We start from the raw sequence: 55,789 nt of genomic DNA, 5'->3' as shown, positions 1-55,789 counted from the left end.
ACCGACCTGGATGACATCGAGGCCAGCATGACCAATGCACGCGCCAATCCGCGCGGTCGCCTGCGCATCGATGTCGGCACGTCGGTGGCACAGCTGCTCATCATTCCGAACCTGGCAGAGTTTCATGCACGGTACCCGGACATCCAGGTGGACCTGGGGGTGAGCGACCGCATCGTGGACCTGATCGGAGACAACGTGGACTGCGTGATTCGCGGTGGCGAGCTCAGCGACCAGTCGCTGGTGGCGCGGCGGGTGGGCAACCTGGAGTTCATCACGGTGGCATCGCCCGACTATCTGGCGCGCAAGGGCACGCCCACCCATCCGCTGGAGATTGAGGAAAAACACGCCAGCGTGATCTATTTTTCTCCGCAAAGCGGCCGGCACTACCCGCTGGAGTTCGTCAAGGGCTCCGAATCCATCGACATCACGGGTCCCTACCAGTTGAGCGTGAATGAAGCCAATGCCTATGTGACGTCCGTGCTGGCGGGGCTGGGTATCGGGCAGATCACCAGCTACCAGGCGCAACAACACCTGCAAAATGGCGCCCTGGTGCGGCTGATGCCCGAGTGGACCCAGCCGCCACTGCCTGTGTACGTGGTGTATCCACCCAACCGCCACCTGAGCGCCAAGGTGCGTGCGTTTGTGGACTGGGCGGCCGAGCTGTTTCAACGCGAGACCCACCTGCAACGCACGCAGTGAAGGCATTACACAAAGGCGGGCGGGGCCTTTATGCTTGGGCCCATGAACGCTACCGAGTCCACCCCCACCCCTGACGCGCGCACCAACGAGGGCGGCCACACCGCGCAAGCTGCTGAGCCCACACCTCCAGCAGCTTCTGCCAAACAGCCCCGCAACCCCCTGCACGGCGTAACGCTGGAAGCCATGGTAGTGGGCCTGGCAGACTATTTTGGCAGGGACGAGCTGGGCCGACAGATCCCCATCCGCTGCTTTCAGATCGACCCCAGCGTGGGCTCCAGCCTCAAGTTTTTGCGCAAAACCCCCTGGGCGCGTGAGAAGGTCGAGAGCCTTTACCTCTTCATGCTGCGCGACCAGCGGCGCAACGCGCAAGAATGACTGGCAATGCGCGCTACCACGCCCCAAACATCGCCAACCCCGAATGCGTATTCGGCACGGCTGAGCGCACGGTATCGCAATTTTCTGGTCCCCCTGCTAACGCTGGGCGTCATCGGTGGGTTCAATGCTTTGCTGGCGGCTCAGTCCGGAAGGGGTGATGCGGGATGGTGGCCTGTGGCGTGGCTGGCCACCATGTTCTTGGGGGTTTTCTTCAGTGCAGCCTTCATGGCCATGGCGGGTCGCCGCAAGCTGTCAGTGGCCTACGGCATCGCTCTGGGCGCGACTGTTGGTCTGGGGCTCACGACCCATGGGTTTTTGCAGACGAGCCTGCACGCCCCTTGGGGCGCAGTAATGCCCGACTGGCTGCGTGGCGCGCAGGCAAGAGCCTGGCTGGGCTCTCCCTGGGCACCGCTCATTCCCTACGCAGCGGGGCTGGCCTTGCATGGCGCGGCCATGCTGGTTTTCAATCGCCGGACGTCACCAGAAAATCACGGCTGATACCGCCACCCAGGTCGTTGACCCGGTCCAGGAACTGCGTGAGGAACGCGTGCAGACCCGTGGCCAGGATCTCGTCGATGCGACCGTACTGCAGGTCGGCCAGCAAGCGCCCTGCCCTGCGGCTGGTTTCGGCGGACTGACCGTTGGCCAGCACGGCCAGGTTGTCCACCACCTCGCGCAGGCAGGCGTGCAGCGATCGGGGCATATCGCGGCTCAGGATCAGCAGGTCGGCCACGCGCCCCGGCGTGATCACATCGCGGTAGACCTTGCGGTACACCTCGAACGCCGACACGCTGCGCAGGATGGCGCTCCAGTGGTAGAAGTCGCTCTCCTGGTTGCGGTCACTGGGGCGGCCGAAGAAGTCGTTGTTGACCGCGTGGAACTTCACATCCAGCAGGCGCGCGGTGTTGTCCGCGCGCTCCAGGAAGGTGCCCATGCGCAAAAAGTGAAACGCCTCGTCCTGCAGCATGGTGCCCAGCACCACGCCGCGTGAGAGGTGCGAGCGGTACTTCACCCATTCAAAGAACTGGCCTGGGTCGCGCTCAAACGCGCCACCTTCCAGTTGACGGTGCAGTTCCAGCCAGGTCTGGTTCTGCGTTTCCCACACCTCGGTGGTCAGCGCGCCGCGCACGGCCCGCGCGTTCTCGCGTGCGGCGCGCAGGCACGACAGAATGGACGACGGGTTGTTGCCATCGTGCACCATGAACTCCAGCACGTTGGCGGGCGTCACTTCGCCATGCTTGGCGGTGTAGGCAGGAATCAGTTCGCTGATGGACAGCAGGCCCTCCCAGCCTTTCTGCGCCACATCGGCAGCCTGGGGCAACAGGGAGGTCTCGTAGCTCACATTGAGCATTCTTGCTGTGTTCTCAGCCCGCTCGGTGTAGCGAGACATCCAGAACAGATGGTCGGCGGTGCGGCTTAGCATTTTTCCTCCCCGGGCAGAGAACCCCGCGCGTGCTGCGCACGCTGGCTGTGTTGTGGTGAAACCCCGCCTTCGGCGGCGTTTTCAGCCCGCTCGGTGTAGCGGGACATCCAGAACAGATGGTCGGCGGTGCGGCTCAGCATGTTCAGAGGCTCCCTTGCGATTGACTTTGCGACTGACCTTGTCCCTGCGATTGCGACTGGGATTGCACGGCCTTGGGTTGCGCGGCAGGCGCACCCTCGCCCAGCACCCAGGTGTCCTTGGTGCCGCCGCCCTGCGACGAATTCACCACCAGCGAGCCCTCTTGCAGTGCCACGCGCGTGAGGCCCCCTGCGGCCATCTGCACCTCGCGACCGCTGAGCACGAAGGGGCGCAGGTCGATGTGGCGCGGGGCGATGCCGCTTTCCACATAGGTCGGGCAGCTCGACAGGCTGAGCGTGGGCTGGGCGATGTAGCCCGCCGGGTTGGCCAGCAGCGCACGGCGGAAGTCCTCGATCTCGGCCTGCGTTGCGGCCGGGCCGATCAGCATGCCGTAGCCACCCGCGCCGTGCACTTCCTTCACGACCAGGTCCTTCAGGTTGGCCAGCACATGCTGCAGATCCTCCTGCTTGCGGCACATCCACGTGGGCACGTTCTTGAGGATGGGCTCCTGCCCCAGGTAGAAGCGGATCATCTCGGGCACGTAGGGGTACACCGACTTGTCGTCGGCCACGCCCGTTCCCACGGCGTTGCAGATGCCCACGTTGCCTGCGCGGTAGGCCTCCATGAGACCGTGGCAGCCCAGCGTGGAGTTGCGGCGGAAGACCTGCGGATCGAGGAAGTCGTCGTCCACCCGGCGGTAGATCACGTCCACCCGCTGCAGGCCGCGCGTGGTGCGCATGTAGACGAACTTGTCCTTGACGACGAGGTCCTGCCCTTCGACCAGCTCCACGCCCATCTGCTGCGCGAGGAAGGCATGCTCGAAGTACGCGCTGTTGTGCATGCCGGGCGTGAGCACCACCACCGTGGGCTCGTCGGCCGCTGCGGGCGCGCTGGCGCGCAGGGTTTCGAGCAGCATGTCGGGGTAGTGGGCCACGGGCGCCACCTTGTGCAGGCTAAACAGCTCGGGGAAGAGCCGCATCATCATCTTGCGGTTTTCCAGCATGTAGCTCACGCCGCTGGGCACGCGCAGGTTGTCTTCCAGCACGTAGTACTCGCCCTCGCCCTGCGCGTTGGGGGCGCGCACGATGTCGATGCCGGCAATGTGCGCGTAGATGTTCTGCGGCACATGCAACCCGGCCATCTCGGGCCGGTACTGCGCGTTGTTGAGGATGAGGTCGGCAGGCACGATGCCGGCGCGGATGATGTCCTGCCCGTGGTACACGTCGTGGATGAAGCGATTGAGCGCCGTGACCCGCTGCACCAGCCCCTGCTGCATGCTGCTCCACTCATGGGCCGGAATGATGCGCGGAATCAGGTCAAACGGAATCAACCGCTCATTGCCCGCGCCGCCCTCGTCCTTTGCGCCGTAAACGGCGAAGGTAATGCCCACGCGCCGGAAGATCATCTCGGCTTCGGCCCTGCGGGCCTGCATCACATCAGGGGGCTGTTTGCTCAACCACTGCGCGTAGCGCTTGTAGTGTTCCCGCACATCGCTGCCATCAAAAGGCAGCATGGCGTACATCTCGTCAAATTTCTGCATGAACTGGCCTCCTGAAGACAGGATAGCAAGTTGCGCGCCCACACTCTGCAAACGGCCCCTGGTGGCACTACGGCATCGCGCCTGCTGAGTCCGCCCGGGGCACCATCTGGTGCTGCCAGTAGCGTCGGCCCGCATCGCGTTCACACCCTATTGCTGCGGGTTTGGCAGAGACCCAGGTCGCGGCGCCACAGCGCGAAGACTCCACCACCTCGATGTCGCGAAGGCGATAGCGCTGCAACACCTGCGGGGCTGGATGGCCAAAGCGGTTGCGGTACCCGGCTTGCACCAAAGCAGTGCGCGGCTGGACGGCATCCAGAAACGCCGGGGACGATGATGTCTTGCTGCCGTGGTGGGGCACCAGCAGCAGGTCGGCCTGGAGCGCCGCACCGCGCGCCAGCAGGGCCTGTTCCTGCGGGGCTTCGATGTCGCCCACCAGCAAGGCCGACACGCCCTGCGGCCCGGCGGAGGTGATGCGCAGCACACAGCTCAGCGCATTGGGGCGCACGCTGCGCACCGCCGCGTCGTCCGGCTGCGGGTGCAGCACTTCGAAAGCCACACCATCCCATTCCCAGCGCTGGCCCGCCAGGCAGGGCTGGACTGGGCGCAAGGCCTGCAAGGTGTTCTCTGCCTCGATCGAGCCCACCAGCTCCGCATGCGGCTGCTGCGCCAGCACCGCGGCCGCACCGCCGGTGTGGTCTGCATCGCGGTGGCTGAGCATGAGGGTGTCCACGCGCTCCCCCAGTGCCCGCAGCAGCGGCACCAGCACGCGGTGGCCCGCGTCGCTCTCGCGGCTGAAACGCGGCCCTGCGTCGTACAGCAGCGTGTGGGTGGCGGTGCGCACCAGCACCGCATTGCCCTGGCCGATGTCTGCGGCCAGCAGTTCAAACTGCCCTGCCGCCGGGCGCACCGGCTGCCACCACAGCGCGGGCCACAGGAGGGGAAATGCCAGCAGCCGCAGCCGCCAGGGCAGGCGCGTGGCCAGCAGCGCGCCTCCGGCCACGGCCAGCATGCCCGCCCACAACGGCGCGGCAGGCAGGAAGACCACGGCCCAGGGCCACAACGCCAGCCATTGCAGCAGAGCTGCCAGCGGCTGCAAACTGAGGGCGGCCAGGCTCCACAAGGGCGCCCACAGCACGCCGCCCAACGCCAGCGGGGTGACCACCAGGGTGACCCAGGGAATCGCCACCAGGTTGGCGGCAAAACCCACCACCGACACCTGGCCAAACAGCAGCAGGGTCAGGGGCGTGAGCGCCAGCGTCACCACCCACTGCTCCCGAATCAATGCATAAAAATGGTGCCTAGCGCTGGTTGGATAAGCGCTACCAGCTATTGAATTAGTAGCGAACAGAATACCCACCGCCACAAAGCTCAGCCAGAAGCCTGCCTGCGCCAGCGCCCACGGGTCTGCCACCACCACAGCTGCACAGGCCCACAGCCACACCTGCGGCCAGGGCCAGCGGCGGCCGCTGAGCTGCAGCACGGCAATGGCCGCCAGCATGATCACCGTGCGCTCTGCAGGCACGCCCCAGCCGCTGAACAGCGCGTAGGCTGCCGCCAGCACCACCCCGGCGGCCAGTGCTGCAGAGGGCGCGGGCACCGCCAGGCACAGCCGGGTGGAACGCCGCCACAGGGCACCCACCACCAGCGCGGCCAGCCAGGCAAACAAGGTGATGTGAAGCCCGGAGATGCTCATGAGGTGAGCCACGCCCGTGGCGCGGAACACATCCCAATCGGCACGGTCAATGGCGCGCTGGTCACCCGTCACCAACGCCGCCACCACGCCCGCAACGCGCGTGCGGGCCGGGTCACTGCCATCCTGGTCGCCCGCCAGGCGCTCCAGGATCGCATCGCGCACCGACTGCCGCGCCCGCTCCACCGGATGCCGCCAGGTTGCAGCCACAAACTCCGGCGGCTCGTCCTTGGGCCCTGCACGCACGTAGCCTGTGGCCTGCACGCCCTGCTCCCACATCCACAACTCGTAGTCAAAACCATGGGGGTTGCGCAGCCCGTGCGGCGCCTTCAGACGCACCGTCAACGCCCAGCGGTCGCCGGCTTTCAGGGCGGGCGGTGGACGCTGCAGGTCCAAGGTTCCGGCCGCATCGCGGAACGGGCCGCCGTACCAGGCCACATCGATGCGCGGCGGCAGCGTCACCGGGGCACCGTTCAGGCGCGCGGCCTCCACGTCCACGCGGATGCAGGTGCCAGCCTCGTTGGTTTGGGGCATGGCCGCCACCACGCCGGTCACCCGGATGTCCTGGCCCTCCAGAGCGGGCGCGAGGCCCTGGGCCGCATAGTCCACAGCGCGCAGCCCACACAGGGCGAACATCACCAGCACTCCGGCGCCCACGGCCAGCGCGGTGGCAGCATGAGCGCCCCATCTGCTGCGTCTGGACGCTGCCCGCGCGCACCCGCCCACCACACACGCCGCCACCAGATCCGCCCCGTAGACCACCCCGGGCCACAACACCGGCTGCTGCAGCTGCAGCGCGGCCCCCAATACGGCCCCCAGCAGCCACGCAGGCAAGCGCCAGGGAACGGCGGCGACCATCGCGGAGCTTTCGCTGGCCACGGCGCCATCCAGGCCCCCAGGGGCGGATGAAATGGCATTAGGGGCGCTTATGGCGGGCATGGGCTGATGCTAATGCGATGCCTGGGGGCTGGCCGCTGGATTCTGCACACTAGGCTGTGTAACACTCGCGGCCATCCGGGTGCCGCCGGACCGCGAAGCCACCGCGCTGACCGGCAGGCCGTGCCGGCGCACCTGCACCGGCCAGTCCCCGCCATCCACCTTCACGCCAAACCGAGGAAAGACCATGAGCGTTTACGACAAGCTGAAAGAACTCAACATCACCCTGCCCCCCGTGTCGGTGCCCGCTGCCGCCTATGTGCCCTATGTACAGACGGGCAACCTGGTGTTCCTGTCCGGCCACATCGCACGCAAGGACGGCAAGCCCTGGGCCGCGCAGTTTGGCCGCGATATCGGCACCGAAGAAGGCAAGGAAGCTGCACGCTCGGTAGCGATTGACCTCATGGGCACGTTGCAGGCTGCCTGTGGCGGCGACCTCAACCGCGTCAAGCGCATCGTCAAGGTCATGAGCCTGGTGAATTCCACGGGTGATTTCACCGAGCAGCACCTGGTGACCAACGGCGCCAGCGAACTGCTGGGCCAGGTCTTTGGCGAAAAAGGCGTGCACGCCCGCAGCGCTTTTGGCGTGGCGCAGATCCCCCTGGGCGCCTGCGTGGAAATCGAGCTGATCGCCGAGCTGGCCTGACAGACCCCACCCCCCTCACCAAAAAAACCCATGGCATGACTGCCATGGGTTTTTTTGTTTTCTGCGCTGGGCGGTGACGGATACGCCCCTCCCAGCCGCCATGACACCATGGCTGCCAGTTGTCAGAGCGTCAGAAAGACTCCCAGTCCTCTTCCGATCCCTGGGCCACCGCGGGCTTGCGGCTGGCGGGTGCAGGTGCGGCAGATACCTTGGCAACAGCGGCCGCTGCAGCCGGAGCCTTGGCCACCGCAGCGGGCGTGCCGTGGAGTGCCTTCGCACCAGAACCCGGTGCGGGCCGTGCGGGTGCCTGTGGCCGCTGGGCAGCCGTGGCGCGCGCCGCACCAATGGCCGCCTGCGCGGGCCCATAGCTGGCGGCATTCACCTTGAACATGGACACCTCGCGCGCCAGGTGATCTGCCTGCTCACGCAGGCTCTGGGCGGCGGCGGCGCTTTCTTCCACCAGCGCCGCATTCTGCTGCGTCATCTGGTCAAGGTTGCTGATCGCCTTGTTGACCTGCGACACCCCCGCACTCTGTTCGGACGATGCTGCGGTGATCTCGCCAATCATGTCGGTCACGCGCTGCACCGACTGCACGATGTCGGTCATGGTGGTGCCCGCGTCCGACACCAGGCGCGAGCCCGTCTCCACCTTCTCGACCGATGCACTGATGAGCAACTTGATCTCCTTGGCGGCCTCGGCGCTGCGCTGGGCAAGGCTGCGCACCTCGCTGGCCACCACCGCAAAACCCCGGCCCTGCTCACCCGCGCGGGCTGCTTCCACAGCGGCGTTCAGCGCGAGGATGTTGGTCTGAAAGGCTATGCCATCAATCACGCCAATGATGTCCGCGATCTTCTTGCTGCTGTGGTTGATGTCCTCCATCGTGGCCACCACCTGGTTCACCACCTCGCCGCCCCGGCGCGCCACGCCCGTGGCGCCCGCCGCCAGGCTGCTGGCCTGCTGAGCACTGCCTGCGCTTTGCTGGATGGTGCTGGTGAACTGCTCCATGGCGGCCGCCGTCTCCTGCAGGTTGCTGGAGGTCTGCTCGGTGCGGGCCGACAGGTCGTGGTTGCCCGTAGCGATCTCGGCGCTGGCGATGGCGATGCTGTCGGTGCTCTGGCGCACCTGGTGCACCATGCGACCCAAGGCGCTGCTCATGGCATACAGCGAACGCAGCAGGTCGCCAAACTCGTCGCCCCGGGTCACGGATTCCTGCATGCTCAGGTCGCCCCCCGCAATGCGTTCGGCCAGCCCGTTGGCCTGCTCCAAGGGCCGCTGGATGCTGCCGATCAGGTAGTAGGCACCCACAATGATGGCCAGCAGCAGCAGGCCCACGGCCACGGCAGCAATCTTGACCGTCAGCATGCGCTCTGCCGCCATCTGCTTCTGAACGGCCTCGGCGCTTTGCTGCTGCTGCTGAACGAACTCACGCAGCGTGGTGGTGTAGGCCGCCACCGAAGGGTTGTACTTCTGGGTGATCAACGTCACAGCCTGTTCTTGCTGCCCATCGCTCTTGAGTTTGCGGGCCTCGCCGCGCAGGTCGATCATGGTCTTGCGCGCAGCGGCGATCTTGGCCATCTGCTGCTTGTCGGCCTCTGACAGGGCCATGGATTCCAGCGACTTTTGCACTTCGCTGATCTGCGCCGATGTGGCCGTGATCACATCCTTGAACTCGGCTTCGACGGCCGGGTCGCTGCTGACGATCAGGGCCTGGGTTCTGGCGGCATTGGTCTCGGTAAGACCCGACCAGCGCAATGCCGCCTGCACGCGCGACTCCATGTCTTTGCTCACCGCATCAGCATGGGCCTGCACCTTGGCAGACCGGTAGGCCGCAAAGCCCACCACCGCCACCAGCATGACCACAATCAAAATCACCGCCAGCCAGAGCTTGTGAGCCATCCGAAGATGTTTGGGCATGGTTGCCTCCTGAAGCGTTGTGTTTGTGTACAGATGTTGCACGCTTTTTCACGATTGCACAAACTCCGTCACTGCACATCAGGGTCTGCCCTGCCTGCATGGGCCCCACCACACCTCCCGGGGCGGGCATCATCGCGCCGCCAGAGTTCGGCCACGGGGTTTCAGCAAGTCGTGTCGCTCGGGCAAATGCCCCATTCGCATGCCATCTGTACGCCCATCGTCGACAAAAGCGCGGTGCCAGCGGCCCCTATTGCCCGCTGCAACACCCTGAAAAAAAACTGGCGACAGGTGCTAACTCGCAGGCCCGGGGTGCCGGGTGCATGAGCGGGCTGTCAGGCTGCGGAGCCGAGGAAGGCCTCAAAACGCGCCAGTTCCTCGCCCAGCGCGCGCCGGAACCCCGCGTCGCGTGGTGGGCGCCCGGCCACAAAACCCAGAGCATGCTGCAGCCGACCGCGCTCCACGCGCAGGTTGGCCCAGCCCACCATCTGTTCGCCCCACAGCACCGGCAACGCATAGTGGCCCATGGTGCGCTTGGGCGCCGGTACATACGCCTCGAACCGGTACGCCCAGCCCCACAGCATCTCGAAGCGGCGTCGGTCCCACACCACGGGATCGAACGGTGCCAATAGCCGCACGCCCTTATCCGGCTGGTGGCGGCGCGATGCCGGACTTTCAGCGACAGGCCAAAACCAGGTGGTTCCATCGACCACCGCATGGCCGTAGCGTGATGGTGCGGCCTTGGCCACCGCGCGCGCCTCGGCAGCCAGCTGCGGTGCGCCATAGCGCAGCAGCGTGACCAGGTAGCCCAGGCTGGGGGCAGGCAACGGGGCATACAGCGCCACGATGCGATCCACCAGGGCTTCGGCGCGGGCCAAACGTGCGGCGGGGCTGACGTCTTGCTCGGGGTGCGCAACGGGTGCATACACCCGAGTGCCCGACTCGCGGCGGCACACCCGCAACCAGCCGTGGTGGTGCATCGCATCCAGCAGGCGTGTGCTGGCATTGAGCTCGCCGCCCCAGTAGCCCGCCACGCGGCCATGGTGCGCAAACGCTTCGCTCACTTCGCGCGGGTGCACCATGCCCCGCTCCTGCACAAACGCCAGCACCTCACGCGCACGTTCGGTAGTGGCGGCGTCCCACGGCCTGCGCGGCGTGCGCGGGTGCAGCAGCGCCAGCATCTCGCGGGACACAAAGCCGTAGTTAACGAAGGCGTCTTCTTCAATACCTAAGCGCTCGTAGCGGCGTTCCAGGTCACCCGCGCGGTAGTCGCGCACCCGCAGACGCAAAATCAGGTCCTGCGCCCGCGCGGGTGCTCGCATCGGGTCAGCCTGCACAAACCCCAGCTTGCGGATTGCGCCGGGCAGGGTCAGCGGTTTGAACAGGCTGCGCGCAATCGCGTAGCGGCGCAGCTCATCCAGCATGGGTGAGCGCGACGCCACAGTCTTACTCCACGCGCGTCACTGCGTTGGGCTTGAAGCCCAGGTCCGCCGCCTTGCCCTTGCGGCCTCGCGCGGCGCGGGCGTTGTTCAGGCTGCGGATCTCGAGCGTCTCGTCGCGCTGCTTGCCGCCCCGGCCAATGCCATCCAGGCGAATGCTGCGTGTGTAGGCTGCGGCTCCCGCCAGCTGGTCCTTGTCTTCCAGGTCAATCAGCATCAGCCCGCGACCGCCGTTGACCATGGTTTTCAGCTCGGTGATCTCGAACGTGAGGATGCGCCCGCCCGTGGAGGCACAGGCCACATGCGTGGCAGGCAGCACGGGCTTGCTGCCCGTGGTGCCCGCAGCATGCGAAGGCACACACACGGTTTCGCCCTCGCCCAACGTGAGGAAGGCCTTGCCGCCCTTCTGGCGCGAGACCATGTTCTCCACCGCCGCCAGAAAGCCGTAGCCACCGGAGTTGGACAGCAGCAGCGTGGCGTTGGCGGGCCCTGCAAAGTAGTGCAGCAGCTGCGTGCCGGCTTCCAGCTCGATGAGCGTGGTCACCGGCTGGCCGTCACCGCGTGCGCCGGGCAGCAATGACACCGCCACCGAGTACACGCGGCCATTGCTGCCAAAGGCCAGCAAGGTATCGACCGTGCGGCATTCAAACGTGCCATACAGGCCATCGCCCGCCTTGAAGGCAAAACTGGCAGCCTCGTGGCCATGGCCGGTGCGAGCGCGCACCCAGCCTTTTTGCGAGACGATCACCGTGACGGGCTCGTCCACCACCTTTACTTCGGCCACAGCCTTTTTCTCGGCCTGTATCAGCGTGCGGCGCGCATCGGCAAAGGTCTTGGCGTCGGCCTCGATCTCCTTGACCATGGTGCGGCGCAGCGAGCCGGGGTTGTTCAGAATGTCTTCGAGCTTGCCCTGGCTTTCGCGCAGTTCTTTCAGTTCCTGCTCGATCTTGATGGCTTCGAGCCGCGCAAGCTGGCGCAGGCGAATTTCAAGGATGTCTTCGGCCTGCCGGTCGCTGAGGTTGAAGCGCGCAATCAGCGCGGCCTTGGGCTCCTCGGCCGCACGGATGATGGCGATCACCTCGTCGATGTTGAGCAGCACGGTCTGCCGCCCTTCGAGGATGTGGATGCGCTCGAGCACCTTGTTCAGGCGGTGCTGGCTACGGCGCGTGATCGTGGTCTGGCGGAAGGCGATCCACTCTTCCAGCATCACCCGCAGCGACTTCTGCACGGGCTTGCCGTCTAGGCCCACCATCGTCAGGTTGATCGGGGCCGAGGTTTCCAGGCTGGTGTGCGCCAGCAGCGCGGTGATCAGCTCCTGCTGCGGGGTCTTGCCCGTCTTGGGCTCGAACACCAGGCGCACGGGGGCGTCTTTGCTGGATTCGTCGCGCACGACATCCAGCACGGCCAGGATGCTGGCCTTCAGTTGCGTCTGGTCCTGGCTCAGCGCCTTCTTGCCGGCCTTGACTTTGGGGTTGGTGATTTCCTCGATCTCTTCGAGCACGCGCTGCGTGCTCACGCCCGGTGGCAATTCGTTGACCACCAGTTGCCACTGGCCACGCGCCAGTTCCTCGATCTTCCAGCGCGCGCGCACCTTGAGGCTGCCCCGGCCGGTGCGGTAGGCATCGGCAATGTCGCTGGCACTGCTGATGATCTGGCCGCCACCGGGGTAGTCCGGGCCGGGCACGATGGCCAGCAGCTCGTCCTGGCTGAGAGCAGGTGTCTTGATGAGCGCAATGCAGGCGTCGGCAATCTCGCGCAGGTTGTGGCTGGGGATTTCGGTGGCCAGGCCCACGGCGATGCCGCTGGCGCCGTTGAGCAACGCAAACGGCAGGCGGGCGGGCAACTGGCGCGGCTCCTCGGTGCTGCCGTCGTAGTTGGGCATGAAATCCACGGTGCCTTCGTCGATTTCATCGAGCAGCAGGCTGGTGATGCGCGACAGGCGTGCTTCGGTGTAGCGCATGGCGGCAGCGCCATCGCCATCGCGGCTGCCGAAGTTACCCTGGCCGTCGATGAGCGGGTAGCGCTGCGCAAAGTCCTGCGCCATGCGCACCAGCGCGTCGTAGGCCGACTGGTCACCATGCGGGTGGAAGCGGCCCAGCACATCGCCCACCACGCGGGCGCTCTTGACCGGCTTGGCGGCAGTATTGCGCGTAGGGCCGCTGTAGCCCAGACCCATGCGGTCCATCGAATACAGGATGCGCCTCTGCACGGGCTTGAGGCCGTCGCACACATCGGGCAACGCACGGCCCTTGACGACCGACAGTGCGTATTCAAGGTAGGCGCGCTGGGCATAGCCCGCCAGGCCCAGGGAGTCGCCCCCGTCATCGCCTGCGGTGGTGAAATCCAAAGTCGGTTGGTCGCTCATTCGTTAACTACAGGTTCTTGATTCAGGTTCTGGTCGCGTGTCTGCGCGACGCGGGTGGGCGGCAGGTTGCCCCTGTTGGTGGCACCGCCCGAGAGCTCCATGCGTACGCGGCCAGGCGCTGCACGCTGTGCCAGCACGGGTGCCGGGGGCTTGAGCTGGGCATACATGCCCAGCACGGTGCGCACGTAGCTCTGCGTTTCCTTGTACGCGGGGATTTGGTTGCCCGCGCGCTGTACCGCACCTTCACCGGCGTTGTAGGCCGCCACGGCCAGGTCCATGCGGCCGGGGAACAGGTCCAGCAGGTGGCGCAGGTAACGGGTGCCAGTGGGCACATTCACCGCCGGGTCGGCCAGCTTCTGTTCCACCGTGCGCTTGGCGTCGCTGCTCACGCCAAAGCGGTTTGCGGTGGCGGGCATCACCTGCATCAGGCCCACGGCGCCCTTGGGCGACACGGCGGTGGCGTCAAAGCCGGACTCGGTCGCGATCACGGCCTGCAACAGCTCGTAGTCCACACCGTGTTTGGCGGACGCAGCGCGCAGGTGGTGTTTGACGCGTTTGTAGTCGGGGGCGATGTCAAAAAAGGCCAGCAGGCGCGCGCCCGCTGCGGGCAGCGCATAGGGCATGGGCGAAGCATTGGCAGGCGCATCGCGGGTGGAGTCAAAGTCGTTGCCGCGAAAAAACAGCTGGTAGCGCGCATCGACCTGCTCGGCCGCAAAGTGCGTCACGCCACGCTCGTCCACATGCGCCCACAAGTCCGCATGGGCCATTTGCTGCACAAAACATAGCAGCAAACCCAATACAGACAAGCGCAGGGCACTGTTTTTATTCATATTTTTATCACAAACACCGGGCGGAGCCGTCGATGCGGTCAGATATCGATCTCGACCGCATCGCCATGCAGCTCCATCAGCTCACGGCGCGCGGCGGCTTCGCCCTTGCCCATGAGCTTGGTGATGAGGCCCTCGGTGGCGGCAAAGTCCATGTCGCCCAGCTGCACAGGCAGCAGGCGGCGGGTGTCGGGGTTGAGCGTGGTTTCCCACAGCTGCTCGGCGTTCATCTCGCCCAGGCCCTTGAAGCGGCTGATCTGGCACTTCTCTTTGGGCACACCGTCCTTGGCGCACTTGTCGAGGATGGCAGTCAGCTCGCCGTCGTCCAGCGCATACATCTTGGCGGCGGGCTTCTTGCCGCGCGCGGGTACATCCACGCGAAACAGCGGCGGGCGCGCCACGTAGATGTGGCCCGCCTCGATGAGCTTGGGGAAGTGGCGGAAGAAAAGCGTGAGCAGCAGCACCTGGATGTGCGAGCCATCCACGTCGGCGTCACTCAAGATGCAAACCTTGCCGTAGCGCAGGCCGCTCAAATCCGGAGTGTCGTTGGGGCCGTGCGGATCCACGCCGATGGCCACCGAGATGTCGTGGATTTCGTTGTTGGCAAACAGGCGGTCGCGCTCCACCTCCCAGGTGTTAAGCACCTTGCCGCGCAGCGGCAGGATGGCCTGGCTTTCCTTGTCGCGGCCCATCTTGGCGCTGCCCCCGGCCGAGTCGCCCTCGACCAGGAAGACTTCGTTGTGGGCGATGTCCTTGCTTTCGCAGTCGGTGAGCTTGCCGGGCAGCACGGCCACGCCGGAGCCCTTGCGTTTTTCGACCTTCTGGCCCGCCTTCTGGCGGGTTTGCGCGGCCTTGATGGCCAGCTCGGCAAGCTTCTTGCCGTATTCCACATGCTGGTTGAGCCACAGCTCCAGCGCGGGGCGCACGAAGCCGCTGACCAGCCGCACCGCGTCGCGCGAGTTCAGGCGCTCCTTGATCTGGCCCTGGAACTGGGGGTCGAGCACCTTGGCACTGAGCACATAGCTGGCGCGCGCAAACACGTCCTCAGGCAGCAGCTTCACACCCTTGGGCAGCAGGCTGTGCAGTTCGATGAAGCTCTTGACCGCATTGAACAGGCCGTCGCGCAGGCCGCTCTCGTGCGTGCCGCCTGCGCTCGTGGGAATCAGGTTGACGTAGCTCTCGCGCACGGGCTGGCCGTCTTCGGTGAAGGCGACACACCAGGATGCGCCCTCGCCTTCGGCAAAACTTTCGTTGTTGCGGTCGGCAAAACCCTCGCCTTCAAACAGCGGGATCACCGGGTCGCCGTTGAGCGTCTGCATGAGGTAGTCGCGCAGGCCGCCCTTGTACTGCCAGGTTTGCGTGTCGCGGGTTTTCTCGTTGACAAGCTGCACCGTCACGCCGGGCATCAGCACAGCCTTGCTGCGCAGCAGGTGGGTGAGCTCGCTCATGGGCAGCACGCTCGACTCGAAATACTTGGCGTCGGGCCACACGCGCACCGACGTGCCCTGCTTGCGTTCGCCCGCCTCCAGCGGTCGGGCCACCAGGGGTTCGATCACGTCACCGGCCGAGAACACCAGGCGTGCCGCCTTGCCTTCGCGGTAGCTCGTTGCCTCCAGCCGTGTGGCCAAAGCGTTGGTCACACTCACGCCCACGCCGTGCAGGCCGCCCGAGAAGCTGTAGGCGCCGCCCTTGCCCTTGTCGAACTTGCCACCCGCGTGCAGCCGGGTGAACACCAGCTCGATCACCGGGGCGTTTTCCTCGGGGTGCATGCCGAAGGGGATGCCCCGGCCGTCGTCCTCCACGCTGACCGAGCCGTCGGCATGCAGCGTGACGCGGATCTTCTTGCCGTGCCCGGCCAGCGCCTCGTCGGCCGCGTTGTCCAGCACCTCCTGAACGATGTGCAGGGGGTTGTCGGTGCGGGTGTACATGCCCGGGCGTTGCTTGACGGGCTCCAGGCCCTTGAGCACGCGGATCGAGCCTTCGGAATATTCGCTGGCGGATGCAGAAGACGGTTTGGCAGACATGGGGCGGATTGTAGTGCGGCAACGCAGCAATAGCTGGATATAAAACCAGCCCCACCTTCGCCCCTGCTGCCAACTGTATTGGTCCCCGGTGTATCAGCACGTTTCACGCAATCTGGCTACATTCCTGCGCATGCATACGAATCCTCCCAAACTGTCCATGTTCCAGGTGCTGGCCTGCGGCGCGGCCATCGTGACCCTGTCGATGGGCATCCGCCACGGCTTCGGACTCTGGCTCTTGCCCATCACCCAGGAGATGGGCTGGACGCGCCAGTCGTTCGCACTGGCGATTGCCATCCAGAACCTGTCCTGGGGCCTGATCGGCATTTTTGCGGGCATGGTGGCCGACCGGTTTGGCGCGTTCCGCGTGCTGATGGGCGGTGCCGTGCTGTACGGCCTGGGCCTGGCGGGCATGGCACTGTCGCCCACGCCCACGCTGTTTGCGCTGACGGCGGGCGTGCTGATTGGCGCGGCCCAGGCAGGCACCACCTACGCCGTGATCTACGGTGTGCTGGGGCGCCAGATTGCACCCGAACGCCGGTCCTGGGCCATGGGTGTGGCCGCGGCGGCTGGCTCGTTCGGCCAGTTCCTCATGGTGCCGGTGGAAGGCTGGCTGATTGCCGGATTGGGTTGGCAGCAGGCGTTGCTGGCGTTGTCCTTGATGGTGCTGCTCATCGTGCCGCTGGCCTTTGGGCTGCGCGAGCCCAACTTCGCGGGAGCGGCCCCGGTCAAGCGCGAGCAGACGATCCTGCAAGCGCTGGGCGAGGCGTTCCGCTACCCCAGTTTCAACCTGTTGATGGCGGGCTACTTCGTCTGTGGATTCCAGGTGGTGTTCATCGGCGTGCACATGCCCAGCTACCTCAAGGACCACGGCCTGTCGCCCCAGGTGGCCAGCTATGCACTGGCGCTGATTGGCCTGTTCAATGTGCTGGGCACCTATGTGGCCGGCACGCTGGGCCAGCGCATGCCCAAGCGGTTCATCCTGGCTTTTATCTACTTTGCGCGGGCTGCGGCGATCAGCGTGTTCTTGCTGGTGCCGCTGTCGCCGCTGTCGGTGTATGTGTTCTCGGCGGTGATGGGCACGCTGTGGCTGTCTACCATCCCGCCCACCAACGCCACCATCGCGCAAATCTTTGGCGTGCAGCATCTGTCGATGCTGGGCGGCTTCGTGTTCTTCAGCCACCAGATCGGCAGCTTCCTGGGCGTGTGGCTGGGGGGCTATCTGTATGACGCGACGGGCAGCTACGATATCGTCTGGTACATCGCCATCGGCCTGGGTATTTTTGCCGGGCTGGTAAACCTGCCGGTCCGGGAAAGCCCCATCCAGCGCGGCGCAGCCCAACCTGCCTGACCATCCCCTGCAAAGAACTTCTTCATGCCCACCGTCAGCGCATCCACCACCCCGCCCGGCAGCAGCGTGCCACGGGTATGGCGCTGGCTTGGCTGGATCACGGCGGTGGTGCTGTGCCTGGCGGTGTTTGGCATGTACACGGTGCCGGACTTCATGGTGATGCTGGCCGACCAGATGTGGGCGTGCTTCTGAAGCCCGCGCCTTCCTCTTTCAAGTTTTTTGGCCGCTAGCGCTTGATGGACAAGCGCTGATAGCTATATTTTCAATAGCACATGCACGGTAACGAAGCTCCCTCCGACTGGGTCCGCCGCTGGTCCCACCTGATTGCGCCGGGCAGCACGGTGCTCGACGTGGCTTGCGGCGCCGGGCGCCACCTGCGCTGGCTGCGCGGCCTGGGGCACTCCGTGGTGGGGGTGGACCGCTCTGCCGAGGCTCTGGCCGCTTGCGAGGGTCTGGGTGAACTGGTACTGGCCGACATCGAGAGCGGCCCATGGCCCTTTGCAGGCCGCCAGTTTGGTGCCGTGGTGGTCACCAACTACCTGTGGCGGCCCCTGCTGGCCACCCTGGTGGAAAGCGTGGCCCCAGGCGGTGTGCTGATCTACGAGACCTTTGCACACGGCAACGAAACTGTGGGCCGCCCGGCCCGGCCGGAGTTCCTGCTGCGGCCCGGAGAACTGCTGACCGCCTGCACGGGGCTGCGCACGCTGGCCTATGAAGACGGCTTCCAAAAAAACCCCGACCGTTTCGTGCAACGCATCACGGCCGTGCGGGAACTCCCGCCGCCTGGGGGACCCTCACGACATCTTCTGCCCATGTGGGCTAGTTAGAATGCTCTTTTACCGTTTACCACTGCGGACATGACCTCTTCCTCCGTCGCTCTCACCGGCAGCATCGTCGCCCTCGTCACTCCCATGCACGAGGACGGTAGCGTGGACTACCCGGCCCTGCGCAAACTGATCGACTGGCACATTGCCGAAGGCACCGACTGCATCGGCGTGGTGGGCACCACGGGCGAGTCGCCCACCGTCAACGTCGAAGAACATTGCGAGATCATTCGCGTGGCCGTGGAGCAATCTGCCAAGCGCGTGCCCATCATGGCGGGCTGTGGCGCCAATTCGACCGCCGAAGCCATCGAGCTGGCCAAGTTCGCGCGCGGCGTGGGGGCCGACAGCCAGTTGCAGGTCGTGCCGTACTACAACAAGCCTACGCAAGAGGGCCAGTTCCAGCATTTCAAGGCGATTGCCGAAGCCACGGGCGACCTGCCCATCGTGCTGTACAACGTGCCCGGCCGCTCGGTGGCCGATATGCAACACGACACCGTGCTGCGCCTGACCCAGGTGCCCGGCATCATCGGCATCAAGGAAGCCACCGGCAACATCGAACGCGCCCAGTGGCTCATCCGCGATGTGCCCCAGGGCTTTGGCGTGTATTCGGGCGACGACCCGACCGCTGTGGCGCTGATGCTGTGCGGAGGCCACGGCAACATCAGCGTGACGGCCAACGTCGCCCCGCGCCTGATGCACGAACTGTGTGTGGCTGCCCTGGCGGGCGATGCACGCCGGGCCATGGAAATCCAGTTCAAGCTGATGCCGGTGCACAAGAACCTGTTTGTCGAAGCCAACCCCATCCCGGTCAAGTGGGCCATGGCCCGCATGGGCCTGTGCGGTGGCACGATGCGCCTGCCCATGACGCCGCTGACCACCAGCAACGAGGCTGTGGTCGAATCTGCGCTGCGCACCAGCGGCCTGATCTAATCCGGGCTGCGCCCGCTCCCCGAGACACTCTCCAAGGATTTCCGCGTGAAAGCTGCTACCACCCGCCTGAGCCTACTGGCCCTTGCCATGGCCCTGTCTGCCTGTGCCGCCCTGGAGGGCGACAAGATCGACTACAAGAGCGCGACCAAAGGCTCGACCCTGGAAGTCCCGCCAGACCTGACCCAGCTGTCGCGTGATTCACGCTACAACGTCCCAGGCGGCGCCGTCTCGGCCGCCGCCATGCAGGCCGGCCAGGCTGCTCAGCCATCGGGCACCGCCAACGCCGCAGCCCTGCAACTGGGCGACGTGCGCATCGAGCGCGACGGCAACCAGCGCTGGCTGGTGGTCAACCGCCCGGCCGACAAGCTCTGGGAACCCGTGCGCGATTTCTGGCAGGAAAGCGGCTTCAACCTGGCGCAGGCAGACGCCAACGTGGGCATCATGGAAACCGACTGGGCCGAAAACCGCGCCAAGCTGCCGCAGGATTTCATCCGCTCGACCCTGGGCAAGCTGCTCGACTCGCTGTACTCCACCGGTGAACGCGACAAGTTCCGAACGCGCCTGGAGCGCAACGCCAATGGCGGCACCGAGATCTACATCACCCACCGCGGCATGATTGAGGTCTACGGCAACGTTTCCAAAGACAGCACCGTGTGGCAACCCCGCCCCTCCGACCCGGAACTCGAAACCGAATTCCTGCGCCGCCTGATGGTCAAGCTGGGCGTGAGCCAAGAGCAGTCCAAGGCAGTGGCTGCGGCCCCTGCCCCACGCGCTCAGTCGGCCCGCATGGCCACGGTGGACAACAAACCCGTGGTCCAGCTTGACGAGGGTTTTGACCGCGCCTGGCGCCGCATCGGCCTGGCCCTGGACCGCACCGGCTTCACGGTGGAAGACCGCAATCGCAATGAAGGCACCTACTTTGTGCGCTATGTGGCTCCCAATGCCGAGAAGAAGGAGCCAGGGTTCTTCGGCAAACTCTTCAGCTCGTCCAACGCCACACCTCCACTCAAGTACCGCATTCTGGTGCGCAGCCAAGGGGAGTCCACCACGGTATCGGTGCTCAACGAAGCCGGCGTCCCCGAATCGTCCGCCAATGCCGAGCGCATCGTCCGCGTGATTGCCGACGATCTGAAGTAAGCGACGAACCGCGCACCTCTTCGCTCCCCCTGCCTGGGCCCGGGGCCCAGGCTACAGAGGTGCCGCGCGGCAAGCGCCTTCAACCACGACATGCTGCGTTTCAAGAACCTGGGTAGCGGCAGCACGGGCAATGCCACGGTGGTGGAAGGCAGCAGCGGCGCACAGGTACGCCGCCTGCTGATCGATTGCGGATTCGGCATCCGGCAACTGCAGACCCGCCTGGCGCAAGCGCAGTTGCAGATCGAAGACCTGGATGCCGTCTTCATCACCCACGAACACTCGGACCACATCGGCTGTGCACTGGCCGTGGCCGTGCGCTACCGCATCCCGGTATGGATGAGCCAGGGCACCTACGCCGCCCTAGGAGCCCCCGACTTTGATGGCATGCTGCGCATCGCACACGACATGGAGGCTCTGGACCTCGGCACCTTCAGCGCCCTGCCCTTCACGGTGCCCCATGATGCGCGCGAGCCGCTGCAGCTGCGCTGCTCGGACGGCGCATCCCACCTGGGCGTGCTCACCGACCTGGGCCACGCCAGCGACCATGTTCTGCAGCAACTACAAGGCTGCCATGCGTTGATGATTGAAGCCAACCACGACCTCGCAATGCTCGAAGCATCCCGGTATCCGACCTTCTTGAAACGCCGCGTCGGGGGACCGTATGGGCACTTGGCCAATTTTGCGGCAGCCGACATCCTGCGTGCCGTGCGGCACCCTGGCCTGCAGCGTGTGGTGGCCGCCCACCTGAGCGCACAGAACAATGCACCCGACCTCGTTCAACAGGCGCTAGCCCTTGCACTGGAGTGGTCCGCCGAGGAAATCACCGTCGCCAGCCCAACGGTGGGAACGCCCTGGCTTGCAGTTGCAGGATGAAGTGACTCCGGTCACGCCGCAAACGACCAACTCCGGGGAAGGAAAACGCCCCCAAAAAGAAAAAGCCCCGACCTTGCGGTGCGGGGCTCTCGGTCGATAGCAGGTTTTGCAACCTGCTGCGGCCTGCAGCGAATTACTTGGCTGCGGAAGCGCCAGTAGCAGCGGTGGCAGCAGCGTCAGCGGCAGCCTTGGCAGCATCGGCAGCAGGAGCCGAGGCAGCGTCGGAAGCGGCAGGAGCGGCTTCAGAAGCGGCAGGAGCTGGTGCGGGTGCTGGAGCTGGGGCTGGGGCTTCCACGGCAGCTGGTGCTGGAGCAGGAGCGGGCTCTTCCTTCTTGCCACAAGCGGCGAGTGCAGCAGCGGCGATCAGGGCGGCCAGAACGAGAGAGTTCTTCATTTCGATTTTCCTAGTTGGACAGACAGAATCTTGAAAAGCCACGGCGTCAGGCTTTTTGGAAGCCCCGGTACGCTTTGGCACAATGCGCTTGGCTTGCACCTATTCGGCGCAGCCGCTGATTATATTGGTATTTAGTCAATACAGACTAACACTGACGAAACCTTTACGCCCAATTGACAAGGCGCAAAGCGCGCATTTGGCTCATAACCCCAGCGTCGATGCGGGGAAACCGGGCGTGCTTTTGCTGCGAACCCACTCATTGAGCGTCTCGCGCAGCAGCACACGGCGATCTGGTTCAAAGCCTGCAACCCCCACGCACCGCTCCGGGTCCAGCCGTTGCATCACCCAGTGCGGGGACCACAATGCACTGGGAATATCCAGTGGATCAGCCGCCGGGCTGCGACGGCAATTGATGATGTGGTCCCAGGTGCCCCGCCAACGCACAAAACGCGCGTGCCGACGGATCACATCATCGTAGCTGCACGCCAGCATGGTGAAACGCCGACTTCCATGGGCCCAATCCTGCAAGGCCTCCACCACACTGCGTTCGCCCAGGGGCCAGTCATGGAAATTCGCATCGCTGATCACAATTTCCTTCCAGCCATCCCGGGCGGCTGTGGCAATCGCGTCGCGCACCATTTGCTGAAACACTTCACGGCTGCTGAAACGACCCACCGGGAGATCGGGCCGCGAATCGGCGGAACTGGCAGAAGTCTCGGTCATGGCGGTGTCTCCTGGCGTGCTTCGATCTATCCAGCCCAGACGTGGGCCCAGCCCGCATCACACCAGGACGACAGCAGTTCCAGCGCGTCGTCACTGGCGCGCGCAAGCTCGCGGGCGGTCAACTGACGTTCATCAGCCAGGCGGCGCATTAGCGTTGCATCGCGGCCTGCTGCGCGGTAGCTCTCGCCATTGATGAACACATGGTGCGTGTCGTACATCATGCGGCTGCGGCGGTCCAGGCGCACCCCTTCCAGCATCACGCCTGTATCGCCGGGTTCGAACCACACATTCGGCTTGGGCTCAGTCAGATACTCCCCCAGTGCGCGCTCCAAAACAAGGGGCTGCGCCAGTGCGCGGCTCAAGGCATCCCGCGCGAAGTCCTGCAAACCCGCCGGAATGGCCGCGGGTTGAGACACAGCTTCCTGCTGGGCATCGCGGTACAGCAGGGGCTTGTCTTGATCCGCAGCATCCTCGGCCAGGCGCACCAACAATTCCTGGCCCAGTTCGGCGCGCGACGGCACCTTAAAGCCGATCGAATAAGTCATGCATTCGCCCTCGGCGATGCCATCGTGGGCATAACGCGGCGGCAGGTACAGCATGTCGCCCGGCTCCAGCAGGTATTCCTCTTCAGGCTCGAACTGCGCCAGCACTTTGAGGGGAATACCCTCGCGAAGCGCGAGATCCTTCTGGCGGCCAATGCGCCAACGACGCGTTCCGTGGGCCTGCAACAGAAAGACGTCGTAACTGTCGAAATGCGGGCCCACGCCACCGCCGTCGGACGCATAACTGATCATGAGGTCATCAAGCCGCGCCTCCGGCACAAACCGGAACTGCTGCATCAGCGCATGCACGGCGTCGTTGTGCAGGTCCACGCCCTGCACCAGCAAAGTCCAATCGGGCTGCTGGAGCGCAGGCAGGGCACGCCTTTGAAAGGGTCCATGGCGCAGCTTCCACGCCCCTTTGGCCAGTTGCACGAGGCGGGACTCCACGCCCTCCTGGGAGGCCAGCGCGAACAGCTCCGACCGCAACACAGGGGGAGCAAACTGGGGAATGGCCTGGCGCACCAGCAAGGGCTTCTTCTGCCAATGGCGGCGCATGAACTGCGCGGGGGTCAGGCCACCGAGCAGGGTAAGGGGTTGCTGGATATCCATGGGAACTGGTCTGCCCCTTTGCGGAGCCGTTGGTCAAACTGCGACAATTCTCCTATGGAAATTACCCAACAATGTGTGGTCGCACTGACCTGGACACTGAAAGACACCCTTGGCGAAGAACTGGATGTGCTCGACGATCCCGTAGAGTTTCTGGTGGGCGGCGACGACCTTCTACCCCGCATCGAAGAAGCTCTGCAAGGCCACGGCCCCGGTGCCACGCTGGCGTTGCATCTGGAGCCCGAAGATGCGTTTGGTGACTTCAACGACCAACTGCTGTTCCTGGAGCCACGCGGTCTTTTTCCAGCAGAGATCGAAGAGGGAATGACGTTTGACGGCGCCGCGCTGCCCGAGGGCTGCAATCCCGACGCCCCCCGCACGGGGCTCTACACAGTCACGGAGATCTATCCGGAGCATGTGGTCCTGGACGGCAATCACCCGCTGGCGGGAATTGCGCTGCGCTTGCAGCTGACCGTACAGGCCGTGCGGGAAGCCACCGAAGAGGAAATTGGCCGGGGCAGCGCCGGCACAGGCTTTTTTCGGGTACAGCCGCAGGCGCCTGGCAATAACCTGCTCCACTGAGCTGGGCGAAAGGAAGGCCCTGAACGATTTTCAGAGCCTAGCCAAGCCCGAATGGTCGATTAAAGGCGTGAAATCTGGCCGTTGTACAGGCGTACACGGTCGCCAATGCGCAAATCGCCGGGGCTGCTTACGTCGTAGACGCGGTAGCCGCCGTGATCGAGTTGCACCGACAGGCGGTAGCCCTGTACTTCCTGGCTGTTGTTGCGGCCTTCAATGGCATTGCCTGCTACTGCGCCTCCAACAATGCCCACGCCGGTTGCGGCGGCACGACCGGAGCCCTTGCCAATCTGGTTGCCCAGAACACCACCGACGACAGCGCCGATCACAGCACCAGCCCCGGAGGTCTGGCCTTGCGACCGCCCCTGCAGCACTTCGATATTGGAAACCCGACCGTACTCCGTGCCGGCCGGATTGTTCGGGTAGGCCGGCGCCGTTTGGTAGCCGCCCGAGTAGCCCCCCGAATATTGTGGCGCAGGGGCCGATCGGTTGTGGCCGCAGGCGGCCAACGAGCCCACAAGGACCACGGCGCCAACGATGGCGAAAGAACGGGTAATTTGCAGCATTTTCGTACTCCTAAAGTCAGGGGGTGCACACGGCTTGCAGGGAATCCGGCCTTGGTGCGCATACCTAGATTGGAACAACGCCCCAGCCCCCTGTCCCGTAGACGCAGGGGCTGCGCCTGCGTCAGTAACAAACCCATCCAAAGGTAAGCGGCGTCTTACAACCCCAACCTGCCACGACCCCATTGAGCCCGGTGCTCAGGCCTTCCCGGTTGACCCGTAGCCACCCTCGCCCCGCTCCGTCGCTGCAAACTCAGTCACCACATTGAACTGCGCCTGCACCACCGGAACGATCACCAGCTGTGCGAGCCGCTCCATGGGCTCCAGCGTGAATGCGGTGCTGCTGCGGTTCCAGGCGCTCACCATGAGCTGCCCCTGGTAGTCGCTGTCAATCAGGCCCACGAGATTGCCCAGCACGATGCCATGCTTGTGGCCCAGACCCGAGCGCGGCAGGATCAGCGCGGCGTACCCGGGGTCTTTGAGGTAGACGGCAATGCCCGTGGGCACCAGTTGCCAGGCATTCGGCTGCAGGGTGAGCGGAGCATCCAGGCAAGCGCGCAGGTCCAGGCCAGCACTGCCGGGGGTGGCATAGGTGGGCAATTGGTCCGCCATGCGCGGATCCAGAATCTTCACATCAATCTTCACGGCTATTTCTTCTTTCCAGTTGTGCGCTGCTGGGCCACTTGCCGCAGCCGCTCCTGCAAGGGCTCCACGCCAGACGCGGCCCCGAAGGCTGCGGATGATAGGGCCTTGGGAGCCACGTCGATCAAACGCCCCAACCCCCACCAGGTGGCCGCCATGACCGCGAGCCCCGGCAAAGACCCTTGACTGAACATGAACAGCGCCACCCCGTGCAAGGCAATCAACACCAGCAGCACGGCGCGCACCGCACGCACAACGCCCAGCAAAGGCTTCAGAACCAGAGCGAGATCCGGCGGACCATACTGGGGCGCCGGGCGCACCCCACCCGCCCCAGCGGGCTTCTGGGCGGTGGTGGAGCCAGGGGCTGGAGCCTGTACACCTCTGGCAGGTGCAGGCGCGGTCAGCCGTTCCACGTAGCGTGCAAAGTCGCCATCGGGCGGCGTATCCCATTCAGGCTTGGTCGCACCAGTCTTCATACGGCCTCCCGGCAAAGACCTCTAGGAACCCACGGGGGACAACCGCGCCGCAATCTCCCCGATCAGCTGCTGGGCCAGCACCCGTTTGGAAGCCCGGGGCAGCTCGCGGTGCCCCTGGGAGTCCACCAACAGCAGGGCATTGTCATCCTGCCCAAAGGTGGCAGGGCCAATGTTGCCCACCAGCAGCGGCACCCCTTTGCGCGCACGCTTGGCCGTGGCGTGGGCCAGCAGATCATGGCTTTCAGCAGCAAAACCGACGCAAAAGAGATCACCCTCCAGGGCATGCGATGACTTCGCCACCATGGCCAGGATGTCGGGGTTTTCCACGAAACCCAGGGTCGGTGTCTGGCCCGAGCCGTCTTTCTTGATTTTCTGGGAGGACTGGCTGGCGGGCCGCCAGTCCGCCACGGCAGCGGTGGCAACGAACACCGACGCCGCCTGCACATGGCGCTGTACAACCGCCAGCATCTCCTGGGCCGACTGCACATTCACACGCTGCACCCCACGTGGCGTGGGCACATGCACAGGCCCAGCGACCAAAGTGACTTCGGCACCGGCCTCGCGGGCCGCACGGGCAATGGCAAAACCCATCTTTCCGCTCGAGAGGTTGGTGATGCCACGCACGGGATCGATCGCCTCGAAAGTGGGCCCCGCCGTCACCAGCACCTTGCGCCCCGCCAGGACCTTGGGCGCGAAGAAGGCAATCAACTCTTCCAGCAGCTCCACAGGCTCCAGCATGCGGCCATCGCCATTCTCGCCACAAGCCTGGTCTCCATTGCCCACACCCAGCACCACCGCGCCATCCTGCGCCACCTGGGCCAGGTTGCGCTGCGTGGCCGGGTGCGCCCACATTTCGCGGTTCATCGCAGGGGCCAGCAACAGGGGCACGCGCTGAGCGGGACGCGCCAGGCACAGCAGGCTGAGCAACTCGTCCGCCCTGCCCTGCACCAGGCGCGCAATGAAGTCCGCACTGCAAGGCGCGATCAGGATCGCATCCGCGTCGCGGCTCAGGTTGATGTGGGGCATGTTGTTGGGCTCGCGCGCATCCCATTGCGAGCCGTACACCGTGCGGCCAGACAGCGCCTGCATGGTGACCGGGGTGATGAACTGCTCTGCCGCCTCGGTCATCACCACCTGCACGGTGGCGCCCTCCTTGATGAGCTGGCGGCACAGATCGGCCGCCTTGTAGCAAGCCACGCCCCCACTCAGACCCAGAACAATGTGTTTGCCAGCAAGCTCATTCATAGCGCGAATTTAGCAGACGGGGGTGACCCTGCCCGGCGGGGTGTCGCCGGGGTGCCATCTATAATCCGAATTTCCCACCACCAGGAGACCTCTCGTGAGAGGCCCCCTTCAGACATGACCAAATTTGTCTTCGTCACCGGCGGTGTGGTGTCTTCCCTCGGTAAGGGAATCGCCTCAGCCTCCCTTGCCGCGATCCTCGAATCGCGGGGACTCAAAGTCACCCTCATCAAGCTTGACCCCTACATCAACGTAGACCCGGGCACCATGTCGCCGTTCCAGCACGGCGAGGTTTTCGTGACCGACGACGGCGCAGAAACCGACCTGGATCTGGGCCACTACGAGCGTTTCATCGAAACGCGCATGAAGAAAACCAACAACTTCACCACGGGCAAGATTTACCAGTCCGTGCTGGAGAAGGAACGTCGCGGCGACTACCTGGGCAAAACCGTGCAGGTCATTCCCCACGTCACCAACGAAATCCAGGAATTCATCAAGCGCGGCGCCGGCATCGGCACGCCGGATGCCGTGGATGTGGCCATTGTCGAAATCGGCGGCACCGTGGGTGACATCGAATCGCTGCCGTTCCTGGAAGCCGTGCGCCAGATGAGCCTGCGCATGGGCCCGAACAACGCAGCCTTCGTGCACCTGACCTACCTGCCCTGGATCGCTGCAGCGGGGGAGCTGAAAACCAAGCCCACCCAGCACACCGTGCAAAAGCTGCGCGAAATCGGCATCCAGGCCGACGCGCTGCTGTGCCGCGCCGACCGCCGCATCCCTGAAGAAGAGCGCGCCAAGATCTCGCTGTTCACCAACGTGCCCGAGTGGGGCGTGATCAGCATGTGGGACGTGGACACCATTTACAAGGTGCCCCGGATGTTGCACGAACAGGGCCTCGATGGCCTGATCTGCGACAAGCTGCGTCTGAACACCCCACCCACCAGCCTCAAGCGCTGGGACGACCTGGTGTACGAAACCGAACACCCCCAGGGCGAAGTCACCATCGCCATGGTCGGCAAGTATGTGGACCTGTCGGACAGCTACAAGTCCGTCAACGAGGCCCTGCGCCACGCGGGCATGCGCAACCATGTGCGCGTGAAGATCGACCATGTCGATTCCGAGACCATCGACAGCGCCGACGCGGCCGCCAAGCTGGCCAAGTACGACGCCATCCTGGTGCCCGGCGGCTTCGGCCAGCGTGGCGTGGAAGGAAAGATCGCCACGGCGCAGTTTGCCCGCGAACGCAAGGTGCCCTACCTGGGCATCTGCCTGGGCATGCAGGTGGCCACCATCGAATACGCCCGCCATGTGGCAGGCCTGGCCAACGCCAACAGCACCGAGTTCGACCCCACCACGCCCCACCCCGTGATCGCACTGATCACCGAGTGGAAGGATGCAGACGGCACCATCAAGAAGCGCGATGAAAACTCGGACCTGGGCGGCACCATGCGCCTGGGCGCGCAGAGCTCGGACGTGTCCAAGGACACGCTGGCCCACAGCATCTACGGCGACGTGGTGACCGAGCGCCACCGCCACCGCTACGAAGCCAACGTGAACTACCTGGACCAGCTGCGCAAGGCGGGCCTGGTGATCTCGGCGCTGACCCAGCGTGAAGAACTCACCGAAATCGTGGAGCTGCCGCAAACCGTGCACCCCTGGTTCATCGGCGTGCAGTTCCACCCCGAGTTCAAGTCCACGCCCTGGAACGGCCACCCGCTGTTCAACGCCTTTATCAAGGCCGCAGTGGAACACCAGCAAGCCGCAAAAAAAGCATAAGGGGACTCAAGCATGCAGCTGTGCGGATTCAACGTTGGCCTGGACCAGCGCTTTTTCCTGATCGCGGGCACTTGCTCCATTGAAGGCCTGGAAATGTCGCTCGATGTCGCAGGCCAGCTCAAGGAAGCCTGCGCGCCGCTGGACATTCCGCTGATCTACAAGGGCTCGTTTGACAAGGCCAACCGCTCCTCCGGCACCAGCAAGCGCGGCGTCGGCATCGACGCTGGCCTCAAGATCCTCGATGAAGTGCGCCGCCAGCTGCAGTTGCCCATCCTGACCGACGTGCACGACACCTCGCACGTGGCCGAGGTGGCCAGCGTGGTGGACGTGCTGCAAACGCCTGCGTTCCTATGCCGCCAGACGGATTTCATCCGCGCGGTGGCGCAAAGCGGCAAGCCGGTGAACATCAAGAAGGGCCAGTTCCTGGCGCCCTGGGACATGAAGAACGTCATCGACAAGGCCCGGGCTGCAGCGGCAGAAGTTGGCCTGTCGGAAGACCGCTTCCTGGCCTGCGAGCGCGGTGTGAGCTTTGGCTACAACAACCTCGTGGCCGACATGACCAGCCTGGCCGAGATGCGCAACTCCGGTGCGCCCGTGGTGTTTGACGTCACCCACTCGGTGCAAAAACCCGGCGGCCTGGGTGCCGTGAGTGGTGGCGCGCGCGACATGGTGCCCGTGCTGGCCCGCGCCGGTGTAGCCGTGGGCGTGGCGGGCCTGTTCATGGAAACCCACCCCCGCCCTGCTGAGGCTTGGTCGGACGGCCCCAACGCCGTGCCGCTCAAGCACATGAAGGCGCTGCTCGAAACCCTGGTGGCACTGGACGACATCACGAAGAAAAGCGGATTTCTCGAAAACAACTTCAACTAACAGGACGACCCCATGCCAGCTGCCTACATCATCGTGGACATGAAAGTGTCCAACCCCGAACAGTACAAAGACTACATGGCGGCCGCGCCCGCAGCCGTGAAGGCCCACGGTGGCGAATACCTGGTGCGCGGCGGAAAGTTCGAGACCCTGGAAGGCAACTGGACGCCCGCGCGCGTGGCGATGCTGCGCTTTCCCAGTTTCGATGCCGCCAAGGCTTTCTACGACGCCGAGCTGTACCGTGCCGCGCGCAGCAAGCGCGCCGGTGCGACCGAGTTTTTCAATATGGTGCTGGTCGAAGGCGTTGACGCCCCGGTCTGACCTCTATCTATCCAAAGGAAAAAAATGAGCGCAATCGTTGACATCGTAGGTCGCGAAATTCTGGACAGCCGCGGCAACCCCACCGTCGAATGCGACGTGTTGCTCGAATCGGGCGTGATGGGCCGGGCCGCCGTGCCGTCGGGCGCCTCCACCGGCAGCCGCGAAGCCATTGAAATGCGCGACGGCGACAAGGGCCGCTACCTGGGCAAGGGTGTGCTCAAGGCCGTGGAATACATCAACACCGAGATCAGCGAAGCCGTGCTGGGCCTGGATGCCTCCGAGCAGGCCTTCCTGGACAAGACCCTGATCGACCTCGACGGCACCGAGAACAAGAGCCGCCTGGGCGCCAACGCCATGCTGGCCGTGTCGATGGCCGTGGCCCGCGCCGCCGCCGAAGAGTCCGGCCTGCCCCTGTACCGCTACCTGGGCGGCATGGGCAGCGTGCAACTGCCCGTGCCCATGATGAACGTGATCAACGGCGGCGCGCACGCCAACAACAGCCTGGACCTGCAAGAGTTCATGATCATCCCCGTGGGCGCTCCCACGTTCCGCGAAGCCGTGCGCTGGGGCGCCGAAGTGTTCCACGCGCTCAAGAAGATTCTGCACGACAAGGGCATCAGCACTGCCGTGGGCGACGAAGGCGGCTTTGCCCCCAGCGTTGAAAACCACGAAGCCGCCATCCGCCTGATCCTGCAAGCCATTGAAGCTGCGGGCTACACGGCGGGCGAGCAGATCGCCCTGGGCCTGGACTGCGCCGCGAGCGAGTTCTACAAGGACGGCCACTACGTGTTGGAAGGCGAAGGCGGCCTCAAGCTCACCGCCCAGCAATGGACGGACATGCTGGCGGCCTGGGTGGACAAGTACCCGATCATCAGCATCGAAGACGGCATGCACGAAGGCGACTGGGACGGCTGGAAGCATCTGACCGAACGCCTGGGCGACAAGGTGCAACTGGTGGGTGACGACCTGTTCGTGACCAACACCAAGATCCTGAAGGAAGGCATCGACAAGCGCATTGCCAACTCGATCCTGATCAAGATCAACCAGATCGGTACGCTGACCGAGACCTTCGCTGCGATCGAGATGGCCAAGCGCGCCGGCTACACCGCCGTGATCTCGCACCGCTCGGGCGAGACCGAGGACAGCACCATTGCCGACATCGCCGTGGGCACCAACGCCGGCCAGATCAAGACCGGCTCGCTGAGCCGCTCGGACCGTATCGCCAAATACAACCAGCTGCTGCGCATTGAGGAAGACCTGGGTGAAATCGCTCAGTACCCCGGCCGCGCTGCGTTCTATAACCTGCGCTGATCCCCATCCAGCCCGAGCGAGCCATGGGCTCCCGCCTTGTGCCTGTGATCCTGCTGGCTCTGCTGGCAGCGCTGCACGCCCAGCTCTGGCTCGGGCGGGGCAGCGTGCCGCGCGTCAACGAGATGCAGCGGCAAATCGATGTGCAAAAGGCTGCCAATGACCAGGCCAAGCTGGCCAACGAGCGCTTGTCGTCCGAGGTGCATGACCTCAAGGAAGGGCTTGACATGGTGGAAGAAAAGGCGCGCAGCGAACTGGGCATGGTCAAGCCCAACGAGGTCTACGTGCAGTTCACGCCACGCTGAGTCCTTGTGCTCGCCCCTCCGGGGGTCAGTGCCCCGGCCCCCAAAAACTGCCCTTCGGATGTCTTGATGGTGGATTGGGGACGACGCCCCACCTTCTGCCCCCTGCCACCGTGCCCCTCCCGCCCACAATTGTTCTCCTCGGCGCGCCCGGCACCGGGGCCCAGGCGCTGCGCGATGCGCTCCACGCGCAACTTGCCCCCGGCTCCGCGCAAATTCTCTGCAACCCTGGCCTGCCCTCTGAGGGGGTCGTGGATGCCAGCCTGATTCTGCTCATGGGGCTGGATCTGCCCTGCCCCACCAGCGAGCGGGCCGCACAGGAAGCCGCCGATGCACGTTTGCGTGCGGATCTGACCCAGGTGGGTATGGGCTATCGCGTTGTGTATGGCCACGGTGAGCAGCGCATAGCGAATGCGCTGAATGCTATAAAAAACATAGCTTCTAGCACATACCCATCAAGCGCCAGAGGCAATTTCGATTCAGATTCTGGCTCCAGTACCCGCACAGCGGCCCGCCTGCGCGCCTGGAACTGCGAAAAATGCAGTGATCCCGAATGCGAACACCGACTCTTCACTGCACTGATGGGGCGGGACACAGGCTCCACCTAAAACCCGCGACCCGAGGCATATCCCCAAAAAACGTGGAGGGGATGGAGGTAGAGGGATGAGATCAGGCCTGCTGCACCAGACCGCGCTTGAGCTCCTTGAGCAGCAGCACCACTTGGCTGGAGCCATAGCGGTAGCCGCCATGGAGCACCTGCACGGCCTTGTCCCACTCGCCCTGCTGGGCCAGCTCCACCAGCATCGCGGCCTGTTCGTGGAAATACTGGTGGCGTGCCATCAGCACCGCATACGCAGGCTGGTCGCCCAGCAATTCACCGCCCACCCCATGCAGCCAGCGCCCGAGGGCACCCCGGTCACTGCGGCGCACCTCCGCAGGGTCCAGACCCTCGGTGGTACGGCCTTCCAGGTAGTCCATGAGATGGGTTTTCCAGCGCTCGTGGGCATTGATGGCGGCGTCGATGTCGAGGGCCGCCAGCACGGTGTCCGCGCGCAGCGAATCCTGCGTGCCGGAAGCCCGGCTGCTGTCGCACAGCTCCAGGGAAGGCACAGCCTCTTGCCCCCGGGCACCCCCAAACACACGGCGTAGTAACCCCATAGCTCCTCTTGCACTTGCAGCACCACACCAAGAAAGCGGTGCGGCTGCGGGCCTGCCCCTGGGGTGGCCTTGCAGAGAACCTGCCGTGTGGAAGGCGACATCTTAGGGGCGCACAGCGTGATAAAGCGCGTGCGATTGTCAACGATGGTCATCCGCCCGGCACGTCGGCTGGCCCGTGGAGCGCAGGCAGCCGTGGCTGCGACGGGCGCCGGAAGACCTACCAGATGCCCTACTGGATGCCGGTGGGTCCGGGCGGCTGGCTGACGGTGGGTGGCACAAAAATCTGCGCGGCATCGACCGCGTCAAAGCGGTACTGCTGCCCGCAGAACTCGCAGCCCACCTCGATGTCTTCGCGTTCGGAGAGGATGCTCTCGGCTTCTTCGACGCCCAGGTTGCGCAGCATGTTGCTCACACGTTCACGGCTGCAGGTGCAGGCAAACCGCGGGCCGCTGGCGCCCTGCTGGGGCTCGAAGCGCAGCAGCTTTTCCTCCCAGAACAGGCGGCGCAGGATGGTGTCCACGTCCAGGTTCAGCAGCTCTTCGCGCGTGAGGCTGGCAGCCAGGTGGGCGATCCGGTTGTAGTCTTCGTTGTGGCCGATCTGGTCTTCGTTCTCGCGGTGCGTGAGGCCTGCGGCCAAATTGCCCTCGCCCTTGATCGGCATGCGCTGGATCAACAGGCCCGCAGCCACCTGGTCATTGGCGCCCAGCACCAGGATGGTGTCCAGCTGCTCGGACTGCAGCATGTAGTGCTGCAACACGTCGGACAGCCGCTCCAGCTTCTCGTGGCGGTCGCCATACAGCGGCACCACGCCCTGGTAGGGCTGCTGGCCCGGGTGGCGGTCCTTGGGGTCGAGCGTGATCGCGCAGCGGCCGCCACCGCCCACATTCACCATCTGGCTCAGGGCTGCGCCCTCTGGCACCTCGCTGTTCACGGTCGCCGTGGCTCGCAGGCTCAGGTCCGACTGCACTTCGGCCACGGCGAGCTTTACGGGGCCATCGCCAAACACCTGCAACACCAGTGCTCCGTTGAACTTGATGTTGGACTGCATGAGCACACCGGCGGCGGCCATCTCGCCCAGCAGCTCGCTCACGCGCGCAGGGTAGGCACCCGTGCTGGTGTTGCTGGCGCGGCGGCGCAGGATTTCGGTCCAGGCATCGGTCAGGCGCACGATCATGCCGCGCACGGGCAGGCCGTCGAAAAGAAACTTGTGGAGTTCAGACACGCAGGGGTTCCAGGAGAAAAGTGGACGGCAGCAACGAAAAATGGTTGCCGCCGCTCAGGCGAGCTTGTGCAGGCCGCTGTGATAGCGGCGCGCGTTGTCGATATAGTGCTGGGCGCTCTGGCGCAGGCCTTCAATCTGCTCGGGGGTCAGTTCGCGCACTGCCTTGGCAGGGCTGCCGATGATCATGGAGCCATCCGGGAACTCCTTGCCCTCGGTCACCAGCGCGCCCGCGCCCACCAGGCAGTGCTTGCCGATCTTGGCGCCGTTGAGCACCACGGCGCCAATGCCGATGAGTGATTCGTCGCCGATGGTGCAGCCGTGCAGCATGACCTGGTGGCCCACCGTCACACGCTCACCCACCACCAGGGGCTTGCCGATGTCTGCATGCAAGACACTGGCATCCTGGATGTTGGAGCCAGCGCCAATGGTGATCGTCTCGGTATCGCCGCGGATCACCGTGCCGAACCAGACGCTGGCGTCTTCGCCCAGCACCACATTGCCCATCACTTGGGCACTGTCCGCCACCCAGGCCGATGCCGCCAACTGGGGCACCATGCCATCGAGTTCGTAAATCGCCATGCACCACTCCAAAAAAGAGGAAAGGCCAGCGTTTGCACAGGCCCAGGGAAGTCGCCAGACGTTACAAAGCGTGCGCCGTGTTCCGCATGGCAGGGCCTAGAATTGTAAGGATGGAGCTTCGCCACCGTGCACTGCAGGTCTTGTGCCTTGCAGACCCTGAACAAAAAGCGGCCGCAGCGCTTGACCTGCAAGCGCAATCAGCTACTCTTTCGATAGCAGAACAATCCCCCACTCCCCCATCCGACGCCAGTGCACTGCCTGGCCGTCCCGAGCGGCCGGAGCTGCTTCGCCATACCGACGTCGCCCGCCGTTCGCCGGCCACTCCACAGGGGCGCGCCATTCTGATCCACGCCATTGCGCACATCGAGTTCAACGCCATCAATCTGGCACTCGACGCGGTATGGCGCTTTGACGGCATGCCCCGCAGCTACTACACAGACTGGATGCTGGTCGCTGGGGAAGAGGCCCGGCACTTTCGCCTGCTGCGCGATCACCTGCGCCGCCAGGGCCATGACTATGGCGACTTCCCGGCCCACCAGGGCCTGTGGACGATGTGCGAGAAGACCCAGCACGACATCCTGGCCCGCATGGCGCTGGTGCCGCGCACCCTGGAGGCGCGTGGGCTGGACGCCACGCCGCAGATTCAGGCCAAGCTGCGCCAAGTGGGCACGCCCGATGCGCTGGCCGCCGTGGGCATTCTCGACATCATCCTGCGCGACGAGGTGGGCCATGTGGCCATCGGCAACCACTGGTACCGCTGGCTGTGCGAGCGCCAGGGGGTAGACCCTGAAGCCCACTATGGCACCCTGGTCAAGCAGTACGAAGCCCCCCGCTTGAACCCCCCGTTCAACGAAGCCGCCCGCCGCAAGGCCGGGTTCACTGACAACGAGCTGCGTTGGCTCCAGCAGATCTGACATGGCTTGCGCAAAACAAGACTCCGTCAAGCGGCCAGTCCCAAGGCGAGAAAGCTGGCGCATCCCGATGTATGCAAGCCCTGTCTGAATTCCTGGTTACAGCGCGCGCCCGCAGCGGCTCCTACAATTTGCCGCGCCAGCCCCGCCCGCTGACACTGGCCTCTCTTTCTTCGATACTCCCTCCATGACTTCACCCACTGCCCCCGGCACTCCCACCGCACCGCCCTCCGGCAACCAGTCCTCGGTCGCCATGATCGCGCGACAGGCCATCGTGAATGCGCAGCAGGTGGTGGTCGGCTATGAGCTGTTCAACCGCTCGCGCAGCGGCGCCGCACACACGGCCGCCACCGACGTGATCCTGGTCTTCACCGCCCTTTCGCACGCTGGCACCGAAGAGCTGGTGGGCAAAAAGCTCATCTTCGTGAACTGCACGCATGAAAGCCTTTCCGGTGGCCACCTCGAACTCGTGGAGCCCGACAAGGTGGTGCTCGAAATTCCTCCACTGGGCCACACTGCGGCCGAAGAAGTCGCCACACGCCTGCCTATCTTGACCGAGCTGCGCGACCGGGGCTTTCACCTGGCGTTCAACCACACGGTGTTGCAGTCCGCGTATGCCCCGTGGCTGCCGCTGGCGGACTACATCAAGCTGGATCTTTCGGTGCTGGCTCCCGACCAGCTGGCCGTGCTGATCAGCTACGCCGGACGCCACTGCCAGGCCGAACTGATCGCGGAAAAGGTGGAAACTGCTCAGCAGTACGACATGGTCTCCAGCCAGGGCGTGCAGATGTTCCAGGGCTACTGGTTCGCACGGCCCGCGCTGGTCGAGGCCAAGCTGCTGACCCCGTCGCAGGCCAGCATCATTGAACTCATCAACCAGGTGCGCAAACAGGCCAGCACCGATGACATCGAAGAAACGCTCAAGAAAGACGCTGGCCTGGCCTTCAACCTGATGCGCCTGATCAATTCGGCAGGTTTTGGCCTGTCGCGCGAGATCACGTCTTTCCGCCAGGCCGTGATGCTCATGGGCCTGAAAAAACTGTTCCGCTGGGCAGCGCTGCTGCTCACTGCCTCGCGCACGGGCGGCACCCCATCGTCTGTGGGCCAGACCGCCGTGGTGCGGGGCCGCCTCATGGAACTGCTGGCGCTCGAAACCCTTCCGCCCGAAGAAGCCGACCAGGCCTTCGTCGTGGGCATCTTCTCGCTGCTGGACGTGATGCTGTCCATGCCCATGGAATCCGCGCTCGGCCTGCTCAACGTGCCTGAGCCCGTGGCGGCGGCGCTGCTGCGGCGCGAAGGCTTCCTGGGAGACCTGCTGACCCTGGCCGAAGCCTGCGAATCCAGCGACGATGTGGTGTTCGACCGCACGGCGGGCCTGCTGCACCTGACCAGCCAGCAGATCAACTTTGCGCACCTGCAAGCCCTGGCCTGGGCGGACCAACTCACCGACTGAAGCTCACATTGATTGATAGGCGCACGCCACGTGCAGGTCTAGAATCATTGCAGACCCCAGCACATCACTCCAGCAGACCCAATGTCGACCACACCTGAACAAGACGCCCCCGAAGCTGCATCGCCTGCGGTTGACCCTGTAGACGAGAACCTCGCCATCATTGCGCGCCAGGCCATCGTGGACGAAAGCCGCGCCGTCTATGGCTATGAGCTGTTTGACCGGTCCACCGCCTCCGACGCCCACACTGCGGCCAGCGATGCGGCCCTGCTGTTCAACGCCCTGTCGTACGCCGGCACCGAGGCCCTGGTCGGCAAGAAGACGGTGTTCATCAACTGCACGCACGACAGCCTCTCGGGCGGCCACCTGGAACTGATCCACCCCGAAAAGGTGGTGCTGGAAGTCCCCCCTCTACCCGACGGCGCCACGCCCGAGGAGATCGAAGGCCGCATTCCCACGCTGGAAGCCCTGCGCACGCGCGGTTTTCGCCTGGCGTTCGACCAGCAGGCCCTCAAGCGCGCCTACACCAGCTGGTTGCCCATGGCCTCCTTCATCAAGCTCGACATGCAGGCCTTCAAGCCTGAACTGGCTGGGCCGCTGGTCAAGTTCTCCACCACCCACAGCAAGGCCACGCTGGTGGCCGAAAAGGTGGAAACCGCCGAACAGTACGAGCTGATGCGCGGCCTGGGCGTCAAGCTCTTCCAGGGCTACTGGTTTGCCCAGCCTTCGCTGGTGAAGGCCACCACCATCCGCCCCTCGCAGGCCACGATCATCCAGCTCATCAACCTGGTGCGCAAACAGGCCAGCACGGCCGAGATCGAAGATCTGCTCAAGAAAGACCCCACGCTGTCTTTCAACCTGCTGCGCTTCATCAACTCCTCCGGTTTTGGTCTGTCGTGCGAGATCACCTCGTTCCGCCATGCGGTGATGATCCTGGGCCTCAAGAAGCTGTTCCGCTGGGCGGCCTTGCTCATGACCACGTCCCGCGCCGGCGGCGCGCCCCCCGCCGTGGGCCAGACCGCCGTGGTGCGCGGCCGCCTGATGGAGCTGCTGGCCGCCGAGCTGCTGCCACCCGAAGAATGTGACAACGCCTTTGTGGTGGGTGTGTTCTCGCTGCTGGACACCATGCTGGGGGTTCCGATTGAAAAGGCGCTCGAATCCGTGGCCCTGCCCGAGCCCGTGATGGACGCCCTGCTGCGCGGCACCGGTGTGTTCGCGCCCTTCCTGGAACTGACCAAGGCCTGCGAAAGCGGCGACGAAGTGGCCTTTGCCAAGAACGCCGATGCGCTGCACCTGTCCAATCGCCAGGTCAACTGGGCCCACCTGCAGGCACTGACCTGGGCCGAGAGCCTCAACGAAGACTGATTCGTCCCAGAAACACCTTTGCCTGCACGGGCCCTGGTCATCCAGGGCCCGTGGTTTTTCAGGCAGTCATTGATTTCCCTGGATACCCGCCGCGCGGATGATGCGCGCGTTGTTCTCCGACTCCTGCGCAATCTGGCGCGCGAATTCGGCAGCCGTGCCGCCGGTCGGTACGTTGTCCGTGGCCTCGAGCTTGTTGCGGATGTCGGGCAGGGCCAGCGCCTTGTTCACCTCGGTATTGATGCGCTCCTGCACGGCCACAGGCGTCTGCGCTGGCGCATAGATGCCAAACAGGGAAGACAGGTTGGCTGCAGGCTGGCCCAGCTCTGCCAGCGTGGGCACCTGGGGCAGCGAGTCGAGCCGCGCTGGTGCGCCCACCGCCAGCGGCTTGAGCTTGCCCGCCTTGATGTGCTGCAGCACGGCAGGGCCCGCGTTGGTGGACAACACCTCGTACTGGCCGCCCAGCGCGTCGTTCATCTGCTGGCCGCCGCCCTTGTAAGGGACATGGGTGATCTGCACCTGGCTTTTGCCCATGATCTGCTCCAGCATGATGTGGCCCAGCGACGCCTGCCCCGAGGTCGCCCAGCGCACAGCCCCCGGCTTGGCCTGTGCGGCGGCGATGAGGTCCTTGAAATCCGCCGCCTTGCTGGCGGATGTGCCCAGCAGCAGCACGGGTGAATACATCACGCTCACGACTGGCGCAATGTCCTTTTGGGGATCGAACGGCGACTTGCCCAGGTGCGGATTGAGCGCCAGCGGACTCACCGCCGCAAAGCCCAGGGTGTAGCCGTCGGGAGCCGCCTTGGCCACCGCGTCCACGCCCAGGCTGCCACTCGCACCGGCCTTGTTCTCGATGACCACGGGGGTGCCGAGTTGCACAGCCAGCTTGTCGGCCAGCGCTCGGGCCACCGTGTCGCTCACGCCGCCGGCGGGGTAGGCCACCACGATGCGAATCGGTTTGGCCGTGGGCCAGGCCTGCGCCATGGCCAGGGTGACCGTGCTCAGCAGCAACGCGCCGACAAATAGTTTTTTCATGAATGTTTCCTTGGGTGAAAGGGCGTGTATCCGCAGGGGCACCACAACCAGGGCGCCTGCGCTACCCGCGCGGATGGTGTTGCGCATGAAGCGATTTGAGCCGCTCGCGCGCCACGTGGGTGTAGATGGTGGTGGTGGAAATATCGGCGTGGCCCAGCAGCAACTGCACCACCCGCAAATCTGCACCGTGGTTGAGCAGGTGCGTGGCGAACGCGTGCCGCAGCGTGTGGGGCGACAGTGGCACGGTGATGCCCGCCACCTGCGCCCATTTCTTCACGATGACCCAGAACATGACCCGCGTCATGCCGCTGCCCCGCTGGGTGACGAACAGGTCGTCTGTCTGCTGCCCGCCCAGGATGGCGCTGCGGCCCTCCTGCAGGTAGCGGTCCAGCCACTGGCGGGCCACTTCGCCAAACGGCACGAGCCGCTCCTTGCTGCCCTTGCCCATGACCCGCAGCACGCCCTCGTTCAGGCCCAGCTGAAAGGTCTTGAGTGTGACCAGCTCCGTCACGCGCAGGCCGCTGGCGTACATCAGCTCCAGCATGGTGCGGTCACGCAGCCCGAGCGGGTTGCCGACGTCTGGCGCATTCAGCAGGGCTTCCACCTGCGCCTGCGACAAGGTCTTGGGCACGCGCAGGGGCTGGCGTGCAGCCTGCAACCGCACCGTGGGGTCGACCGTGATGCGCCGCTCCCGCAGCGCCCAGTGAAAGTAGCGGCGCAGCACTGTGAGGCGCCGGTTGGCAGACGTAGCGCGGGTCTGCGCATGCCGGGCGGCGAAGTAACCCTGCAGATGGTGCTCGGCCGTGCCGTCCAACGCCTGCGGAGGCTGCTGGTCGGCCAGCCACTGCGCGTACAGCGTCAGGTCACGCCGGTAGGCGGCCAGCGTGTTGCGCGAAAGCCCGTCCTCCAGCCAGAGGGCGTCCACAAAGGTGTCGATGGCGGTCAGGCTGGTGGCAAGCATGCAAAAAACGATAGCACGTAAAAAAGCCGCCCGTGGCAACGGGCGGCTTTGACTGAGAAGTATGGAATACGGCGCTTGCTTATTCCAGCGTCAGCTTCTGCTTGGCGACCACCTGCTTGTAGACCGCGAACTCGGCCTTGATCTGCTCGGCAAACTGCTCGGGCGTGTTGCCCACCACGATGGAGCCAGTGTCTTCGATGCGCTTCTTCACGGCCGGGTCTTGCAGTGCGGTGCGCACGGCGGCGTTGATTTTGTCAACGATGTCCTTGGGCAGTCCCTTGGGGCCCAGGATGCCGTAGTAGGCCATGCGGTTCACGGGCTCCAGGCCCAGTTCCTTGAACGTGGGCACATTGGGCAGTGCGGCAACGCGCTGTGGCGCGGCCACGGCGATGGCCACGAGGCGGTTGTCCTTGATGAAGGGCAGCGCGGATGGAATGTTGTCAAAGATGATCGGCACCTGGCCGGCCACGGTGTCGTTCAGCGCCGGACCCGCACCGCGGTAGGGGATGTGCGTGACGAAGGTGTTGGACAGGCTCTTGTACAGCTCCATCTGCAGGTGGCCAATGCCACCCGTGCCCGACGATGCATACGAGTACTTGCCGGGGTTCTTCTGCACTTCGGCCACAAACGACTTGTAGTCCTTGGCGGGGAAGCTGGGGTTCACGGCAATCAGATTGGGCGTGGCCGCAATGTTGATGATGGGCGTGAAGTCCGTCAGCGGGTTGTACGGGGTCTTGGGGTTGATGGCGGGGTTGGCGGCCGTGGTGGACACCGTGGCCACGCCCAGCGTGTAGCCGTCTGGGGCCGAGCGTGCCGTTTCTGCCGCACCCACGATGCCGCCGCCACCGGCCTTGTTCTCCACGATCACGCTCTGGCCCAGAGCCTTGCCCAGCGGGTCGGCGATCACGCGCGCAATGATGTCGGTGGTGCCACCGGGTGCAAACGGCACCTGGAGCTTGATCACCTTGTTGGGGTAGCCCTGGGCGGCTGCGGTGCCTGCGGCGGCAGCCAGTACGGTCAGCGCGAGCCATTGACGACGATGCATGGAGTTCTCCTTCGAGCGGGGGTAACAAACAGCGCTGATGGTATGCGCAATGGCTGCCTTGGAGCCCTGCGGATTCCACATAAGGGCTAACCCGCAGAGACTGACACGGATCAAGTATTCTCGGCACGTGAATTACGCCCAGCTCCTGATCCCGGACTTCTCCCTCATCCTCTGCGGTTACCTCATCTGCCGGTACACCGCCCTCAACCGCTCGGTATGGCAACCCGTGGAGAGCCTGGTGTACTACCTGCTCTTTCCCGTGCTGTTGTTCCAGTCCATCGTCAAGAGCCCGGTGGACATCGGCGCTGCGTCCGGCCTCATCGCTGCGGGCTTGACCATGGGCATCACGGGCATTGCGCTGGCCTACAGCCTGCCACACTGGCCCTGGCTGGGCAAGCACATCGACGCACGCGACCACGCGGCCAGCGCGCAGGTGGCGTTCCGCTTCAACTCGTTCATTGGCCTGGCCATTGCCGAGCGCCTGGCGGGCGCTGAGGGCTTGCTGATGATTGCCGTGCTGATCGGCGTGTGCGTGCCGCTGTTCAACGTGGCGGCCGTGTGGCCCATGGCGCGGCATGGCCAGCACAGCTTTGCGCGCGAGCTGGTGCGCAACCCGCTCATCGTCGCCACGGTGTCGGGCCTGGTGGCCAACCTGCTGGGCTTTCAGATTCCGGAATGGGCCAGCCCCACGGTCAGCCGCATCAGTGCGGCGTCGCTCGCGCTGGGGCTGATGGCGGCGGGCGCAGGCCTGCAATTTGGCCTGCTCTCGCGCGGCAAGGCGCTGAGCGTGGCGGTGTTGTCGATCCGGCACCTGGTGCAGCCCCTGCTGGCGTTTGCGATGGCGCGGCTGTTTGGGCTCAATGCCGTGCAGACCACCATGCTGCTCGCGTTCTCGGCCCTGCCCACTGCCTCTACCTGCTATGTGCTGGCGGCGCGCATGGGCTACAACGGGCCGTATGTGGCCGGGCTGGTGACGCTATCCACATTGCTGGGCATGGTCAGCCTGCCGTTTGCGCTGGGGTTTCTCCGATGACCGATTCCCGCAGAGCCCTGGGTTCCGACCCGTTGGCACGCCGCCGCGCGCTGATGGCAAGCCTGGGGGCACTGGCGCTTGTGCCGTTGGTGGGCTGCGGGCGCAAAACCCCGCGCGCGCAATCGTTGCCGCCCGATGCCACCGTGCTGGCCCTGGGCGACTCGCTGACATCGGGCGTGGGTGCCTCGGCCGACACCGCCTACCCGGCCGTGCTGGCACGCCTGACAGGCTGGAAGGTGGTCAATGGTGGCATTTCGGGTGACACCTCGGGCGATGCGCTGGCGCGCCTGCCGGGTTTACTGCAAAAGCACAAGCCGGCGTTGGTGATCGTGAGCATTGGCGGCAACGACTTTCTGCGCCGCCAAAGCGCCACCGCCACCCGCAGCAACATCCGCCAGATCTGCGCCGATGCTCAGGCCAGCGGCGCACAGGTGCTGCTGGTGGCCGTGCCCGAGCTGACGATGCTGGCGGCCGTGGGCCGCCTGAGCGACCACGCGATGTACGAAGAGATCGCCGGCGAACTGAAAGTGCCGCTGCACAGCAAAGGCTGGTCGGGTGTACTGGGGCAGGAGCGGCTGCGGGCGGACCAGATCCATGCCAATGCTGCGGGGTATGAAGAATTCACCCAGGGGCTGGTGTTGACCCTCAAAGACACAGGTTTGCTGGCGCGGTAGCCGCAAGAGCAAAAGCAAAACGCCGCAGCAAAGCGGCACCAATGCTCTTATTTTGATAGCTTTTCGCGCCTATCCATCAAGCGCTAGAGGCCATTTTCATGCAAAATCCAGCGCCCAGGCGACATGCGCGCGCACCAGCTCGCTGGGGTCCTCAACGCGTAATTGCAGCGCGGCACGCACAGACTCATCCCCCGTCGCCCGCAGCGCATTACCCAGCGCCACAGCCACATTGCGCAGCCAGCGCTCGTGGCCAATGCGGCGGATGGGGCCGCCTTCGGTCATGCGCAAAAAGGTCGGCTCGTCCCACGCAAACAGGTGCACCAGCTGCTGGCCCGCCAGGCCCTTGCGCTCGTCAAAGTCCGGCAGACGGCTCACCTGGGCAAACTTGTTCCAGGGGCAAATCAACTGGCAGTCGTCGCAGCCATAGATGCGGTTGCCCATCAGGGGCCGCAACTCCACGGGGATGGGCCCGGCGTGTTCGATGGTGAGGTACGAGATGCAGCGCCGCGCGTCGATGCGGTGCGGTGCAATGATGGCGTGCGTGGGGCACACGTCAATGCACGCGCTGCAGCTGCCGCAGTGCGGGGTGACGGGCGCGCTTTCGGGCAGGGCCATGTCCACATAGATCTCGCCCAGAAAGAACATGGACCCCGCCTCGCGGTTGAGCACCAGTGTGTGTTTGCCGCGCCAGCCCTGCCCGCTGCGCGCGGCCAGCTCCGCCTCCAGCACGGGAGCCGAGTCGGTGAACACGCGGTGGCCAAAGGGGCCGATGGCCTCGGCGATGCGGTCGCTGAGTTTTTGCAGGCGAGCGCGCAGCACCTTGTGATAATCCCGGCCCCGGGCGTAGACCGAGACGATGCCCTCCTGCGGGCGCTGCAGGCGCGAAAGCTCCACCGTCTGCCAGCCTTCGGGCGCGTCCATTGCGGTATCGCGCGGCAAGTAATCCATGCGCGCCGTGATCACGCTCACGGTGCCGGGCACCAGCTCGGCCGGGCGTGCGCGCTTCAACCCGTGGGATGCCATGTAATGCATGTCACCATGGAAGCCCTGTGCCAGCCAGGCCTCAAGCCCGGGCTCTGCCGCGGACAAGTCCACCCCCGCCACGCCGATTTGGGAAAATCCCAGCTCGCGGGCCCACTCCTGCATTTGAGGAACGAGTTGACTGTTGCACCACATACCGGCCAGATTGTAGAAAGCGGCAACCATGCTGCTGCCGAAACTGCGCGCCATTTCACCTGGCACAGCGAGGACGACACCACCGCCTTCGCGCAGCGCCTTGCCGCGCAGCCCCAGCTGGCCAATGCCTTTGTAACCCTGCACGGCGACCTGGGCGCGGGCAAGACCACGCTGGTGCGCCACTTGCTGCGCGCGCTGGGCGTAGAGGGCCGCATCAAGAGCCCCACCTACGCCGTGGTGGAGCCGCACGAGGCGCCGGGCCTCTTGATCTGGCACTTCGACTTCTACCGTTTTGACGACCCACGCGAGTGGGAGGATGCGGGTTTCAGGGACATTTTTGCCAACCCCGGTCTCAAGGTGGCAGAATGGCCGGAAAAGGCTGCAGCGCTTACCCCGCTTGCGGACCTTGCTATCCACATTGAAGCAATCGACGACACCGAAAGGAAAGTCACCGTGCACGCCCACACCCCCATCGGGCGTGCCTTGCTGCAAGCACTCTGAGACGCCGTGAACGAACCCACCCTGCCCGCTCATCCCCCCGCTGCCCCCCTGCCCTCGCGCCGCGCTGTGCTGCAGGCAGGCAGCCTGGTGCTGTTGCTGGGCACGCAGCAGATTGCACGCGGCGCCACCATCCTGGCCGTGCGCGTGTGGCCCGCCCCCGAGTATTCGCGCGTGACCATCGAATCCGACGGTGCGCTGGTGGCCAAGCAGTTTTTCGTGACCACCCCGCCCCGGCTGGCGGTCGACATCGAGGGCATCGACCTGAGCCCCGAACTGCGCGAGCTGGTGGCCAAGGTCAAGCCCGACGACCCCAACATCGCCGGCATCCGCGTGGGCCAGAATGCGCCCGGTGTGGTGCGTCTGGTGGTCGACCTGAAACAGGCGGCCATGCCCCAGGTGTTCACGCTGCCCCCCGTGGCGGCCTACCAGCACCGGCTCGTGTTTGACCTGTACCCCGCCGCGCCGGTGGACCCGCTGGAGGCGCTGATTGCCGAGCGCCTGCGCGAGGCCCCCGCCAAGCCCGCCCCCGCACCCAATCCGCCGCTGACGGCCGCTGCTGCGGCCAACGCCGCCGCAGCGCGCGCCCCCGCAGCGCCCGAGCACGACCCGCTGGGCGACCTGATTGCACAACGCAGCCAGCGCCCCGGCCCGCCCGAGCCCCCACCCATGGTGGCCACCGCGCCGCCACCGCCAGAACCCGCGCGCCCCGGCAACCGAGCCACATCCACCCAGACGGACCGCATCATCATCGTGGCGCTGGACCCTGGCCACGGCGGCGAAGACCCCGGCGCCATCGGCCCTGCAGGCACGCGCGAAAAAGACGTAGTACTGCGTGTGGCGCACCTGCTGCGCGACCGCATCAACGCCACCACCGTGGGCGGCAACCCCATGCGCGCCTACCTGACGCGCGACGGCGATTACTTTGTGCCCCTGGGCACCCGCGTGCAAAAGGCCCGGCGCGTGCAGGCCGACCTGTTCGTCAGCATCCACGCCGACGCGTTCACCACCCCCGCCGCCAGGGGCGCCAGCGTGTTTGCGCTGAGCCAGGGTGGCGCCTCCAGCACGGCTGCCCGCTGGCTGGCCAACAAGGAAAACCAGGCTGACCTGGTGGGCGGGATCAACGTGCAGTCTAAAGACCAGCACGTGCAGCGCGCGCTGCTGGACATGAGCACCACCGCACAGATCAACGACAGCCTGAAGCTGGGCACCGTGCTGCTGGGCGAGATCGGCGGCATGGCCAAGCTGCACAAGCCCCGCGTGGAGCAGGCAGGTTTTGCCGTGCTGAAGGCGCCCGATATTCCGAGCGTATTGGTCGAAACCGCCTTTATCAGCAACCCCGAAGAAGAAAAGCGCCTGCGCAGCAGTGCCTACCAGGAACAACTGGCCGATGCGCTGATGCGCGGCATCACACGTTACTTTGCCAAGAACCCGCCGCTGGCGCGCAGCCGTTCGGTGTAAGAACCTGTTCAAGACACCCCAATGGTGACTCCCCCGCCTTGCGCGGGCCGCGAAGTGCAGGCACAGTAGCCTTCATCGTCCCAGCCCGGCGCGCACCGCGCACCGGCAGGAAAGGAGGAATGCCATGGCACTACCCCACGCCCAATCCGGCCAGATCGTCAGCATGCGCCCCCTGGGCGACCGTTTGCCCGAAACCGTCACCACCGCCATCCTCAAAGCAGGTCAGCTTGAAGTGATACGCGTGGTGCTGCCGGTGGGCAAATCCATGAAAGAACACCAGACCCCCGGCGAGGGCACCGTGTTGTGCATTGAAGGCATGGTGGAATTTGTCAGCGAGCACGGCGTTCAGCAACTGCGCGCGGGCGATTTTGTGCACCTTGCGCCCCGCGCACTGCACTCGCTCAAAGCCGTGGAGGATGCATCGCTGCTGGTCACCATGTGCCTCAAGCCCACCCAGGCAGCATAGGCCCATCAGCGGATCAGTGTCCGCTCAGCGCCCCAGCCGGAACACGCTCACAATTTCGGCCAGCTTGGCAGCCTGGTGCTTGAGGCTGTCGGCCGCTGCGGCGCTCTGCTCCACGAGCGCCGCGTTCTGCTGCGTGACCTGGTCGAGCTGTGTGACGGCCTCGCCCACCTGACTGATGCCGATGGTCTGCTCGCCCGTCGCACTCGATATTTCGCCGATCAGGTCACTCACACGTTTGACCTGGGCGACGATGTCTTCGATGCTCTGCCCCGCGTTGCCGACCAGGTGCGTACCAGCATCCACCTTCTCCACACTGGCACCAATCAGGGCCTTGATCTCCTTGGCAGCCTCGGCACTGCGCTGGGCCAAATTGCGCACCTCGCTGGCCACTACGGCAAAACCCCGGCCCTGCTCGCCCGCGCGGGCGGCTTCCACAGCGGCATTGAGCGCCAGGATGTTGGTCTGGAACGCGATGCCATCTATCACCGCAATGATGTCGGTGATCTTGCGCGATGCGGCCGAAATGTCCTGCATCGTTGCCACCACCTGGCCCACCACCTCGCCACCCTTCACGGCCGCAGCCGATGCGGTGCCCGCCAGCACGGCAGCGCGCTGGGCCGTGTCGGCATTGTTCTTCACGGTGCTGGTGATCTCCTCCATCGAGGCTGCGGTTTGCTCCAGGTTGCTGGCCTGCTCCTCGGTGCGCTGGCTCAGGTCGGCATTGCCCGAGGCGATTTCGCTGGAGCCGGTGGCAATGCTGTCGCTGCTGTGGCGCACATCGCCCACGATGCGCACCAGCGAGGTCTGCATGGCCTCCATCGCCCGCATCATCTCGGCCACCTCGCCCCGCCCGCTGGCATTGATGGGCTGCGACAGATCACCCTCGCCAATGCGCTGGGCGACGGCGCTCACTTCCCCCAGCGAGCGGCGGATGCGCTGTACCACCACCCACGACAACACCGCCAGCAGCGCCAGCCCCGCCACACCCGCCACCAACACGGTCATGCGGTAGGACTGGATCAAGCCCGCCGCCTCGGCCGCCTGCTCGGCCGAGCGTTGCACCTGGTAGTTCACCATCTTGTCGGCCACGGCGTTGTACTTGTCCAGCACCGGGGCAAAGCTGCCCAGCGCATAGGCGCGCGCCTGGGCCATGTCGCCCGCCTTCTTCAGCGCGAGCGACTTGTCGCGCGTCTCCAGGTAAGACTTGCGGATGGTGGCCAACTCCTCCTGGATGAGCAGCCCCTGCGGGCTGTTTTCCAGCTCGGTGTAGCGCTTTTGCACCTTGCTGGTGTCAGCGGTGGTGGCCGCCACCACGTCCTTGAAGTAGTTCTGCAGGTCATCGCCCTCCGTCTGGACGATGGAGAACACCCGCGTGGAGTTGACGGCAATGTTGCTGCGCCAGCGCAGTGCCAGCTGCAGCCGCTCGACCTGCTCGGTGGCCAGGCGGTCCACCGTATTGCCCAGGGTCTGCACCCGCACCAGGCTCAGGGCCAGGATGAGCACCAGCGCAAAAACAGCCACCCCCACAATCAATCCAATCTGTTGCGCCACCGTCAGCTGCGCACCCATCCCCCGTGGTTGCTGGTCCATGGTGTCCCCTTTTTAGATGTATGTGATGGGTTTGCAGAGAGAAGAAATGATCTTCCTGCGCCCGCCCGTTGGCAACCACCCCACAGGCCACGTAAACCCTGATCACCGGCCTCTGGCCCATGGGCCAAGGCCGCCTTACGGCCAAACGCAGCGCCCGCCCCGCACGAGGCCCCATGTCCTACAGACGCTTGCCACAGCTGCCTACGCCGGGCCCCAGCCGCCGAATGGATAGTGAAGCCACAGGTCGAGCCCCGACGCACCCGCTGCTGGGACCCCAGGCCTGACTCCATTCATAAAGGACTCCTGCCATGAAAATCCGTCACATCCTTCTTGCCACCACCTGCACTGCAGCCCTTGCTCTGGGTGGTTGCGCTTCCAATCCGTCGGGCGCCCAGGTGGGCACCGGTGTAGGCGCCGTGGTCGGCGGTGTAGCTGGCAACGCTGTCTTTGGCGGGCCCGTGGGCACCATCGGCGGTGCGGCGGCCGGTGCCCTCATCGGCCATGAGATCGGCGAAGACCGCGATCAACGCAAGCCCTACCGCCGTTAATTCCACTCGCTGTGCCTGACCCTCTGGGGATCAGGCAGAAAAATAGCTGCTAGCGCTTATTCCAAAAGCGCCAGCAGCTATATTTTTTATAGCAATTGCAATCAATAAATCAGGCCGCCTTGGCCTGCCGCCCCGCCCGCCAGGCGCCAAAAATCGCGATCAGGCCGGGCACAAAAATCATCGCCCAGATGATCTTGTCCAGGTTTTCCTTGACCCAGGCAAAGTTGCCAAAGAAGTAGCCAGCGGAGCAAATGCCCAGCACCCAGATGAGTGCCCCGGCCACGTTGAACGCTGTGAACTTGGTCCGGCTCATCTCGGCCACGCCCGCCACAAAGGGCGCAAACGTGCGGATGAATGGCATGAAACGCGCGAGGATGATGGTGATACCCCCATAGCGCTCGTAAAAATCGTGCGCCTGGTTGAAGGCCCGGCGGTTGAACCAGCGCGAATCCTCCCACTGGAACACCTTGGGGCCAAAGAAGCGGCCAATCGAATAGTTGCACTGGTCCCCCAGAATGGCCGCCGCGATGAGCACCGCGCAGGCCAGCGGAAAACTCATCATCCCCGCGCCGCAGAGCGCGCCCACGATGAACAGCAGCGAGTCGCCGGGCAAAAACGGCATGACCACCACACCGGTTTCGACGAACACGATCAGGAACAACAGCGCATACACCCAGGCGCCGTAGGTTTGCACAAAGGCTTCGAGGTACTTGTCGACATGCAGGATGAAGTCGATCAGAAAGGTCACCAGTTCCATGGGGTAGCCGGTGGGGGCACCGGACGCAAAAAAGTTGCGGGCATTATCCCCATCGGCCAATAGGCACCGGCCGATACCCCTGCGCGGCCCCCGTCCTAAAATTGGCCGGGTGAACGACACCACCCCCACCCTTGCAGCGGCGCAGCCTGCCTCTTTCACCCCCCTCAACAACCGGCGCCCCATCCGCGACCTACCGGACGAGCTGATCAGCCAGATCGCCGCCGGTGAGGTGGTGGAACGCCCCGCCTCGGTGGTGCGCGAGCTGGTGGACAACGCGCTGGATGCAGGCGCCACGCAAATCACCGTGCGCCTGTCAGCCGGCGGCGTGCGCCTGATCACCGTGGAAGACGACGGCGGCGGCATTCCACACGAAGAGCTGCCCGTGGCCCTGCGCCGCCACGCCACCAGCAAGATCACCAACCTGAACGACCTGGAAACCGTGGCCACCATGGGTTTTCGGGGCGAGGCGTTGGCGGCCATTGCCTCGGTGTCGGAGATGTCGCTGCTCTCCCGCCCCATCGCCCAGTCCAACGCCTTTTTGCTGGATGCCCGCAGCGGCGAACTGCGCCCCGCCGCGCGCAGCACCGGCACCACCGTGGAGGTGAAGGAGCTGTTCTTCTCCACCCCCGCGCGCCGCAAGTTCCTGAAGACCGACGCCACCGAGCTGGCCCATTGCATCGAATCGGTGCGTCGGCACGCGCTGGCCCGGCCCGATGTGGGATTTGCCATCTGGCACGAAGGCAAGCTGGTGGAGCAGTGGCGCGCCACCTTCGTGCCTGGCCAGGGGGATGCACAAGATGCGCTGGCCCGCCGCCTGTCGGACGTGCTGGGCGAAGACTTCGTCACCCAGTCCGTCGCCGTGCAGCACCGCATGGGGCCGGTGACCGTGACCGGCCGCGCAGGCCTGCCCGACGCTGCCCGCTCGCGCCCCGACCACCAGTATTGCTACGTCAACGGCCGCTTCGTGCGCGACAAGGTGCTCACCCACGCCGCACGCAGCGCGTACGAAGACGTGCTGCACGGCCACAAGCAGCCCATCTACGCGCTGTATGTGGAAATCGACCCGGCGCGCGTGGACGTGAACGTGCACCCCACCAAGATCGAAGTGCGCTTCAGAGACAGCCGCGAGGTGCACCAGGCCGTGCGCCACGCCGTGGAGAACGCGCTGGCAGCGCCCCGCGCCGCAGCGCTGGCGGCGGCTGCAGGGGCTGCCGCTTCAGCAGACACGGGCTCCACGGCACAGGCCCCCATTGAGAATTTCAAGCCAAATCAGCCTCTAGCGCTTACCAGACAAGCGCAAGCAGCTATTAAATTTGAAGAACGTGGCCACCATGTGGCCGACCTGCAGGCGCTGTGGGGGCCAAGGAAAGAGGACGCAGCCACACCGTCTGCAGGGCTCACCGCACCGCTGGTGAACTGGGGCGCTGCGGCCAACACCGGCGAGGCAGATGCCATGCCGCAGCCCGTGACACCCACGTCATTCGCCCCCCCTGCTGCGGCCTGGGCCAACAACAGCACCGCGAAAGAAACCACCTGGCCCCAGGGCCAGGGCGGCAACGACACCGCCTGGCCGCTGGGCAAGGCCGTGGCCCAACTCCACGGCGTCTACATCCTGGCCGAAAACGCCCAGGGCATGGTCATCGTGGACATGCACGCCGCGCACGAACGCATCGTCTACGAACGCCTCAAGTCCCAGGTGGACAGCGGCGCCCGCATTGCCAGCCAGCCCCTGCTGATCCCAGCCACCTTTGCCGCCACACCGCAAGAGGTCGCCACCGCCGAAGAATCGGCCGAGGTATTGGCCACGCTGGGCATGGAAGTCGTGCCGTTCTCCCCCAAGACCCTGGCCGTGCGCGCCGTGCCCACCACGCTGGCCCAGGGCGACCCCGTGGAACTGGCCCGCAGCGTGCTGGCCGAACTGGCCGCCCACGACGCCACCACCGTGGTGCAACGCGCGCGCAACGAAATCCTGGGCACCATGGCCTGCCACGGCGCCGTGCGCGCCAACCGCAAGCTCACCATCGACGAGATGAATGCGCTGCTGCGGCAGATGGAAACCACGGACCGCAGCGACCAGTGCAACCACGGACGGCCAACGTGGCGGCAGCTCAGCATGAAGGAACTGGACGCGCTGTTCCTGCGGGGCCGGTAAGGTACCCGCAAAAAGATCGGCCCGAGGGCCGATGGTCCACCTGCACATCAAGCCCAGGGGCCGCCACAACCGGCACAGCCCCAGGCCAGTGCACCCGTGGAACCGGCTTTGCTGGCCCACCGGGTACGCGCCCCCCTTGGGGGGAAGGCGCGCCGGGCCTCAGTGGGCTTCAGTTATCCCGCGCCGCCTTGGCATGGTCCGGGAAGTCGCTGAACACGCCATCCACGCCCAGCTGATAGAACAGCTTGTATTCCGCCTTGGGATCGCCCTTGAAGTCCGACGCCAGGCGCTTGGCCTCGCTGCGGAAGGTGTAGGGGTGCACCAGCAGGCCTGCGGCGTGGGCGTTTTTCACCACGTCGGTGGCGGGCATCATCACGCGGTCGCGTTCGTCGATCTTGCCGTCGCCATTGAGGTCGTCGGCCTTGCCGTCCTTGTTGGCGTCCACCTGCTTGGAGGGGATCAGGTAGGGCTTCCAGGGGCCGATGCCGTCGGCGTAGGTCTTCACTTCCTTCAGGCCCGCAGGCGTGAGCAGGCTGGCGAAGGTGCGCGTGTCTCCCGCCACGGCAAAGTCGTACGGTTTGTCGTAGGGGGCGGTCAGGTCCATGCTGCCGTCGGGGTTCACGTCGTTCGCGTCCACCAGTTGCACCAGGCGGATCTGGGTCTTGGTGCGCAGGTACTTGAGGTTGGAGACCTCAAACGACTGCACGATGACCGGCGAGCTCTTGGCGGTGTAGCTGTACTTGGCCAGGATGGTGAGGAGGCGGTCTTCGAGTGGCAGGCCCAGGCGGACGTGGTAGGTGGGGTGCTTGGTTTCGGGGTACACACCCACGGTGCGGCCCGCCTTGGCGCCTTCGCTCTTGGCCAGGTCCAGCACCTCTTCCAGCGTGGGGATCTGGTACTTGCCGTTGTGCGACTGGTCGCGGTCGGCCAGGGGCTGGATGGCGCGCAGGGTCTTGATTTCGGCCAGGGTGAAGTCCGAGGCGAACCAGCCTTCTTCTTCCACGCCGTCGACCACTTTCTTGGTCTTGCGGCTGGCAAATTCGGCGCGGGTGGACACATCGGTGGTGCCGGTGATGTTGGGCTCGTGGCGTGCAATCAGCGCACCGTCCTTGGTGGCGACCAGGTCAGGCTCGATGAAATCGGCGCCCATCTCGATGGCCCGCTTGTAGCCTTCGAGCGTGTGGTCCGGCAGGTAGCCCGCGGCACCCCGGTGGCCAATAACCAGGGGCTTGTCGCCACTCAAAGTGGGATAGGGGTTGTCATCGCTGCCACCGCAAGCAGCCAGCGTGGCCACCAGGGCCAGCGCACCCAACTTAGCACCGGAAATGTGCATGCTCTTCTCCTCGTTGTGTTTAGAACCGCCGAACTGTGGGCGCCCCCTGTGACAAGGCGATGACGCCCGTTTTGCGAATGGATGACAGCTTCACCGCACCATCCAAACGCACCAAAAAGTGGCAATCACCCTGCCACATTCCCCACCATTGTGCAGAGTCATGCGCATAAACGTATAACTTTTAGACATAATTCGATGTTGCAGCGCGCCATGGCGTGCCACCGCCCCTTGATCTTCAGAAAGTTTTTTGAAATATGAAACACGCGTCCGCAGGCAGCTTCCTCTCACACGTCGCCCTTCGCAACCCAGGACAGCCCGAGTTTCTGCAAGCTGTCACCGAGGTGATGGAAAGCCTGTGGCCCTTCATTGAAGAACACCCCCGCTACGCCGAGCACGGCCTGCTGGAGCGCCTGGTGGAGCCCGAGCGCATCGTCATGTTCCGCGTGTCGTGGGTGGACGACCACGGCAGCGTGCAGGTCAACCGGGGCTACCGCATTCAGCACAGCATGGCGATTGGCCCGTACAAGGGCGGCATCCGGTTCCATCCGTCGGTCAACCTCTCGGTGCTGAAGTTTCTGGCGTTTGAGCAGACCTTCAAGAACGCTCTGACCACCCTGCCCATGGGCGGCGGCAAGGGCGGCAGCGACTTTGACCCCAAGGGCAAGAGCCCGGGAGAGGTCATGCGCTTTTGCCAAGCCTTTGTGTCCGAGCTGTTCCGCCACGTGGGGGCCGACACGGACGTGCCAGCGGGCGACATCGGCGTGGGCGGCCGCGAGGTGGGCTTCATGGCCGGCATGATGAAAAAGCTCAGCAACCGGGCCGACTGCGTGTTCACCGGCAAGGGGCTGTCGTTTGGCGGCTCGCTGGTGCGCCCCGAAGCCACGGGCTACGGCACGGTGTACTTTGCACAGGAAATGCTCAAGTCCAAAGGCCGCTCGCTCGACGGCTTGCGTGTGTCGGTCTCCGGTTCGGGCAACGTCGCGCAATACGCCGTCGAAAAGGCCATGGAACTGGGAGCCAAGGTGGTCACGGTCTCGGATTCGAGCGGCACCATCGTGGACGAAGACGGCTTCACCCCTGCCAAGCTGGCCGAACTCATGGAAGTGAAGAATCATCTGTATGGCCGCGTGAGCGACTACGCAGCCCGCACCGGCGCCACCTTTGAAGCCGGGGTACGCCCTTGGCATGTACCAGTGGATGTGGCCCTGCCCTGCGCCACCCAGAATGAGCTGGACGCGAACGACGCTGCGGTGCTGATCAAGAACGGCGTGGTCTGCGTGGCCGAGGGCGCCAACATGCCGTCGACCATCGACGCAGCCAAGGCGTTTGAGGCTGCAGGCGTGCTCTACGCCCCGGGCAAGGCCAGCAACGCAGGCGGCGTGGCCACATCGGGTCTGGAGATGAGCCAGAACGCCGCGCGCCTGTCCTGGCCGCGCGAAGAGGTGGATGCGCGCCTGCTGCAGATCATGCAGGGCATCCACGCTGCCTGCCTGCACTACGGCAAACGCAGCGATGGCACGGTGAGCTATGTGGACGGCGCCAACATCGCCGGTTTTGTGAAGGTGGCCGACGCCATGCTGGCGCAGGGCGTGGTGTAACCCCGGTTCCGAAGGCAAGGCAACCGAAGATGGGACAAGAAGGCGCGTTGCCCGCCATTTCGCTCCATTTGCAGGAAACGGGCACAAACCCTGCTTCGCCGGTCAGAACTTTCTGACGCGAAGCCGAGTCTGTCTCCACCATGAAGCGCACCCCCCTCCTGGTTACCCTGACCTTGGCCATCGCCGTGACGGCGGGCTGCGCCACCCTCGACGCCAAGCAGCGCGAATGGATCTTCCAGCCCAGCGACCGCAGCTGGGGCGGTGCACAGTCCACGGCGGACATGCAGGATGTCTGGATCGACTTCCAGTCCGACGCCAGCGGCAAGGCCGAGCGCCTGCATGGCCTGTGGCTGGCCCATGAGCGCGCCGATGCGCCCGTGCTGCTCTATTTGCACGGTGCACGCTGGAACGTGGCGGGCTCGTCGGGCCGCATCCGGCGCATGCAGGAGCTGGGCTTTTCGGTGCTGGCCATCGACTACCGGGGCTTCGGCCAAAGCAGCGCCGGGCTGCCGTCCGAGGCGACCGCCAGCGAAGATGCCCGCGCCGCGTGGGACTGGCTGGCCCAGCAGCAACCGGGCAAGCCCCGCTACATCTTCGGCCACTCGCTGGGCGGCGCCATTGCCATCGACCTGGCCCGCCAGGTGTCTGACGAACAGGGCACCATGGTGGAAGGCACGTTCACCAGCATCCCCGATGTGGTCAGCACCTTCAAGTGGGGATGGTTGCCGGTGTCGGGCCTGATCACGCAGCGTTTTGAATCCGTCCGCAAGGTGGCCGAGATCGGCTCGCCCCTGCTGGTGGTGCATGGCAGCCAGGACAGCCTGATCCAGCCCGCCCTGGGCCGCAAGCTCTTCGAGGCGGCGCAGGAGCCCAAGCAGTTTGTGCTGGTGGAAGGCGGGTCGCACCACAACACCAACTCGGTAGGGCAACCAGCGTATCGGCAAGCCATGGCATCGCTGTTCAATCTGAAATAGCCTTCTGCCGCAGGCCCCATGCACCCTGTTGGGGGCATCGCTACTGCGCTGAATGCCCCCGTTCCCTGTCTGGTACGCTCAGACAGATATGTCTGCTCCCTCCGCCACCGCCGTGCCTGCGGCTGCTTCCACCGCCATCCAGCCCGGCATGGCCATCCTGGTGCTGGCCATGCTGCTCTCCATTCAGCCCGTCACCACTGACCTGTACCTGCCCGCATTGCCCGCCCTCACGCGCAGCCTGGGCGCTCAGATGGCCGCTGCGCAGCTCACGCTCAGCGGGCTGCTGCTCGCGTTTGGCTGCTCGCAAATGGTGTGGGGGCCGTTGTCAGACCGCTTTGGCCG

Annotated in this window: 56 protein-coding genes (2 of these 56 cut by a window edge); 30 read left to right on the top strand and 26 right to left on the bottom strand. The window is 65.1% G+C overall.

Translation table 11 applies throughout. The features are described 5' to 3' along the window. The 3 genes in view from C8C93_RS02890 to C8C93_RS24905 are tightly spaced (at most 42 nt apart) and all read left to right on the top strand, a layout consistent with a single transcriptional unit that may run on beyond the window. Positions 1-699: the 3' portion of a LysR family transcriptional regulator gene (locus tag C8C93_RS02890; protein ID WP_055400927.1), read on the top strand. It extends 219 nt beyond the left edge of the window; 699 of the gene's 918 nt are visible here — the last part of the coding sequence; the start codon falls outside the window, past its left edge; its stop codon occupies positions 697-699. Positions 700-741: 42 nt separating this feature from the next. After that, positions 742-1,074, top strand: coding sequence for a VF530 family DNA-binding protein (locus C8C93_RS25200; RefSeq protein ID WP_233559228.1), 333 nt, complete (start codon positions 742-744; stop codon positions 1,072-1,074). A gap of 6 nt (positions 1,075-1,080) precedes the next feature. Further along, entirely contained in the window at positions 1,081-1,572 is a 492-nt protein-coding gene (locus C8C93_RS24905; RefSeq protein ID WP_147433720.1) for a hypothetical protein, read from the top strand. On the opposite strand, the gene C8C93_RS02880 is transcribed toward C8C93_RS24905, so the two are convergent. The 4 genes from C8C93_RS02880 to C8C93_RS02865 form a co-directional block, all read right to left on the bottom strand. Beyond that, a complete protein-coding gene (locus tag C8C93_RS02880; protein WP_121505849.1) occupies positions 1,538-2,497 on the bottom strand; it encodes an alpha-E domain-containing protein in 960 nt (319 codons plus the stop codon). The two genes, C8C93_RS24905 and C8C93_RS02880, sit on opposite strands and share 35 nt — an antisense overlap. Next, positions 2,491-2,637 carry an alpha-E domain-containing protein gene (locus C8C93_RS02875; protein WP_121505848.1) on the bottom strand — a complete coding sequence of 49 codons (147 nt, stop codon included), beginning with the start codon at positions 2,635-2,637 and terminating at the stop codon, positions 2,491-2,493. Before C8C93_RS02875 ends, C8C93_RS02880 begins: the two co-directional genes overlap by 7 nt. 2 nt (positions 2,638-2,639) lie before the next feature. Further along, positions 2,640-4,175 carry a circularly permuted type 2 ATP-grasp protein gene (locus C8C93_RS02870; RefSeq protein WP_121505847.1) on the bottom strand — a complete coding sequence of 512 codons (1,536 nt, stop codon included), beginning with the start codon at positions 4,173-4,175 and terminating at the stop codon, positions 2,640-2,642. A 67-nt stretch (positions 4,176-4,242) separates the two neighbouring features. Then, entirely contained in the window at positions 4,243-6,723 is a 2,481-nt protein-coding gene (locus C8C93_RS02865; protein WP_121508631.1) for a DNA internalization-related competence protein ComEC/Rec2, read from the bottom strand. A gap of 265 nt (positions 6,724-6,988) precedes the next feature. On the opposite strand from C8C93_RS02865, the gene C8C93_RS02860 reads away from it, so the two are divergent. Continuing rightward, a complete protein-coding gene (locus tag C8C93_RS02860) occupies positions 6,989-7,447 on the top strand; it encodes a RidA family protein (protein ID WP_121505846.1) in 459 nt (152 codons plus the stop codon). A 130-nt stretch (positions 7,448-7,577) separates the two neighbouring features. On the opposite strand, the gene C8C93_RS02855 is transcribed toward C8C93_RS02860, so the two are convergent. The 5 genes from C8C93_RS02855 to C8C93_RS02835 all read right to left on the bottom strand — a co-directional run bounded on the left by C8C93_RS02855 (position 7,578) and on the right by C8C93_RS02835 (position 16,014). Continuing rightward, positions 7,578-9,362, bottom strand: a complete 1,785-nt coding sequence (locus tag C8C93_RS02855; RefSeq protein WP_121505845.1) for a methyl-accepting chemotaxis protein — start codon at positions 9,360-9,362, stop codon at positions 7,578-7,580. A 332-nt stretch (positions 9,363-9,694) separates the two neighbouring features. Then, a complete protein-coding gene (locus C8C93_RS02850) occupies positions 9,695-10,783 on the bottom strand; it encodes a winged helix DNA-binding domain-containing protein (protein ID WP_121505844.1) in 1,089 nt (362 codons plus the stop codon). A gap of 22 nt (positions 10,784-10,805) precedes the next feature. Next, positions 10,806-13,163 (bottom strand): DNA topoisomerase IV subunit A, encoded by a 2,358-nt coding sequence (parC, locus tag C8C93_RS02845; protein ID WP_121505843.1) that lies wholly within the window; start codon positions 13,161-13,163, stop codon positions 10,806-10,808. Further along, positions 13,160-13,993, bottom strand: a complete 834-nt coding sequence (locus C8C93_RS02840) for a lytic transglycosylase domain-containing protein (protein WP_121505842.1) — start codon at positions 13,991-13,993, stop codon at positions 13,160-13,162. The genes parC and C8C93_RS02840 overlap by 4 nt, the downstream gene beginning before the upstream one ends. Positions 13,994-14,031: 38 nt before the next feature. Next, the gene (locus tag C8C93_RS02835) at positions 14,032-16,014 is read right to left on the bottom strand and encodes a DNA topoisomerase IV subunit B (protein ID WP_121505841.1); all 1,983 of its coding nucleotides are present in this window, start codon (positions 16,012-16,014) and stop codon (positions 14,032-14,034) included. A gap of 130 nt (positions 16,015-16,144) precedes the next feature. Between C8C93_RS02835 and C8C93_RS02830 the strand changes: the two genes are divergently transcribed. From C8C93_RS02830 to C8C93_RS02810, 6 genes are all read left to right on the top strand, one after another. Then, on the top strand, positions 16,145-17,362 hold the full coding sequence (locus C8C93_RS02830) for an MFS transporter (RefSeq protein ID WP_055400907.1): 1,218 nt from the start codon (positions 16,145-16,147) through the stop codon (positions 17,360-17,362). A gap of 24 nt (positions 17,363-17,386) precedes the next feature. Continuing rightward, on the top strand, positions 17,387-17,554 hold the full coding sequence (locus C8C93_RS25195) for a hypothetical protein (RefSeq protein ID WP_176886539.1): 168 nt from the start codon (positions 17,387-17,389) through the stop codon (positions 17,552-17,554). 80 nt (positions 17,555-17,634) lie between these two features. Next, positions 17,635-18,189, top strand: a complete 555-nt coding sequence (locus C8C93_RS02825; RefSeq protein WP_121505840.1) for a bifunctional 2-polyprenyl-6-hydroxyphenol methylase/3-demethylubiquinol 3-O-methyltransferase UbiG — start codon at positions 17,635-17,637, stop codon at positions 18,187-18,189. A gap of 30 nt (positions 18,190-18,219) precedes the next feature. Beyond that, the gene (gene dapA / locus C8C93_RS02820) at positions 18,220-19,116 is read left to right on the top strand and encodes a 4-hydroxy-tetrahydrodipicolinate synthase (RefSeq protein WP_121505839.1); all 897 of its coding nucleotides are present in this window, start codon (positions 18,220-18,222) and stop codon (positions 19,114-19,116) included. Between the two features lie 45 nt (positions 19,117-19,161). Then, positions 19,162-20,253, top strand: a complete 1,092-nt coding sequence (gene bamC, locus C8C93_RS02815; protein ID WP_082437569.1) for an outer membrane protein assembly factor BamC — start codon at positions 19,162-19,164, stop codon at positions 20,251-20,253. A 90-nt stretch (positions 20,254-20,343) separates the two neighbouring features. Beyond that, positions 20,344-21,126: an MBL fold metallo-hydrolase gene (locus C8C93_RS02810; protein ID WP_121505838.1), complete on the top strand. Its 783-nt coding sequence runs from the start codon at positions 20,344-20,346 to the stop codon at positions 21,124-21,126. A 133-nt stretch (positions 21,127-21,259) separates the two neighbouring features. Here the strand turns inward: C8C93_RS02810 and C8C93_RS02805 are convergent, their stop codons facing one another. The 3 genes from C8C93_RS02805 to C8C93_RS02795 form a co-directional block, all read right to left on the bottom strand. Next, the gene (locus C8C93_RS02805; RefSeq protein WP_121505837.1) at positions 21,260-21,520 is read right to left on the bottom strand and encodes a hypothetical protein; all 261 of its coding nucleotides are present in this window, start codon (positions 21,518-21,520) and stop codon (positions 21,260-21,262) included. Positions 21,521-21,721: 201 nt separating this feature from the next. Continuing rightward, complete coding sequence (locus C8C93_RS02800; RefSeq protein WP_121420674.1) at positions 21,722-22,243, bottom strand: hypothetical protein; 522 nt, start codon at positions 22,241-22,243, stop codon at positions 21,722-21,724. A 26-nt stretch (positions 22,244-22,269) separates the two neighbouring features. Beyond that, the gene (locus C8C93_RS02795; RefSeq protein WP_121505836.1) at positions 22,270-23,394 is read right to left on the bottom strand and encodes a JmjC domain-containing protein; all 1,125 of its coding nucleotides are present in this window, start codon (positions 23,392-23,394) and stop codon (positions 22,270-22,272) included. 54 nt (positions 23,395-23,448) lie between these two features. On the opposite strand from C8C93_RS02795, the gene C8C93_RS02790 reads away from it, so the two are divergent. After that, positions 23,449-23,973 carry a peptidylprolyl isomerase gene (locus tag C8C93_RS02790; protein ID WP_121505835.1) on the top strand — a complete coding sequence of 175 codons (525 nt, stop codon included), beginning with the start codon at positions 23,449-23,451 and terminating at the stop codon, positions 23,971-23,973. A 59-nt stretch (positions 23,974-24,032) separates the two neighbouring features. Here the strand turns inward: C8C93_RS02790 and C8C93_RS02785 are convergent, their stop codons facing one another. The 4 genes from C8C93_RS02785 to coaBC form a co-directional block, all read right to left on the bottom strand. Then, positions 24,033-24,536 (bottom strand): glycine zipper 2TM domain-containing protein, encoded by a 504-nt coding sequence (locus tag C8C93_RS02785; protein ID WP_121505834.1) that lies wholly within the window; start codon positions 24,534-24,536, stop codon positions 24,033-24,035. Positions 24,537-24,731: 195 nt separating this feature from the next. Further along, a complete protein-coding gene (gene dut, locus C8C93_RS02780) occupies positions 24,732-25,178 on the bottom strand; it encodes a dUTP diphosphatase (RefSeq protein WP_121505833.1) in 447 nt (148 codons plus the stop codon). 2 nt (positions 25,179-25,180) lie between these two features. After that, positions 25,181-25,651 (bottom strand): hypothetical protein, encoded by a 471-nt coding sequence (locus C8C93_RS25330; protein WP_233559227.1) that lies wholly within the window; start codon positions 25,649-25,651, stop codon positions 25,181-25,183. A gap of 21 nt (positions 25,652-25,672) precedes the next feature. Beyond that, on the bottom strand, positions 25,673-26,896 hold the full coding sequence (coaBC, locus tag C8C93_RS02770) for a bifunctional phosphopantothenoylcysteine decarboxylase/phosphopantothenate--cysteine ligase CoaBC (protein WP_121505832.1): 1,224 nt from the start codon (positions 26,894-26,896) through the stop codon (positions 25,673-25,675). A gap of 114 nt (positions 26,897-27,010) precedes the next feature. Here coaBC and C8C93_RS02765 point away from each other — a divergent pair, with 114 nt between their 5' ends. From C8C93_RS02765 to C8C93_RS24900, 6 genes are all read left to right on the top strand, one after another. After that, on the top strand, positions 27,011-28,669 hold the full coding sequence (locus C8C93_RS02765; protein WP_108496941.1) for a CTP synthase: 1,659 nt from the start codon (positions 27,011-27,013) through the stop codon (positions 28,667-28,669). Between the two features lie 12 nt (positions 28,670-28,681). Continuing rightward, the gene (gene kdsA, locus C8C93_RS02760; RefSeq protein ID WP_121505831.1) at positions 28,682-29,536 is read left to right on the top strand and encodes a 3-deoxy-8-phosphooctulonate synthase; all 855 of its coding nucleotides are present in this window, start codon (positions 28,682-28,684) and stop codon (positions 29,534-29,536) included. Positions 29,537-29,548: 12 nt separating this feature from the next. Then, positions 29,549-29,854: a DUF1330 domain-containing protein gene (locus C8C93_RS02755; protein WP_121420681.1), complete on the top strand. Its 306-nt coding sequence runs from the start codon at positions 29,549-29,551 to the stop codon at positions 29,852-29,854. 24 nt (positions 29,855-29,878) lie between these two features. Next, positions 29,879-31,165: a phosphopyruvate hydratase gene (gene eno / locus C8C93_RS02750; RefSeq protein ID WP_055400881.1), complete on the top strand. Its 1,287-nt coding sequence runs from the start codon at positions 29,879-29,881 to the stop codon at positions 31,163-31,165. A gap of 23 nt (positions 31,166-31,188) precedes the next feature. Further along, on the top strand, positions 31,189-31,467 hold the full coding sequence (locus C8C93_RS02745) for a septum formation initiator family protein (RefSeq protein WP_121420682.1): 279 nt from the start codon (positions 31,189-31,191) through the stop codon (positions 31,465-31,467). A gap of 110 nt (positions 31,468-31,577) precedes the next feature. Then, positions 31,578-32,072 (top strand): hypothetical protein, encoded by a 495-nt coding sequence (locus C8C93_RS24900; RefSeq protein ID WP_147433719.1) that lies wholly within the window; start codon positions 31,578-31,580, stop codon positions 32,070-32,072. Positions 32,073-32,133: 61 nt separating this feature from the next. Here the strand turns inward: C8C93_RS24900 and C8C93_RS02735 are convergent, their stop codons facing one another. The 3 genes from C8C93_RS02735 to C8C93_RS02725 form a co-directional block, all read right to left on the bottom strand. After that, positions 32,134-32,622 (bottom strand): CZB domain-containing protein, encoded by a 489-nt coding sequence (locus C8C93_RS02735; RefSeq protein ID WP_121420683.1) that lies wholly within the window; start codon positions 32,620-32,622, stop codon positions 32,134-32,136. Between the two features lie 229 nt (positions 32,623-32,851). Next, positions 32,852-33,844: an Hsp33 family molecular chaperone HslO gene (locus C8C93_RS02730; protein WP_121505829.1), complete on the bottom strand. Its 993-nt coding sequence runs from the start codon at positions 33,842-33,844 to the stop codon at positions 32,852-32,854. Positions 33,845-33,898: 54 nt separating this feature from the next. Continuing rightward, positions 33,899-34,423 carry a gamma carbonic anhydrase family protein gene (locus C8C93_RS02725; RefSeq protein ID WP_055398609.1) on the bottom strand — a complete coding sequence of 175 codons (525 nt, stop codon included), beginning with the start codon at positions 34,421-34,423 and terminating at the stop codon, positions 33,899-33,901. Positions 34,424-34,533: 110 nt separating this feature from the next. On the opposite strand from C8C93_RS02725, the gene C8C93_RS02720 reads away from it, so the two are divergent. The 3 genes from C8C93_RS02720 to C8C93_RS02710 all read left to right on the top strand — a co-directional run bounded on the left by C8C93_RS02720 (position 34,534) and on the right by C8C93_RS02710 (position 38,149). Next, on the top strand, positions 34,534-35,337 hold the full coding sequence (locus C8C93_RS02720) for a ferritin-like domain-containing protein (RefSeq protein ID WP_121505828.1): 804 nt from the start codon (positions 34,534-34,536) through the stop codon (positions 35,335-35,337). A gap of 184 nt (positions 35,338-35,521) precedes the next feature. Beyond that, positions 35,522-36,787, top strand: a complete 1,266-nt coding sequence (locus C8C93_RS02715; protein WP_121505827.1) for an EAL and HDOD domain-containing protein — start codon at positions 35,522-35,524, stop codon at positions 36,785-36,787. A gap of 81 nt (positions 36,788-36,868) precedes the next feature. Beyond that, positions 36,869-38,149 (top strand): EAL and HDOD domain-containing protein, encoded by a 1,281-nt coding sequence (locus C8C93_RS02710; protein ID WP_121505826.1) that lies wholly within the window; start codon positions 36,869-36,871, stop codon positions 38,147-38,149. Positions 38,150-38,215: 66 nt separating this feature from the next. Here the strand turns inward: C8C93_RS02710 and C8C93_RS02705 are convergent, their stop codons facing one another. The 3 genes from C8C93_RS02705 to C8C93_RS02695 form a co-directional block, all read right to left on the bottom strand. Next, positions 38,216-39,181: a tripartite tricarboxylate transporter substrate binding protein gene (locus C8C93_RS02705; RefSeq protein ID WP_121508630.1), complete on the bottom strand. Its 966-nt coding sequence runs from the start codon at positions 39,179-39,181 to the stop codon at positions 38,216-38,218. Between the two features lie 61 nt (positions 39,182-39,242). Next, positions 39,243-40,142, bottom strand: a complete 900-nt coding sequence (gene xerD / locus C8C93_RS02700) for a site-specific tyrosine recombinase XerD (protein WP_121505825.1) — start codon at positions 40,140-40,142, stop codon at positions 39,243-39,245. A 79-nt stretch (positions 40,143-40,221) separates the two neighbouring features. Beyond that, positions 40,222-41,187, bottom strand: a complete 966-nt coding sequence (locus C8C93_RS02695; protein WP_055398604.1) for a tripartite tricarboxylate transporter substrate binding protein BugE — start codon at positions 41,185-41,187, stop codon at positions 40,222-40,224. A 127-nt stretch (positions 41,188-41,314) separates the two neighbouring features. Between C8C93_RS02695 and C8C93_RS02690 the strand changes: the two genes are divergently transcribed. After that, positions 41,315-42,220 (top strand): AEC family transporter, encoded by a 906-nt coding sequence (locus C8C93_RS02690; protein ID WP_121505824.1) that lies wholly within the window; start codon positions 41,315-41,317, stop codon positions 42,218-42,220. Continuing rightward, positions 42,217-42,894, top strand: a complete 678-nt coding sequence (locus tag C8C93_RS02685) for a GDSL-type esterase/lipase family protein (protein ID WP_121505823.1) — start codon at positions 42,217-42,219, stop codon at positions 42,892-42,894. The genes C8C93_RS02690 and C8C93_RS02685 overlap by 4 nt, the downstream gene beginning before the upstream one ends. 96 nt (positions 42,895-42,990) lie before the next feature. Here the strand turns inward: C8C93_RS02685 and queG are convergent, their stop codons facing one another. Beyond that, a complete protein-coding gene (gene queG, locus C8C93_RS02680) occupies positions 42,991-44,040 on the bottom strand; it encodes a tRNA epoxyqueuosine(34) reductase QueG (protein ID WP_121505822.1) in 1,050 nt (349 codons plus the stop codon). Positions 44,041-44,052: 12 nt separating this feature from the next. On the opposite strand from queG, the gene tsaE reads away from it, so the two are divergent. The 3 genes from tsaE (at position 44,053) to C8C93_RS02665 (ending at position 46,495) form a co-directional block, all read left to right on the top strand. Further along, a complete protein-coding gene (tsaE, locus tag C8C93_RS02675) occupies positions 44,053-44,571 on the top strand; it encodes a tRNA (adenosine(37)-N6)-threonylcarbamoyltransferase complex ATPase subunit type 1 TsaE (protein WP_121505821.1) in 519 nt (172 codons plus the stop codon). A gap of 6 nt (positions 44,572-44,577) precedes the next feature. Next, complete coding sequence (locus C8C93_RS02670; RefSeq protein WP_199726974.1) at positions 44,578-46,029, top strand: N-acetylmuramoyl-L-alanine amidase; 1,452 nt, start codon at positions 44,578-44,580, stop codon at positions 46,027-46,029. Between the two features lie 124 nt (positions 46,030-46,153). Continuing rightward, complete coding sequence (locus C8C93_RS02665; RefSeq protein ID WP_055393289.1) at positions 46,154-46,495, top strand: cupin domain-containing protein; 342 nt, start codon at positions 46,154-46,156, stop codon at positions 46,493-46,495. A 24-nt stretch (positions 46,496-46,519) separates the two neighbouring features. On the opposite strand, the gene C8C93_RS02660 is transcribed toward C8C93_RS02665, so the two are convergent. Beyond that, a complete protein-coding gene (locus C8C93_RS02660) occupies positions 46,520-48,085 on the bottom strand; it encodes a methyl-accepting chemotaxis protein (protein ID WP_233559226.1) in 1,566 nt (521 codons plus the stop codon). Between the two features lie 308 nt (positions 48,086-48,393). On the opposite strand from C8C93_RS02660, the gene C8C93_RS02655 reads away from it, so the two are divergent. Beyond that, entirely contained in the window at positions 48,394-48,633 is a 240-nt protein-coding gene (locus tag C8C93_RS02655) for a glycine zipper 2TM domain-containing protein (protein ID WP_082437237.1), read from the top strand. Positions 48,634-48,742: 109 nt separating this feature from the next. Here C8C93_RS02655 and C8C93_RS02650 read toward each other — a convergent pair whose 3' ends face one another. Beyond that, positions 48,743-49,390: a DedA family protein gene (locus C8C93_RS02650; protein WP_121508628.1), complete on the bottom strand. Its 648-nt coding sequence runs from the start codon at positions 49,388-49,390 to the stop codon at positions 48,743-48,745. A gap of 109 nt (positions 49,391-49,499) precedes the next feature. Between C8C93_RS02650 and mutL the strand changes: the two genes are divergently transcribed. Then, positions 49,500-51,542 (top strand): DNA mismatch repair endonuclease MutL, encoded by a 2,043-nt coding sequence (mutL, locus tag C8C93_RS02645; RefSeq protein ID WP_199726973.1) that lies wholly within the window; start codon positions 49,500-49,502, stop codon positions 51,540-51,542. A 169-nt stretch (positions 51,543-51,711) separates the two neighbouring features. Here the strand turns inward: mutL and C8C93_RS02640 are convergent, their stop codons facing one another. Next, complete coding sequence (locus C8C93_RS02640) at positions 51,712-52,875, bottom strand: glycerophosphodiester phosphodiesterase (protein ID WP_121505819.1); 1,164 nt, start codon at positions 52,873-52,875, stop codon at positions 51,712-51,714. 254 nt (positions 52,876-53,129) lie between these two features. Here C8C93_RS02640 and gdhA point away from each other — a divergent pair, with 254 nt between their 5' ends. The 3 genes from gdhA to C8C93_RS02625 all read left to right on the top strand — a co-directional run. Continuing rightward, the gene (gene gdhA / locus C8C93_RS02635; RefSeq protein ID WP_055393279.1) at positions 53,130-54,473 is read left to right on the top strand and encodes an NADP-specific glutamate dehydrogenase; all 1,344 of its coding nucleotides are present in this window, start codon (positions 53,130-53,132) and stop codon (positions 54,471-54,473) included. Positions 54,474-54,613: 140 nt separating this feature from the next. Further along, positions 54,614-55,447 carry an alpha/beta hydrolase gene (locus C8C93_RS02630; protein WP_121505818.1) on the top strand — a complete coding sequence of 278 codons (834 nt, stop codon included), beginning with the start codon at positions 54,614-54,616 and terminating at the stop codon, positions 55,445-55,447. Between the two features lie 88 nt (positions 55,448-55,535). After that, positions 55,536-55,789: the 5' end (the start) of a multidrug effflux MFS transporter gene (locus tag C8C93_RS02625; protein WP_121505817.1), read on the top strand. Its footprint extends 988 nt past the window's final position; only the first 254 of its 1,242 coding nucleotides appear in the window; it begins with the start codon at positions 55,536-55,538; the stop codon falls past the right edge of the window.

The organism is Acidovorax sp. 93, from assembly GCF_003633835.1.
GTDB classification, from domain to species: Bacteria; Pseudomonadota; Gammaproteobacteria; order Burkholderiales; family Burkholderiaceae_C; genus Acidovorax; species Acidovorax facilis.
Note: the sequence above shows the minus strand (reverse complement) of the source record. Positions and strands in the feature narration are given on the sequence as shown.

Coding starts and splice junctions, on each gene's coding strand:
- C8C93_RS02765 (WP_108496941.1), top strand. CDS start 27,011: ATGACCAAATTTGTCTTCGTCACCGGCGGTGTGGTGTCTTCCCTCGGT.
- C8C93_RS02795 (WP_121505836.1), bottom strand. CDS start 23,394: ATGGATATCCAGCAACCCCTTACCCTGCTCGGTGGCCTGACCCCCGCG.
- gdhA (WP_055393279.1), top strand. CDS start 53,130: ATGAAACACGCGTCCGCAGGCAGCTTCCTCTCACACGTCGCCCTTCGC.
- C8C93_RS02835 (WP_121505841.1), bottom strand. CDS start 16,014: ATGTCTGCCAAACCGTCTTCTGCATCCGCCAGCGAATATTCCGAAGGC.
- C8C93_RS02860 (WP_121505846.1), top strand. CDS start 6,989: ATGAGCGTTTACGACAAGCTGAAAGAACTCAACATCACCCTGCCCCCC.
- C8C93_RS02865 (WP_121508631.1), bottom strand. CDS start 6,723: ATGGTCGCCGCCGTTCCCTGGCGCTTGCCTGCGTGGCTGCTGGGGGCC.
- C8C93_RS25200 (WP_233559228.1), top strand. CDS start 742: ATGAACGCTACCGAGTCCACCCCCACCCCTGACGCGCGCACCAACGAG.
- C8C93_RS02875 (WP_121505848.1), bottom strand. CDS start 2,637: ATGCTGAGCCGCACCGCCGACCATCTGTTCTGGATGTCCCGCTACACC.
- eno (WP_055400881.1), top strand. CDS start 29,879: ATGAGCGCAATCGTTGACATCGTAGGTCGCGAAATTCTGGACAGCCGC.
- C8C93_RS02630 (WP_121505818.1), top strand. CDS start 54,614: ATGAAGCGCACCCCCCTCCTGGTTACCCTGACCTTGGCCATCGCCGTG.
- C8C93_RS02735 (WP_121420683.1), bottom strand. CDS start 32,622: ATGGGGTTACTACGCCGTGTGTTTGGGGGTGCCCGGGGGCAAGAGGCT.
- C8C93_RS25195 (WP_176886539.1), top strand. CDS start 17,387: ATGCCCACCGTCAGCGCATCCACCACCCCGCCCGGCAGCAGCGTGCCA.
- C8C93_RS02830 (WP_055400907.1), top strand. CDS start 16,145: ATGCATACGAATCCTCCCAAACTGTCCATGTTCCAGGTGCTGGCCTGC.
- C8C93_RS02725 (WP_055398609.1), bottom strand. CDS start 34,423: ATGGCGATTTACGAACTCGATGGCATGGTGCCCCAGTTGGCGGCATCG.
- C8C93_RS02655 (WP_082437237.1), top strand. CDS start 48,394: ATGAAAATCCGTCACATCCTTCTTGCCACCACCTGCACTGCAGCCCTT.
- C8C93_RS02810 (WP_121505838.1), top strand. CDS start 20,344: ATGCTGCGTTTCAAGAACCTGGGTAGCGGCAGCACGGGCAATGCCACG.
- C8C93_RS02825 (WP_121505840.1), top strand. CDS start 17,635: ATGCACGGTAACGAAGCTCCCTCCGACTGGGTCCGCCGCTGGTCCCAC.
- C8C93_RS02805 (WP_121505837.1), bottom strand. CDS start 21,520: ATGAAGAACTCTCTCGTTCTGGCCGCCCTGATCGCCGCTGCTGCACTC.
- C8C93_RS02720 (WP_121505828.1), top strand. CDS start 34,534: ATGGAGCTTCGCCACCGTGCACTGCAGGTCTTGTGCCTTGCAGACCCT.
- C8C93_RS02840 (WP_121505842.1), bottom strand. CDS start 13,993: ATGAATAAAAACAGTGCCCTGCGCTTGTCTGTATTGGGTTTGCTGCTA.
- dapA (WP_121505839.1), top strand. CDS start 18,220: ATGACCTCTTCCTCCGTCGCTCTCACCGGCAGCATCGTCGCCCTCGTC.
- C8C93_RS02790 (WP_121505835.1), top strand. CDS start 23,449: ATGGAAATTACCCAACAATGTGTGGTCGCACTGACCTGGACACTGAAA.
- C8C93_RS02755 (WP_121420681.1), top strand. CDS start 29,549: ATGCCAGCTGCCTACATCATCGTGGACATGAAAGTGTCCAACCCCGAA.
- C8C93_RS02640 (WP_121505819.1), bottom strand. CDS start 52,875: ATGCACATTTCCGGTGCTAAGTTGGGTGCGCTGGCCCTGGTGGCCACG.
- C8C93_RS02685 (WP_121505823.1), top strand. CDS start 42,217: ATGACCGATTCCCGCAGAGCCCTGGGTTCCGACCCGTTGGCACGCCGC.
- C8C93_RS02705 (WP_121508630.1), bottom strand. CDS start 39,181: ATGAAAAAACTATTTGTCGGCGCGTTGCTGCTGAGCACGGTCACCCTG.
- C8C93_RS02800 (WP_121420674.1), bottom strand. CDS start 22,243: ATGACCGAGACTTCTGCCAGTTCCGCCGATTCGCGGCCCGATCTCCCG.
- C8C93_RS25330 (WP_233559227.1), bottom strand. CDS start 25,651: ATGAAGACTGGTGCGACCAAGCCTGAATGGGATACGCCGCCCGATGGC.
- C8C93_RS02870 (WP_121505847.1), bottom strand. CDS start 4,175: ATGCAGAAATTTGACGAGATGTACGCCATGCTGCCTTTTGATGGCAGC.
- queG (WP_121505822.1), bottom strand. CDS start 44,040: ATGCAGGAGTGGGCCCGCGAGCTGGGATTTTCCCAAATCGGCGTGGCG.
- parC (WP_121505843.1), bottom strand. CDS start 13,163: ATGAGCGACCAACCGACTTTGGATTTCACCACCGCAGGCGATGACGGG.
- C8C93_RS02850 (WP_121505844.1), bottom strand. CDS start 10,783: ATGCTGGATGAGCTGCGCCGCTACGCGATTGCGCGCAGCCTGTTCAAA.
- C8C93_RS02745 (WP_121420682.1), top strand. CDS start 31,189: ATGGGCTCCCGCCTTGTGCCTGTGATCCTGCTGGCTCTGCTGGCAGCG.
- C8C93_RS02650 (WP_121508628.1), bottom strand. CDS start 49,390: ATGGAACTGGTGACCTTTCTGATCGACTTCATCCTGCATGTCGACAAG.
- C8C93_RS02710 (WP_121505826.1), top strand. CDS start 36,869: ATGTCGACCACACCTGAACAAGACGCCCCCGAAGCTGCATCGCCTGCG.
- C8C93_RS02665 (WP_055393289.1), top strand. CDS start 46,154: ATGGCACTACCCCACGCCCAATCCGGCCAGATCGTCAGCATGCGCCCC.
- C8C93_RS02660 (WP_233559226.1), bottom strand. CDS start 48,085: ATGGACCAGCAACCACGGGGGATGGGTGCGCAGCTGACGGTGGCGCAA.
- C8C93_RS02855 (WP_121505845.1), bottom strand. CDS start 9,362: ATGCCCAAACATCTTCGGATGGCTCACAAGCTCTGGCTGGCGGTGATT.
- C8C93_RS02785 (WP_121505834.1), bottom strand. CDS start 24,536: ATGCTGCAAATTACCCGTTCTTTCGCCATCGTTGGCGCCGTGGTCCTT.
- C8C93_RS02880 (WP_121505849.1), bottom strand. CDS start 2,497: ATGCTAAGCCGCACCGCCGACCATCTGTTCTGGATGTCTCGCTACACC.
- C8C93_RS02715 (WP_121505827.1), top strand. CDS start 35,522: ATGACTTCACCCACTGCCCCCGGCACTCCCACCGCACCGCCCTCCGGC.
- C8C93_RS02695 (WP_055398604.1), bottom strand. CDS start 41,187: ATGCATCGTCGTCAATGGCTCGCGCTGACCGTACTGGCTGCCGCCGCA.
- xerD (WP_121505825.1), bottom strand. CDS start 40,142: ATGCTTGCCACCAGCCTGACCGCCATCGACACCTTTGTGGACGCCCTC.
- C8C93_RS24905 (WP_147433720.1), top strand. CDS start 1,081: ATGCGCGCTACCACGCCCCAAACATCGCCAACCCCGAATGCGTATTCG.
- kdsA (WP_121505831.1), top strand. CDS start 28,682: ATGCAGCTGTGCGGATTCAACGTTGGCCTGGACCAGCGCTTTTTCCTG.
- coaBC (WP_121505832.1), bottom strand. CDS start 26,896: ATGAATGAGCTTGCTGGCAAACACATTGTTCTGGGTCTGAGTGGGGGC.